General features: G+C 65.8%; 52 protein-coding genes (2 of these 52 running past the window's edge). 35 read left to right on the top strand and 17 right to left on the bottom strand.

From position 1 onward, the window contains the following. A protein-coding gene (locus JVX91_RS24855; RefSeq protein WP_205336732.1) for a hypothetical protein crosses the window boundary here: on the top strand, positions 1–2,847 show its 3' portion. It extends 684 nt beyond the left edge of the window; the window shows 2,847 of its 3,531 coding nt (coding positions 685–3,531); the start codon falls outside the window, past its left edge; its stop codon occupies positions 2,845–2,847. Positions 2,848–2,861: 14 nt separating this feature from the next. Here the strand turns inward: JVX91_RS24855 and JVX91_RS24850 are convergent, their stop codons facing one another. Next, positions 2,862–3,230, bottom strand: coding sequence for a hypothetical protein (locus tag JVX91_RS24850; protein WP_205336731.1), 369 nt, complete (start codon positions 3,228–3,230; stop codon positions 2,862–2,864). 112 nt (positions 3,231–3,342) lie between these two features. Here JVX91_RS24850 and JVX91_RS24845 point away from each other — a divergent pair, with 112 nt between their 5' ends. After that, entirely contained in the window at positions 3,343–7,659 is a 4,317-nt protein-coding gene (locus tag JVX91_RS24845) for a DEAD/DEAH box helicase (protein WP_205336730.1), read from the top strand. Positions 7,660–7,716: 57 nt separating this feature from the next. Beyond that, positions 7,717–9,237: a glycosyltransferase family 39 protein gene (locus tag JVX91_RS24840; protein WP_205336729.1), complete on the top strand. Its 1,521-nt coding sequence runs from the start codon at positions 7,717–7,719 to the stop codon at positions 9,235–9,237. A gap of 22 nt (positions 9,238–9,259) precedes the next feature. Here the strand turns inward: JVX91_RS24840 and JVX91_RS24835 are convergent, their stop codons facing one another. Further along, on the bottom strand, positions 9,260–9,577 hold the full coding sequence (locus JVX91_RS24835; RefSeq protein WP_205336728.1) for an Mpo1-like protein: 318 nt from the start codon (positions 9,575–9,577) through the stop codon (positions 9,260–9,262). 147 nt (positions 9,578–9,724) lie between these two features. On the opposite strand from JVX91_RS24835, the gene JVX91_RS24830 reads away from it, so the two are divergent. Beyond that, positions 9,725–10,723 carry an AraC family transcriptional regulator gene (locus JVX91_RS24830; protein WP_205336727.1) on the top strand — a complete coding sequence of 333 codons (999 nt, stop codon included), beginning with the start codon at positions 9,725–9,727 and terminating at the stop codon, positions 10,721–10,723. A gap of 202 nt (positions 10,724–10,925) precedes the next feature. Here the strand turns inward: JVX91_RS24830 and JVX91_RS24825 are convergent, their stop codons facing one another. Then, positions 10,926–12,380: a TrkH family potassium uptake protein gene (locus JVX91_RS24825; protein ID WP_205336726.1), complete on the bottom strand. Its 1,455-nt coding sequence runs from the start codon at positions 12,378–12,380 to the stop codon at positions 10,926–10,928. Between the two features lie 155 nt (positions 12,381–12,535). On the opposite strand from JVX91_RS24825, the gene JVX91_RS24820 reads away from it, so the two are divergent. Both JVX91_RS24820 and JVX91_RS24815 read left to right on the top strand, forming a co-directional pair. After that, positions 12,536–12,907 carry a YkgJ family cysteine cluster protein gene (locus tag JVX91_RS24820; protein WP_205336725.1) on the top strand — a complete coding sequence of 124 codons (372 nt, stop codon included), beginning with the start codon at positions 12,536–12,538 and terminating at the stop codon, positions 12,905–12,907. 77 nt (positions 12,908–12,984) lie between these two features. Then, positions 12,985–13,545: a nitroreductase family protein gene (locus JVX91_RS24815; RefSeq protein WP_205336724.1), complete on the top strand. Its 561-nt coding sequence runs from the start codon at positions 12,985–12,987 to the stop codon at positions 13,543–13,545. On the opposite strand, the gene JVX91_RS24810 is transcribed toward JVX91_RS24815, so the two are convergent. From JVX91_RS24810 to JVX91_RS24780, 7 genes are all read right to left on the bottom strand, one after another. Further along, the gene (locus JVX91_RS24810; protein WP_205336723.1) at positions 13,526–14,002 is read right to left on the bottom strand and encodes a hypothetical protein; all 477 of its coding nucleotides are present in this window, start codon (positions 14,000–14,002) and stop codon (positions 13,526–13,528) included. The two genes, JVX91_RS24815 and JVX91_RS24810, sit on opposite strands and share 20 nt — an antisense overlap. 26 nt (positions 14,003–14,028) lie before the next feature. Continuing rightward, positions 14,029–15,366, bottom strand: a complete 1,338-nt coding sequence (locus JVX91_RS24805; RefSeq protein ID WP_205336722.1) for a HAMP domain-containing sensor histidine kinase — start codon at positions 15,364–15,366, stop codon at positions 14,029–14,031. A 91-nt stretch (positions 15,367–15,457) separates the two neighbouring features. Then, entirely contained in the window at positions 15,458–15,910 is a 453-nt protein-coding gene (locus tag JVX91_RS24800) for a Spy/CpxP family protein refolding chaperone (RefSeq protein WP_205336721.1), read from the bottom strand. A 172-nt stretch (positions 15,911–16,082) separates the two neighbouring features. Beyond that, entirely contained in the window at positions 16,083–16,760 is a 678-nt protein-coding gene (locus JVX91_RS24795; RefSeq protein WP_205336720.1) for a response regulator transcription factor, read from the bottom strand. 13 nt (positions 16,761–16,773) lie between these two features. Next, positions 16,774–17,184, bottom strand: coding sequence for a translation initiation factor 2 (IF-2, GTPase) (locus tag JVX91_RS24790; protein WP_205336719.1), 411 nt, complete (start codon positions 17,182–17,184; stop codon positions 16,774–16,776). Between the two features lie 107 nt (positions 17,185–17,291). Further along, positions 17,292–17,591 carry a YciI family protein gene (locus JVX91_RS24785; RefSeq protein ID WP_045210143.1) on the bottom strand — a complete coding sequence of 100 codons (300 nt, stop codon included), beginning with the start codon at positions 17,589–17,591 and terminating at the stop codon, positions 17,292–17,294. Position 17,592: 1 nt separating this feature from the next. After that, positions 17,593–18,186, bottom strand: coding sequence for a septation protein A (locus tag JVX91_RS24780; protein ID WP_205336718.1), 594 nt, complete (start codon positions 18,184–18,186; stop codon positions 17,593–17,595). Positions 18,187–18,355: 169 nt separating this feature from the next. Here JVX91_RS24780 and JVX91_RS24775 point away from each other — a divergent pair, with 169 nt between their 5' ends. The 6 genes from JVX91_RS24775 to bglX all read left to right on the top strand — a co-directional run bounded on the left by JVX91_RS24775 (position 18,356) and on the right by bglX (position 26,207). Next, positions 18,356–19,231 (top strand): PHP domain-containing protein, encoded by an 876-nt coding sequence (locus JVX91_RS24775; protein WP_205336717.1) that lies wholly within the window; start codon positions 18,356–18,358, stop codon positions 19,229–19,231. Then, complete coding sequence (locus JVX91_RS24770) at positions 19,228–19,857, top strand: L-threonylcarbamoyladenylate synthase (protein ID WP_205336716.1); 630 nt, start codon at positions 19,228–19,230, stop codon at positions 19,855–19,857. The genes JVX91_RS24775 and JVX91_RS24770 overlap by 4 nt, the downstream gene beginning before the upstream one ends. 202 nt (positions 19,858–20,059) lie before the next feature. Further along, on the top strand, positions 20,060–21,274 hold the full coding sequence (locus JVX91_RS24765) for a tryptophan--tRNA ligase (protein ID WP_205336715.1): 1,215 nt from the start codon (positions 20,060–20,062) through the stop codon (positions 21,272–21,274). A gap of 429 nt (positions 21,275–21,703) precedes the next feature. After that, positions 21,704–22,567: a ScpA family protein gene (locus tag JVX91_RS24760; RefSeq protein WP_240201794.1), complete on the top strand. Its 864-nt coding sequence runs from the start codon at positions 21,704–21,706 to the stop codon at positions 22,565–22,567. A 96-nt stretch (positions 22,568–22,663) separates the two neighbouring features. Next, on the top strand, positions 22,664–23,704 hold the full coding sequence (gene scpB, locus JVX91_RS24755) for an SMC-Scp complex subunit ScpB (protein ID WP_205336713.1): 1,041 nt from the start codon (positions 22,664–22,666) through the stop codon (positions 23,702–23,704). Positions 23,705–23,909: 205 nt separating this feature from the next. Beyond that, positions 23,910–26,207: a beta-glucosidase BglX gene (bglX, locus tag JVX91_RS24750; RefSeq protein ID WP_240201793.1), complete on the top strand. Its 2,298-nt coding sequence runs from the start codon at positions 23,910–23,912 to the stop codon at positions 26,205–26,207. A 60-nt stretch (positions 26,208–26,267) separates the two neighbouring features. Here the strand turns inward: bglX and JVX91_RS24745 are convergent, their stop codons facing one another. Then, the gene (locus tag JVX91_RS24745; protein WP_205336711.1) at positions 26,268–27,047 is read right to left on the bottom strand and encodes a hypothetical protein; all 780 of its coding nucleotides are present in this window, start codon (positions 27,045–27,047) and stop codon (positions 26,268–26,270) included. Positions 27,048–27,213: 166 nt separating this feature from the next. On the opposite strand from JVX91_RS24745, the gene JVX91_RS24740 reads away from it, so the two are divergent. Beyond that, complete coding sequence (locus JVX91_RS24740; protein ID WP_205336710.1) at positions 27,214–27,396, top strand: DUF1289 domain-containing protein; 183 nt, start codon at positions 27,214–27,216, stop codon at positions 27,394–27,396. Between the two features lie 176 nt (positions 27,397–27,572). On the opposite strand, the gene gap is transcribed toward JVX91_RS24740, so the two are convergent. Beyond that, entirely contained in the window at positions 27,573–28,577 is a 1,005-nt protein-coding gene (gap, locus tag JVX91_RS24735; RefSeq protein ID WP_205336709.1) for a type I glyceraldehyde-3-phosphate dehydrogenase, read from the bottom strand. 128 nt (positions 28,578–28,705) lie between these two features. On the opposite strand from gap, the gene edd reads away from it, so the two are divergent. The 11 genes from edd (at position 28,706) to JVX91_RS24680 (ending at position 41,885) form a co-directional block, all read left to right on the top strand. Next, entirely contained in the window at positions 28,706–30,532 is a 1,827-nt protein-coding gene (gene edd / locus JVX91_RS24730; RefSeq protein ID WP_205336708.1) for a phosphogluconate dehydratase, read from the top strand. Between the two features lie 120 nt (positions 30,533–30,652). After that, positions 30,653–31,651, top strand: coding sequence for a glucokinase (locus JVX91_RS24725; protein ID WP_205336707.1), 999 nt, complete (start codon positions 30,653–30,655; stop codon positions 31,649–31,651). Positions 31,652–31,694: 43 nt separating this feature from the next. Further along, complete coding sequence (locus JVX91_RS24720) at positions 31,695–32,429, top strand: response regulator (protein ID WP_205336706.1); 735 nt, start codon at positions 31,695–31,697, stop codon at positions 32,427–32,429. Positions 32,430–32,448: 19 nt separating this feature from the next. Then, entirely contained in the window at positions 32,449–33,870 is a 1,422-nt protein-coding gene (locus tag JVX91_RS24715) for an ATP-binding protein (RefSeq protein ID WP_205340097.1), read from the top strand. A gap of 268 nt (positions 33,871–34,138) precedes the next feature. Next, positions 34,139–34,474 carry a DUF559 domain-containing protein gene (locus JVX91_RS24710; protein ID WP_205336705.1) on the top strand — a complete coding sequence of 112 codons (336 nt, stop codon included), beginning with the start codon at positions 34,139–34,141 and terminating at the stop codon, positions 34,472–34,474. Positions 34,475–34,856: 382 nt separating this feature from the next. After that, entirely contained in the window at positions 34,857–36,119 is a 1,263-nt protein-coding gene (locus JVX91_RS24705) for an ABC transporter substrate-binding protein (protein WP_205336704.1), read from the top strand. A gap of 102 nt (positions 36,120–36,221) precedes the next feature. Continuing rightward, a complete protein-coding gene (locus tag JVX91_RS24700; protein WP_054909366.1) occupies positions 36,222–37,148 on the top strand; it encodes a sugar ABC transporter permease in 927 nt (308 codons plus the stop codon). After that, positions 37,141–37,986 (top strand): carbohydrate ABC transporter permease, encoded by an 846-nt coding sequence (locus JVX91_RS24695; RefSeq protein WP_205336703.1) that lies wholly within the window; start codon positions 37,141–37,143, stop codon positions 37,984–37,986. The genes JVX91_RS24700 and JVX91_RS24695 overlap by 8 nt, the downstream gene beginning before the upstream one ends. Positions 37,987–37,998: 12 nt before the next feature. Further along, complete coding sequence (locus JVX91_RS24690) at positions 37,999–39,159, top strand: ABC transporter ATP-binding protein (RefSeq protein ID WP_205336702.1); 1,161 nt, start codon at positions 37,999–38,001, stop codon at positions 39,157–39,159. Between the two features lie 52 nt (positions 39,160–39,211). Beyond that, complete coding sequence (locus tag JVX91_RS24685; RefSeq protein WP_205336701.1) at positions 39,212–40,570, top strand: carbohydrate porin; 1,359 nt, start codon at positions 39,212–39,214, stop codon at positions 40,568–40,570. A gap of 478 nt (positions 40,571–41,048) precedes the next feature. Then, a complete protein-coding gene (locus tag JVX91_RS24680) occupies positions 41,049–41,885 on the top strand; it encodes a D-hexose-6-phosphate mutarotase (RefSeq protein ID WP_205336700.1) in 837 nt (278 codons plus the stop codon). A gap of 831 nt (positions 41,886–42,716) precedes the next feature. Here the strand turns inward: JVX91_RS24680 and JVX91_RS24675 are convergent. Beyond that, a complete protein-coding gene (locus tag JVX91_RS24675) occupies positions 42,717–43,574 on the bottom strand; it encodes a MurR/RpiR family transcriptional regulator (protein WP_205336699.1) in 858 nt (285 codons plus the stop codon). A gap of 187 nt (positions 43,575–43,761) precedes the next feature. Here JVX91_RS24675 and zwf point away from each other — a divergent pair, with 187 nt between their 5' ends. From zwf to JVX91_RS24660, 3 genes are read left to right on the top strand one after another with little or no spacing between them, the layout of a single operon-like run. After that, the gene (zwf, locus tag JVX91_RS24670) at positions 43,762–45,231 is read left to right on the top strand and encodes a glucose-6-phosphate dehydrogenase (RefSeq protein ID WP_205336698.1); all 1,470 of its coding nucleotides are present in this window, start codon (positions 43,762–43,764) and stop codon (positions 45,229–45,231) included. After that, a complete protein-coding gene (pgl, locus tag JVX91_RS24665) occupies positions 45,218–45,934 on the top strand; it encodes a 6-phosphogluconolactonase (protein ID WP_205336697.1) in 717 nt (238 codons plus the stop codon). Before zwf ends, pgl begins: the two co-directional genes overlap by 14 nt. A 17-nt stretch (positions 45,935–45,951) precedes the next feature. Further along, positions 45,952–46,599: a bifunctional 4-hydroxy-2-oxoglutarate aldolase/2-dehydro-3-deoxy-phosphogluconate aldolase gene (locus JVX91_RS24660; RefSeq protein ID WP_205336696.1), complete on the top strand. Its 648-nt coding sequence runs from the start codon at positions 45,952–45,954 to the stop codon at positions 46,597–46,599. Between the two features lie 536 nt (positions 46,600–47,135). On the opposite strand, the gene JVX91_RS24655 is transcribed toward JVX91_RS24660, so the two are convergent. The 4 genes from JVX91_RS24655 to JVX91_RS24640 all read right to left on the bottom strand — a co-directional run bounded on the left by JVX91_RS24655 (position 47,136) and on the right by JVX91_RS24640 (position 51,361). Then, entirely contained in the window at positions 47,136–48,968 is a 1,833-nt protein-coding gene (locus tag JVX91_RS24655) for an ABC transporter ATP-binding protein (RefSeq protein WP_205336695.1), read from the bottom strand. A gap of 75 nt (positions 48,969–49,043) precedes the next feature. Continuing rightward, the gene (locus JVX91_RS24650; RefSeq protein WP_240201792.1) at positions 49,044–49,604 is read right to left on the bottom strand and encodes a peptidylprolyl isomerase; all 561 of its coding nucleotides are present in this window, start codon (positions 49,602–49,604) and stop codon (positions 49,044–49,046) included. Between the two features lie 28 nt (positions 49,605–49,632). After that, entirely contained in the window at positions 49,633–50,424 is a 792-nt protein-coding gene (locus JVX91_RS24645) for an alpha/beta fold hydrolase (protein ID WP_205336693.1), read from the bottom strand. A 10-nt stretch (positions 50,425–50,434) separates the two neighbouring features. Next, entirely contained in the window at positions 50,435–51,361 is a 927-nt protein-coding gene (locus tag JVX91_RS24640; protein ID WP_205336692.1) for a LysR family transcriptional regulator, read from the bottom strand. 54 nt (positions 51,362–51,415) lie between these two features. On the opposite strand from JVX91_RS24640, the gene JVX91_RS24635 reads away from it, so the two are divergent. The 8 genes from JVX91_RS24635 to JVX91_RS24600 all read left to right on the top strand — a co-directional run. Next, on the top strand, positions 51,416–51,730 hold the full coding sequence (locus JVX91_RS24635; protein ID WP_205336691.1) for a 3-phosphoglycerate kinase: 315 nt from the start codon (positions 51,416–51,418) through the stop codon (positions 51,728–51,730). A gap of 146 nt (positions 51,731–51,876) precedes the next feature. Further along, complete coding sequence (locus JVX91_RS24630) at positions 51,877–52,476, top strand: FMN-dependent NADH-azoreductase (RefSeq protein ID WP_205336690.1); 600 nt, start codon at positions 51,877–51,879, stop codon at positions 52,474–52,476. Positions 52,477–52,698: 222 nt separating this feature from the next. Continuing rightward, on the top strand, positions 52,699–52,983 hold the full coding sequence (gene ihfB, locus JVX91_RS24625) for an integration host factor subunit beta (RefSeq protein ID WP_003091441.1): 285 nt from the start codon (positions 52,699–52,701) through the stop codon (positions 52,981–52,983). Between the two features lie 33 nt (positions 52,984–53,016). Next, complete coding sequence (locus JVX91_RS24620; RefSeq protein WP_205336689.1) at positions 53,017–53,322, top strand: LapA family protein; 306 nt, start codon at positions 53,017–53,019, stop codon at positions 53,320–53,322. A 118-nt stretch (positions 53,323–53,440) separates the two neighbouring features. Beyond that, positions 53,441–54,463 (top strand): tetratricopeptide repeat protein, encoded by a 1,023-nt coding sequence (locus JVX91_RS24615; RefSeq protein ID WP_240201662.1) that lies wholly within the window; start codon positions 53,441–53,443, stop codon positions 54,461–54,463. A 57-nt stretch (positions 54,464–54,520) separates the two neighbouring features. After that, complete coding sequence (locus JVX91_RS24610) at positions 54,521–55,483, top strand: SDR family oxidoreductase (protein ID WP_205336687.1); 963 nt, start codon at positions 54,521–54,523, stop codon at positions 55,481–55,483. Continuing rightward, the gene (locus JVX91_RS24605) at positions 55,480–56,505 is read left to right on the top strand and encodes a glycosyltransferase family 4 protein (protein WP_205336686.1); all 1,026 of its coding nucleotides are present in this window, start codon (positions 55,480–55,482) and stop codon (positions 56,503–56,505) included. The genes JVX91_RS24610 and JVX91_RS24605 overlap by 4 nt, the downstream gene beginning before the upstream one ends. 73 nt (positions 56,506–56,578) lie before the next feature. After that, positions 56,579–56,820, top strand: the 5' portion of a protein-coding gene (locus JVX91_RS24600; protein ID WP_205336685.1) for a nucleoside-diphosphate sugar epimerase/dehydratase. It continues 1,747 nt past the right edge of the window; the window shows 242 of its 1,989 coding nt (coding positions 1–242); it begins with the start codon at positions 56,579–56,581; the stop codon falls past the right edge of the window.

The raw sequence follows: 56,820 nt of genomic DNA, 5'->3' as shown, positions 1-56,820 counted from the left end.
GCGGACGAGGCGCCGCCCAAGGACAGCGTGCTCAAGGTCATCGGTCCGTCCAACTCCACCATGCTGGGGGAGATGTATGAAGACGCCTCGCGCCAGGCGTTTCCGCTGTTGGAAATCTACTCGCCGCTGGCCACGGCCGAGCGGTCGATGCTGTTGTGCGGGCGGATCAAGCCGACCGAGGAGATGAAGCGGATCGGTTGTGCCGATCCCGCGCCGGGGAAGCGGGAGGTGCGGGGAAATCCCGAGAGGAACATGAAGATTCTGCGCACGGTGAGCGATGACGGCCGACTCGCCTCCATGCTGCTGGATGAGCTGCGCTTGCGCCGGGTCGATCCGGTCGGTGGCGTGTTGTGCAGCCGGGGCATGCCCCAGCGCAACGGAACCGACTGCGCGGCGACCGGCGGGTGGCCGAGGTTCGGCCGGGTAGCGCTGATCTCGGAGTGGGACAGCTTCTACTCCCGATCCCTGGCCGAAAGCTTCAAGGTGCGCGTCGGTGATCGCGCCCGGCTGAGCACGGAGGACCTGGACATCGTCGACGACTGGGTACTGCGCTTTAGCTACCTGCGCGGGGTCGATGGCCGGCTGCCCGACCAGGTGGCGAAGCAGGACGACAAGTCCGCTGGCAAGACCGACAGCAAGCCGGGCAACCTGGACCTGGGCACCCTGGAACGCGCCGATGGTGACTCCCAACTCGATTACCTGCGGCGCCTGGCCGACCACATCGCGGAGCTCGATGAGTCCTACCGGCAAAATGGCGAGAGCGGGATTGCCGCCATCGGCGTACTGGGCGCCGATGCCTACGACAAACTGCTGGTGCTGCAGGCGCTCAAGGCGAGAATGCCCAACAAGCTGTACTTCTCGACCGACCTGGATGCGCGCATGTTGCAGCGCGGCCAGGCGGAGTCCACCCGCAACCTGGTGCTCGCCTCACCCTACGGCCTGACGCTGACCCAGGCCCTGCAACAGGATGTGCCGCCGTTTCGCGATAGCCAGCAGAGCGCAGTCTTCGCTTCCATCCTGGCCGCCCAGTCGCCGCGGGACTTCGAATACAAACAGTCCAAGTTCGACCCGACGGGGGGGAACATTCTCTCTCCGGGCATCTTCGAAATCGGCATCAGTGGCTTCATTCCGCTGCCGAGCAAATCCCGGGCGGCGCCCGCGCGCTATTGCGAGGCCCCCAAGACTCGCCGCTCCTGGGCCGCGGGCGAGGGGCGGCCGGCGATGACCCAGGACATCATGGCGCTGTCCTGTCTGCAGGACCCGCCGCCACCGCCCTATCCGCAGATCACCGATGCCTTGCGTAGCAACCTGGGCAACGTTCTGGCGATGTGGGGCGGCGGTTGGCTGATCCTGCTGATGGCCGCGTTGCTGCTGTTCCTCGGGTGGTGGTGGGCCGATGATCGACAAAGCACCGAGCCCCCTGGCGATCTGCCGATGTGGGTGCGACGCCTGCCGCTGGCCTTTTACCTGGTCGCCGGCCTGTTCGCCTGGATCGCCGGCCTGCAATGGCGGGTACAACTGATCTGGGTGACATTCGTGCTGATCGTCCTGGGCATCCTCACCGCGCAGCTGATCCGCCGGCACCGGGCGCAGCTGACCACGGAGGACGCGGGCGAGCCGCCCACGGGCAGCTTGTTCGACTCCTCCGTGTACTACCTGCTGCTGCCGACCATCGTCTTCGTGCTGGCCTTGTTGTGGGGTTACCAGTCCCGGCGTGCGCTGACCGAAAACGGCCTGGGCGAACCGATGTTCTTCTTCGAGGGCATCAGCGCCTGGCCGACCCTGGCGCTGCGCCTCCTGGCGGTGCTGATCTCCATCTCCGCACTGGCCTGGGGCTGGCGCTGCCTGCGCCTGAATCGCCTGGAAATCGAGCGTGCCTATGACCTGGACGGACCGCCAACGACCTTGTGGAGCCGTTTCCCACGACCGGTCGAGGGCCGCTCCTGGGTGCGTGATTTCGGTTCCTACCTGTCGCTGATCCTGTTCCCCCTCTCCAACGACAGCGTGCGCAAGATGGTGCGCAAGGGCAGCGAGGCGGAGTATCCGGGCCACGATGGGCGGCTGCTCATCGATTTCAAGGCCTTCTGGGACGAGCATTGCCTGGGCGGCGTGTTCGGTGCGCGGCTGCTGCGAGCGCTGCTAGCCACCTGGATATTCGCGGTCTTCACCGGGGTGCTGTTCGTCCTCTGGCCCATGGAGGCGAGCCCGATACGCGGCCAACTGCTCTGGGGCAAGGCGCCGTGGATGCTGCCGGTGCTGGCCTTCCAGCTGCTGGTGTTCTGGGTGGTGGACGCCAACTATCTGCTGACGCGCTTCATCCGCCAGCTGGTCCGGCACCACGCGATCTGGCCCGCGGGACTGGAGGAGCAGCACCGGCAGACCTTCGGAATCGGACGGCACGCCTGCATCGACGACTGGACCGACATCACGCTCATCGCCCGCCGCACCGCAGCGGTCAATCGGCTGATCTATGCCCCGACCGTGGTGCTGCTGATCCTCATCGCATCGCGCAGCAGCGTGTTCGACAACTGGCAGACCCCGCCGGGCCTGGTGATCTCCTTCGTGCTGACGGCGCTGATCCTGTTCCTCTCCGCGCTATCGCTGCGCCGGGCGGCGGAGAAGGCACGCACCGCCACGCTGCAGCACATCGACGCGCAGTTGCTCAAGGGCGACAAGGCGGACCCGGAGAATGTGAAGTTCCAGATGATCCGCGACCGGGTGGCCGCACAGAACACCGGCGCCTTCTCCCGCTATTCGGAGGAGCCGCTGGTGCGCGCGTTGCTGGTGTCGCTCACCGGCATCGGCGGTTCGATCATCGTGGACGTGGTGAACTTCGCCAAGTTCTGACCCGGCACCCGGGGCTACCAGGTTTTGGGCCGGTAGCCCTTGGTGCAGGCGCGCACCTCGTCGTCGATCACGTTGCCCGGCTTGATGCACTCGGACAACGGACGCGGGCTGTCGGTGTAGCGCGAGGCTGGCGGTGCCGGGGCAACACCTTCGGGGGAGAAGCCCAGGCGGCTTTGCAGCACCACCCAGCGCTCCTGCATCCAGGCATGGCTCGCGGGGTTGCGCCACAACGTGGTCGCGGCGGCGAGCAGCAGCAGCGGAATGAGGAACCAGAGCAACGGCTTCACCAGCAGGCGCCAGTCGCGCCGTGGCGGTTCCGGCGGCTTCTGTTGGTTCTGCTGCCGGACCTGCTGCCAGTAGTAATCGCGATCTCGCTCGCTCATCGGGTGATCTTCCGCCGGGTGGGTGGGCGAAGAGTAACGGCTGGCGCGGCCTGCGGCGAGGCGCGATCAATGGTCCTTGTGACGGGCTTCGCGCGCCACCATATTGGTCGGCATGACAGTCTCCCGAGCTTCTACCCGCGCCAAGCGAGCCGATGTGCTGTCCGCCTTCCACCCGGCGGTGGCCGGCTGGTTCCGCGCGCACTTCGCCGCGCCGACCCAGGCGCAGGTACAGGCCTGGCCGGCAATCCAGGCGGGCGAATCGACGCTGGTCGCCGCGCCCACCGGCTCGGGCAAGACGCTGACGGCGTTCCTCTCGGCCATCGACGCCCTGGTCCGCGAGGGGCTGGAGAACGGCGGCGCGCTGCCGGATCGCACCACGGTGGTCTACGTTTCGCCCCTCAAGGCGCTGTCCAACGACATCCGCATCAACCTGGAAGAACCGCTGGCCGGCATTCGCGCGGCGCTGGTGGAGATGGGCCTGCCGGAAGTGGACATCCGCACTGCCGTGCGTACCGGCGACACCACGACCAAGGAACGCGACGCCATGCGCAAGCAGGTGCCGCATATCCTGGTGACCACGCCCGAATCGCTCTACGTCCTGCTCGGTTCGGACTCGGGCCGCGCCATGCTGGCCGGCGCGCGCAGCGTGATCGTCGATGAAATCCATGCCCTGGCCGCAAGCAAGCGCGGCAGCCACCTGGCGCTGTCGTTGGAGCGCCTGCAGGCGCTGTGCGAGGCACCGCTGGTGCGCATCGGCCTGTCCGCCACGCAGAAGCCCATCGAGGCGGTGGCGGGTTTCCTCGTCGGGCGCCACGCGGCTTGCCGCATCGTCGACATCGGTTACAGCCGCGAGCGTGATCTGAACCTGGAAGTGCCGAGCGCGCCGCTGGAGGCGGTGATGTCCCACGACGTCTGGGACAAGGTCTACGACCGCCTCGCCGAATTGGCCAACCAGCACCGCACCACGCTGGTCTTCGTCAACACCCGGCGCATGGCCGAGCGGGTGACGCGGCACCTCGCCGAGCGCATCGGCGCCGGCTGGGTGGCGGCGCACCACGGCAGCCTTTCCAAGGAACTGCGCCTGGGCGCCGAGCGGCGGCTCAAGGCCGGGCAACTGCGCGTACTGGTGGCGACGGCTTCGCTGGAACTGGGTATCGACATCGGCGATGTGCAGCTGGTCTGCCAGCTCGGTTCGCCGCGCTCCATCGCCGCCTTCCTGCAACGCGTCGGACGTTCGGGACACAGCGTGGGCGGCACGCCCAAGGGGCGGTTGTTCCCCACCTCGCGGGACGATCTGATCGAATGCGTGGCGCTGCTGGACAGCGTGCGCCTCGGTGAGCTGGACGCCCTGGAGATTCCCCGCGCGCCGCTGGACGTGCTGGCCCAGCAGATCGTCGCCGAAGTCGCCTGCCAGGAGTGGCGCGAGGACGCGCTGTTCGACCTCTTCACCGCCGCGCAGCCCTACGCCGACCTGAGTCGCGAACACTTCGATGCCCTGTTGCGCACCCTCGCCGAGGGCTACACCAGCCGCAACGGCCAGCGTGGCGCCTACCTGCACCGCGATGCCGTGCACCAGCGCCTGCGCGGCCGGCGCGGGGCCAAGCTCACCGCGGTGACCTCCGGCGGCACCATCCCAGACACCGGCGACTACGCCGTGCTGCTGGAGCCACAGGGCCTGACCGTGGGCACGGTGAACGAGGACTTTGCCGTGGAAAGCCTGGCGGGCGACGTCTTCCAACTCGGCAACATTTCCTACCGCATCCTGCGTGTGGAGCCCGGCCGTGTGCGCGTCGAGGACGCCCAGGGCCAGCCGCCGAACATTCCCTTCTGGCTCGGCGAGGCGCCCGGGCGGACCGACGAGCTGTCCAGCAGCGTCGCGCGCTTGCGCGGCCAACTGGACGAACTGCTCGCCCAGGGCGCGAGCGATTCCGAGCCGCTGGCGCGCGCCATCGATTGGCTGACCGGGCCGCTTGGCCTGAACGATGCGGCGGCACGACAACTGGTGGAATACCTGGCCCGCGCGCGCCACGCACTGGGCACCTTGCCGACGCAGAAAACGCTGATCCTCGAACGCTTCTTCGACGAATCTGGCGGCATGCAGCTGGTCATCCATTCGCCCTTCGGCAGCCGCCTCAACCGCGCCTGGGGCCTGGCGCTGCGCAAGCGTTTCTGCCGCACCTTCAACTTCGAATTGCAGGCCGCGGCCACCGAGGACGCGATCATCCTGTCGCTGTCCACCAGTCACAGCTTCCCGCTGGGCGAGGTGTGGCGCTACCTGCACTCCAACAGCGCCGAGCACGTGCTGATCCAGGCGCTGCTCGACGCGCCGCTGTTCGGCGTGCGCTGGCGCTGGAACGCCACCACCGCGCTGGCCCTGCCGCGCTATAGCGGTGGCCGCAAGGTCGCGCCGCAGCTGCAACGCATGCGCAGCGAAGACCTGCTCGCGTCGGTGTTCCCCGACCAGGTGGCGTGCCTGGAGAACATCGTCGGCGAGCGCGAGATTCCCGATCACCCGCTGGTGGCGCAGACCCTCGACGACTGCCTGCACGAAGCCATGGACAGTGAAGGCTGGCTGGCCTTGCTGCGGCGCATGGAGCGTGGCGAGGTGACGCTGCTGGCGCGCGACCTGCCGGCGCCATCACCGCTGGCGGCGGAAGTGCTGTCGGCCAGCCCCTACGCCTTCCTCGACGACGCGCCGCTGGAAGAGCGGCGCACCCAGGCCGTGCAGAGCCGCCGCTGGACCGACCCGGAAAGCGCCGACGACCTGGGCGCGCTGGATGCCGAGGCCATCGAGGCGGTGCGCGCCGAAGCCTGGCCGGAGGCCCGTGACGCCGACGAAATGCATGAGGCGCTGACGGGCCTGGGCGGCGTCCGCGAGAGCGAAGCACAGGCCAACGAAGGCTGGCCCTTCCTGCTCAAGTCGCTGGCCAAGGCCGGCAGGGCCACGCGCCTGGAACTGCCCGAGAGCGAGGTCTGGGTAGCGGCGGAGCGGCTTGGTCAGTGGCGCGCGCTGCATCCGCAGGCAGCGATGAAGCCTTTGCTCGATCTGCCGCCATCGTTGCGCGAGGAGTGCCCGGCGGATGATGCCCAGGTCGAACTGGTGCGTGCGCGACTGACCGGTTTCGGCCCGCGCTTGTTACGTGAATTGGCGGTCGACCTGGGTATTTCCACCGGCGATACCGGTTTCGCCCTGGCCAGCCTCGAGCGCGAAGGCTACGTGCTGCGCGGTCGTTTCACGCCGGGCGTGCAGGAAGAAGAGTGGTGCGAGCGCCACCTGCTGGCGCGCATCCATCGCTACACGGTCAAGCGCCTGCGTCGGGAAATCGAACCGGTGCAGCGCGCCGATTTCATGCGCTTCCTCTTCGACTGGCAGCGCGTCTCCAGCGGCACGCGGGTGCGCGGAGCCGAGTCCCTGGCCGGCGTACTCAGCCAGCTGGAAGGTTTCCAGGCCGCCGCGTCCGCCTGGGAGAGCGACATTCTCCCAAGCCGGGTGGCCGACTACGGCATCAACTGGCTGGACGACCTGTGCCGCGCCGGCCGTATCGTCTGGGCGCGCCTGCCCAATCGCGTCACCGGCAAGGCGCGGGGCGGGCCGCTGAAAAGCACACCCATCGTCCTGCTACCGCGTGCGCAGATGGTGCAGTGGAGCGTACTGAGCACAGCGCCGGCGGACACGGAATTGTCGGCCAAGGCCAACAAGGTGCTCGACGTGCTCAAGGAGCACGGCGCGTCGTTCTTCGAGGAGCTGGCCAGCGACAGCCACCTGCTGCGTACCGAGCTGGAAACCGTGCTGGGCGAATTGGTGGGGGCTGGCCGGGTGAATGCCGACAGCTTCGCCGGCCTGCGCGCCTTGCTGATGCCGGCGGCCAGACGTCATCCGCAGCGCCGTTCGCGCACGCCGCTGTTCGGCATGGCCGACGCCGGGCGCTGGGCCTTGCTGCGGCGCACCGCGCTGGACCCAGGGGCGCGACTGCCGGCGGAGATTCTTGAACATGTCGCCATGACCCTGCTGCGCCGCTACGGCGTGGTCTGCTGGCGCTTGCTGGACCGCGAGGCCGACTGGCTGCCGCCGTGGCGCGACCTGCTGCGGGTCTATCACCGCCTGGAGGCGCGTGGGGAAATCCGTGGTGGACGCTTCGTCGCCGGGCTGACGGGCGAGCAGTTCGCGTTGCCCGAAGCGGTCGGACTACTGCGTGAAGTGCGCCGCCGCGAGGCGAGCGGGGAATGGGTCGTGGTCTCGGCGGTGGACCCGCTGAACCTTGCCGGCACGCTGCTGCCGGGGCGCAAGGTGCCGGCGGTCAGCGGCAACCGGGTGCTCTACCGCGACGGCGTGCCGGTGGGGGCGCTGATCGCAGGTGAGGTGGAACTGCTGGCTGAACTGGCGCCCGAGGACCAGGCTCATGCGCGGGAGCTGCTGATCCGTCGCTGATCCGGGCCTCGCCTGGCTTACACTCAGCGGCACGTACGTCTTTCCTGCGAGGGTGTGATGCTGTCCCGCGAGCTGCCGAGCCTGCCTGCCCTGTTGCGCCAGTGGTGGTTCCTGCCACTGCTGGCGCTCGCCCTGTGCCTGCGCCTGTACGGCCTGTCTGCGTCGGCGCTGTGGGGCGACGAGAGTTCCAGCCTGTTCCTGGCCCGCTATTCGCCAGAGCAGCTCTGGCTGCACGCTGCCCATGACGTGCACCCGCCGCTGTACTTCCTGCTCCTGCACCTGTGGGTCCAGGTCGTGGGCGACGGGGTTCTCCCGTTACGGTCGTTCAGCGCCGTGTTCGGCACGCTCGCGGTGTTTCTCGGCGGCTGGCTGGTCTGGCGCCTCGCATCGCGGCGGGCCGCGTTCATCGCCGTCCTGCTGCTGGCGCTGCTGCCCACGGCGGTGCGCTACAGCCAGGAAGTGCGCATGTACTCCTTGCTCGGCTGCTGGCTGCTGGCGGCCTCCCTGGCGTTGCTCTACTGGCTGGAGACGGGGCGCCGGCGCTACCTGCTGGTCTACGTCGCGCTGATGACAGCGGCCTTCTACACCCATTACTTCAGCCTGTTCGGCGCGCTGGTGCACTGGCTGTGGCTGGCGACGCTGCCGAACAGACCGTTGTTCCGGCGTGACTGGTGGCTGGCCAACCTGGCCATTGCGGCGCTGTTCCTGCCCTGGTTGCCGGGATTGTTCGACCTGATCCGCCATATGGCGGTGCTGGAAGCCGGCGGCGATGTCGGTTGGCAGCCACCGGTGGATGCGCGCTCGCTGCCCTCGATGCTCTGGCAGTGGCTGGCGCAATCCGATGGCAACGAACTGTCCTGGCCCGTGCTGCTTGGCATGCCGTTGCTGCTGGTGGCGGCGGCTTTGCTGGTACTGCGCGCGGATCGCAGCCGTCAGCGCGGTGGCCTGCTGCTGACGCTGTATTGCGGCTTGCCCCTGCTGTTGCTGTACGGCGTTTCGTTCATCTCCCCGGTGTTCGTCGAACGCTATCTCACGGCCTTCGCCATGGGCTTGCCGCTGCTGCTGGCGCTGGCACTGGATCGCCTGCTGGATAAGCGCCGTGCGCTGGGGGCGGTGCTGCTGGTGACCCTGCTGGGGTTGCAGGGCATCGGGGTGGGGCGCGCGATCGCCATCGACCCGGACGAGCAGTTCGACGGCATGGCGGCCTACGTCAATGCCCACTACCGCGCCGGCGACCGGGTGGTGGTCGACGACATCCTCTGGTACCTGACCTTCCGCTACTACAACCAGACCGGCCACGAACCATTGCTCTACACCGCACCGGCGGCGGATGGCAGCTCGGGCCGGCCGGGGCGTTATGGCTTCGGTTCGCTGATCGACGACCGCCAGCATGCCTTCGTCGACCACCTGGCGGACCTGCCGCAGGACCAGGGGCGCGTCTGGCTGGTGATGAGCCGCTACAACGACCAGGAGATTCCCGACGTGCCGGCCACCTGGAAACGGGTGGCGCAGCATGCCGGCGGGGAGGTGCAGGCGATTCTCTTCGAGCGCACGGCGCAGCGTAACGCTGCGCGCTGAGGGCAAGGGTTGCGTTGAAGGCTTAGAAGCGGATGCGCCCGGTAAAGGCGTCCTTGAGCATCACCCAGTCGCCCATCAGCGACCACAGCGGGTACTTGAAGGTGGCGGGGCGGTTCTTCTCGAACACGAAATGGCCGACCCAGGCGAAGCCGTAACCGGCCAGCGGCATGGCCAGCAGCCACAGCCACTGCCCGCTGACGATGGCGTAGGCGAGGATCGACAGCACCAGCAGGCTGCCCACGTAGTGCAGGCGGCGGCACACGGCGTTGCTGTGTTCCTGCAGGTAATACGGGTAGAACTCGGCGAAGCTCTGGAATCGATCGGCGGTCTGGGTGCTCATGGCGCACCTCCTGTTGTTGTGATGGCGCCAGTGTAGGCCGGTGCCTTCGGACTTGCGGATGACATAGGGTGCCAGTTTAGTATCCCCGTGCGCCGTCCGCGTCCGAGCGAGGCGGTGCGCAAGTCCACCATAACCAGAAGAAAACGCATGCCTGAGCGTACAACCCTGTCCAGCTGGGTGCGGGGAATCGTCCAGTCCCTGGAACTGGAAGGTCTCGACTGCCGCGCGCTGTTCGCCGAGCTGGGACTGGATTTCTCCGCCCTCGACGACCCCGATGCGCGCTTCCCGCAGGACGCCATGAGCCAATTGTGGAACCGCGCCGTGGAGCTGTCCGGCAACCCGGCCATCGGCCTGAACATCGCCCGCGTGCATACCCCGGCGTTTCCCGTGGTGGGCTATGCGTTGATGTCCAGCCGCAACCTGGGCGAGGGCTTCGAGCGCCTGGAGCGCTACCAGCGGATCATCGCCGAGGGCGCCGACCTGACCTTCCGCCGCCTGCCCGAAGGCTGCCTGTACCGCATCGTGGTCCACGGCGACCGTCTGCCCGTGCCACGACAGAGCGCGGAATGCTCGCTGGCCAGCCTGATCGCCATGCTGCGCTGGATCACCGGGCGCGCCATCAAGCCCCTGGAAGTGCGCCTGGCCGGCGAGGTGCCGCAGAACATCGAGCCCTACCGGGAACTGTTCCAGGCGCCGCTGAGCTTCGGCCATGCGGACTGCGCGATGTTGTTCTCCCATGAGGACATGGCTGCGCCGCTGCCCACGGCCAACGAAGAGTTGGCGCGCCTTCACGACCGCTTCGCCGGAGAATACCTGGCGCGCTTCGTCAGCAGCCGCTTCAGCCACCAGACCCGCCAGGTACTGTGCCGCCTGCTGCCCCAGGGCGAGCCCAAGCGCGAGAGTGTGGCGCAGGCGTTGCATCTGTCCGAGCGCACCTTGCAGCGGCGCTTGCAGGAAGAGGGCAGCAGCTACCAGCAATTGCTCGACGATACCCGCCGCGAGCTGGCCCAGCAGTACCTCGCCATACCACGCATGACGCTGCTGGAGATCGCCTACCTGCTGGGTTTTTCCGAGCCGAGCAACTTCTTCCGCGCCTTCCGCCGCTGGTTCGGCAAGACGCCGGGGGAGTATCGCGAGGAGTTGTGATTCCTCCGGCGTTCACCGGATGCCGATCGCGGACGGAGTCCGCTCCTACACCAGCCGGTTAGCGCGAGGCTTTTGAAGAGAGCTCGCTGCCAACAGCCTTGCGTAGGAGCGGACTCCGTCCGCGATGTCTCACCTCGAGCTTCGAAGTTGCCTGTGATTTCGACACTGCCTGGACACGGATTGGCGGTATTGATCGCGGGCCTCAGTGCCGCCAGAACGCCGGGGTGAACAGCACCAGCACCGTGATGATCTCCAGGCGACCCGCCAGCATGCCACCGCAGAGCAGCCACTTGGCGGCATCCGGCAGCGAGGCGAAGTTGCCCGACGGGCCGATGATCGGGCCCATGCCCGGACCGACGCCGGCTACCGTGCTGGCCGCGCCGGTCAGCGAGGTCATCCAGTCCAGGCCGAGGAACGACAAACCCAGCGCCAGGGCGCCGACGGTGGCGCCGAAGAAGAACGAGAAGGTCAGGATCGAACGCACGATCTCCTCGTCCAGGCGATGGCCGTTGTAGCTCTGGCGGATCACAGCGCGCGGGTGGATCAGCTGGTACAGGCTGGCGCGCAGCAGGGTGAAGGCCACCTGGAAGCGGAAGATCTTGATGCCGCCGGCGGTGGAGCCGGAGCAGCCGCCGATGAAGCCCAGGTAGAAGAACAGCATGATCGAGAAGTGGCCCCACAGGCTGTAGTCGCCCAGGGCGAAGCCGGTGGTGGTGACCACGGAGGTGACGTTCACCGCGACGATGCGGAAGGCGTCGAGCCAGGGCAGGTCGGAATTGACCGAGTACCAGGTGCCCATCACCAGCCAGGTGAACACCAGCAGGCCGAGGAATCCGTGGACCTGGTGGTCGCGGATCAGCGCCTTGCGATTGCCGCGCAGGGTGGCGACGTAGAGCACGAAGGGGATGCTGCCGAGGATCATCACCGCCACCGCGACCCAGTGCACCGCCGGCTGGTGCCATTTGGCGAGCGACTGGTCCGAGGTCGAGAAGCCGCCGGTGGAGATCGCCGACATGGCGTGGTTGAGCGAATCGAACAGGCCCATCCCGGCCCACCAGAACGCCAGGGTGCCGGCGATGGTGATGGCTACATAAACCCCGACGATGTACTTGGCCACCATGTGCGAGCGCGGCATGACTTTGTCGGATCGATCCGAGGACTCGGTCTGGAACAGGCGCATGCCACCGATGCGCAGCATCGGCAGGATCGCCACCGCCATGGCGATGAAGCCGATGCCGCCCAGCCAGTGCAGCAGCGAGCGCCAGATGAGGATGCCCGGGGACATCCTGTCCAACCCGGACAGCACGGTCGAACCGGTGGCGGTAATGCCCGACATGCTCTCGAAGATCGCGTCGGTGAAGCTGATGTGTCGCGCGAACATGAAGGGCAGGGCGGAGAAGAAGCAGACGATCACCCAGCTCGACACGGTGAGCATGTACATGTCCCGCGGGCGCAGGTGTACCTGCTCCGGGCGGCCGGGGATGACCATGCCCAGCCCGCAGGTGAAGGTGATGATCGCCGACCAGATGAAGGGGTGCAGTTCGTTGGCGCGGCCGTAGTAGAGCAGCGTGGCCATGGGGACCAGCATGGCGACCGCCAGCGTGATCACGAAGATGCCGATGATGAATCCGAGGGTGCGTAGTGTCGGCAGGGCCATGCGGTGAAGTTCTGATGTGACGGAACCGGCCATTCTACCCGCCGTCCGGCCCGTGTAAACCGCGTGAACTGCGCCCACTCCCGAAGCGCAACGGGCTGGATAGAATCTGCCTTCGCCCGCCGGCGCTCGCCGGTTTCTCTGGTGCTTTCGCATCCATGTCCACTCACAATCCGTGTTTGAACTGCGGCGCCTGCTGCGCGCATTTCCGTGTGTCCTTCTATTTCGGCGAGTGCCGCTCTTCCGGCGGTGTTGTCCCCGATGAACAGGTTGTCCAGGTCAGCCCATACCTAGTCGCCATGCGCGGCACCGAGGTGCATCCGTCGCGCTGCACGGCGCTGCTGGGCGACGTCGGCTGCGGCGTGCGCTGTACCCTGTACGAGCAACGTTCCTCGACCTGTCGGGACTTCGAAGCCTCCTGGACCGATGGCGTTCATAACCCCAACTGCGACACGGCCCGCGCCACCTATGGCCTGCCGCCGCTGACGCCACCGGTGTTGCCGACGCTTTCGCCGGACCGGGTGGCCTGAGGCGCGATTACGCGCTGGGAAAATGCGAACCCTTTGCGTCTACAATGGCGACTTTCGAGTTTGACTGGAGGCAGCCCATGGAGGCTCTCGACGCGTTGCTCAACCGTGTGTCCCACGCCCGCCTGAGCGAGCCGGCACCGTCCGCCGAGCAATTGGACCGCCTGTTCCGCAGCGCGCTGCGCGCCCCGGACCACGGGCAGCTGCGCCCCTGGCGTTTCATCACGGTGGAAGGCGAGGCGCGCAAGGCGCTGGGTGAGTTGTTCGCCCGCGCCGTGGCCGCCAACGAGCCGGACGGCAAGCCCGAGGCGCTGGACAAGGCGCGTGCCATGCCGCTGCGTGCGCCGCTGCTGGTAGTGGCCGTGGCGCGCCTGCAGGAGCACCCCAAGGTGCCGGAGATCGAGCAGTGGCTGGCGGCGGGCTGCGCTGCCCACGGCATCATCCAGGCAGCCTACGTGGAAGGATTGGGAGCGATGTGGCGCACCGGCGCGATGGCGTTCGATCCGCTGGTGCGCGAGGGCCTTGGCCTGGCCGGGAACGAGCGCATCGTCGGTTTCATCTATCTCGGCACGCCGGTGGGCGAGCTGCGCCGCCCGGCGCCGCTGGACCCGGCTGGTTTCGTCAGCGCCTGGCGGGGCTGAGCGGCAGTTCCAGACGAACCTTCCAGCCGCTGGCGCGGGCGCGCCAGAGCAGGTGCCCGCCTTGCCAGGCGGCCAGGCGCCGCGCCGGGGGCAGTGCCTCCGGCAGCCACGCCCGCGCCTGCGGATCGTGACCGTGCAGATCCAGGCGCAATTCTCCTCGCGCTGAACTGCTGATCGACAGCTTCAGCGCTCCGTGCGGATGGCGCACCAGCGCCGCTTCCAGCAACGCATCCAGGGCATCGCCCAACGCATCCGGCCAGCTCTCCAGCGGCCAGGTGCCGCTCTGCGGCAGGCTCAGGCGCAAACCGGGCCAGCGCGTGCGCCACTGCTGCGCGTGGCGCGCCAATTCGACCGCCAGCACCAGGTACTGCGGATCGTCGTAGGGCTCGCTCAGCAGCAGGGCCGCCGGCGGTACCGGCAGGGTCGGGATCGGGATAGCGACAGCGGGAAGGCTCATGGTGGCTCTCCGAAAGTGCGCAGGGTTCAGCCGACCTGCCGGTGCAACGGCAGGTCGATGCTGACCAGGAAACCGCCCTCGGGATGGTTGCCGAGGCGCAGCCGACCGCCGTGGCGCTCGATGGCGCGGCGGGCGATCGCCAGGCCCAGGCCGTGGCCGGGGCTGCTCTGGTTGGGAGCGCGGAAGAAGGGTTCGCCCAGCTGCGCGAGATGTTCTTCGCTGGCGCCGGGGCCGTGATCTCTGATGCTGATATGCAGGCGCTCCCCGTCGACCTGCGCGTGAACTTCCAAAGGCTGGTCCGCCGGATTGAAGCGCAGGGCGTTGCGCAGCAGGTTGTCGAGGGCGCGCTCGAGCATGTCCGGCCAGCCGTCGAGGGTCAGTTGCGCAGCGACTTCGAGCTGGACGTTCTGTTCGGGGTGGAGCAGTTGCGCGTCACTGCGCAGGCGTTCGAACAACGGCAGCAGTTCGATGCGGCTGGTCGGACCGGGGTCGGCGTCGAGGCGGGCGAGGGCGAGGATTTCGCCGATCAGTGCTTCCAGGCGATCGCATTCCTGCTCCAGGCGCGGCCACATGGCGGCGCGCTGTTCGGGGCCGGCGCGTTCGGCCAATGCCAGGGCGATGCGCAGGCGCGCCAGTGGCGAGCGCAGCTCATGGGAGACGTCGCGCAGCAACTGGCGCTGGCTGCTGATCAGCCGCTGCAGGCGCGCACCCATGCGGTTGAAATCGCGGGCCAGCACGCCCAGTTCATCGCCACGCCGGGAGAGGCGGGCGAGGCTGTCCTGTTGATAACTGGTCTGGCCGAGGTCATGCACGGCGCGGCGCAGGCGGTTCAGCGGGCGGGTGATGGACAGCGTCAGCAGCAGGCTGAACACGGTCAGCACCACCAGGGCGATCCCGAGTGCGCTCAGCGGCCAGAGCAGGCTGCTGCGGTGCCACGCTTGCAGCGTGGGGTGGGGAATGCGGTAGATGAACAGGTAGGTCTGGTCGGTGCGGCTGCTGGTGTATTCCTGGCTCAGTTGGCGCCAGGGGAAGCGCGGCAGGTTCTCGCGGTCGAAGCCGTTGTCGCGCGGACGCGGCGGGCGCGGCAGGTAGGTGCCGTTGACCAGCCTCTGGCCCGTCTCGTCGAGCACCTGCACCGAGAGTTCGTATTGCTGCCGACGGCTTTCCAGCAGTTGCTGCGCGGCATCCGGGCCCTTGGTCTCGTAGAGCAGGGTCCATTGCTTGGCGATGTCGTGCAGCCCGGGATAGCGGGCGATGACCCAGGTGTCCTGGTTCAGGGCGCGGCCCAGCAGGATCGACAGTCCGGCCACCAGCAAAAGGGCGAGCCAGAAGGCGGCGAGGATCCGCCAGAAGAGTGAACGCATGGTCTTCCTGTTCAGCCGCATGGTCTATCCGTTGTCAGGGCTCACGGCAAGGCGCCGGGATAACCCGGCGCCTTTCCACTTGCTGGAGCGATCAGTTGGTCTTGGCGCCGTCCTTCTGGGCCTTCCAGGTCTGGAATTCCGCCCATTCGGCCTTGCGCTGTTCACGCTGTTTCTTCAGCTCGTCGAACTTCTTCTGCTGCTCGGGAGTGAGGATGCCGCGGACGCTGGCGTCGGTCTTGTCGTGGTTGGCCTTGAGCTCTTCCTGCATGGCCTTGCGGTCGGCCTCGGGCAGTTTGTTCCAATACTTCTCGGTGATCGCACGGCGATCCTTCATCGAGTCGCCCATCAGCTTGCCGATCTGCTGGCGCTGGTCTGGGGTCAGGTTCAGTTCGCGGAACGGGCCACCGTGGTCGCCGCGCATGCCGGGGCCATGGTCTTTCATGAACGGAGCAGGCGGCGGAGCGTCGGTCGGCGCCGGAGTGGCCGCCAGTGCGACGGTCGGCAGGGCGGCAGCGATCAGCAGGGCGGTCAGGGTCTTGCGCATGGTGTTTCTCCTTTCAGGGGACCGGTCGTTACCGGATGAGCCCAGTCTAGGGTTGGCAAGGTCAAGGGCGGTCAGTCCCACGTAAAGCTTCGGTAAAGATTACGTGAGGCGCGGCTGGAATCTTTACGAAAGCCCGAAACAGAGCGGCTCGGGCCGAAAACGCCGTGACAGGTCAGGGCGCGTAGAAGTAGCCGCGCCCGCGCAGGGCAAGGATGCGCGGACGACCGTCGGGGTGGCCGCCGAGCTTTTTGCGCAGGTTGCTGACATGCATGTCCAGGCTACGGTCGTACAGCGTCAGCTTGCGACCCAGCGCGAGCTGCGCCAGGGCCTGCTTGTCCAGCGGCTCGCCCGGCTGGCGCAGCAGGGCTTCGAGGATGCGGCTCTCGGAGAGGGTCAGGCTGATTTCTTCACTGCCGATGGTGGCTACGCCACGGGACAGGTTCAGCGCCAGATCGCCCAGTTCCAGTTGCGCGCTGGGCTGCGCCGGGTGGCTGCGGCGCAATACGGCGCGCAGGCGGGCGGTCAGTTCGCGAGGATCGCAGGGCTTGGCCAGGTAATCGTCGGCGCCCAGTTCCAGGCCAAGGATGCGGTCCAGCGGTTCGCCGCGGGCGGAGAGCATCAGTACCGGCAGGTCGGGGTGATCGCTGCGCAGTGCCTTGAGCAGTTCCAGGCCGCTGCCGTCGGGCAGCATGACGTCGAGTACCACCGCGTCCGGCGCACGGCTTCCCAGCGCGGCGCGAGCCTGGGCGCCGTCGTGGGCGGCGCGGATGCTGAAGCCTTCCTGGGTGAGCCAGGTAGTCAGCAGTTCGCAGAGTTCGACGTCGTCGTCGATCAGCAGCAGTTCACTCATGAAGAGGCTTCTTTCAGTTGATCCATTCGCGGCGCGCACGGCGCCGGCCCCGACTCAGCATGCCCAGCAGAAAGGCCACCAGGGCGGTGCCGGCGCCGGCCAGGTACCAGGTCTGCTGCTCGCTGAGCAGGCGCGGCGGCTGGTTGGCCTGGGCCTCGCGCAGTTGCAGTTTCAGGCGCTGGTTTTCCTGGGTCAGGCGGGCGATACGCGCTTCGTCCTGGCGGTTATCCGGGTTGGCGAGTTGCGCTGCCAGTTCGGCACGCTGCTGCTCGCTTTCGGCCAGGCGCTGTTCCAGTTCATGGGGAACGGCAGGCGTCTGGGCACCGGGTTGGACAGCGGTTTGCGCCGGTTGCTCCGTGACGGGCTCTACGGCGACTGCGGGGAGTGGCAGGGCAAGACAGGCGAGCAGGGGCAATCGGCGCATCGGGACTCCTTGTTCGATGATGTGCCGCCGTCCTTGGCCATCCCGGCGATGTCCGGCTGCGATGCCCCGTGGCGCTCCGTGTCACGGGGTACAACGCTCGCGTGCTGTCAGGGCAGGACTTTCTTGAACGGCTTGACCACGACGTCAGCGTAAACGCCGGCAGCGCGGTACGGATCGGCGTCGGCCCAGGCTTGCGCGGCGGCCAGGGAGTCGAACTCGGCGACGATCAGGCTACCGGTGAAACCGGCGGCGCCCGGATCGTTGCTGTCGATGGCCGGATGCGGGCCGGCCAGCACCAGGCGGCCTTCTTCCTTCAGTTGCTCCAGGCGCGCGATGTGCGCCGGGCGGGCAGCCAGGCGGCGTTCTTGGGAGGCAGTGATGTCACGGGCAATGATCGCGTAGAGCATGTCAGTCCTTGGGTTTTTCGCCGGTAGGTTCATCGTGCATGTGGCGGGCCAGGAACACGCCCTGGCCGATCAGGAACAGCAGGGTCATGCCCAGGCTGCCGAACACCTTGAAGTCCACCCAGATGCTCTGGAAGGTGAAGGCGACGAACAGCTGGACACAGCCGCAGATCAGGAAGAACAGCACCCAGGCGACATTCAGCTTCGCCCAGAGGGAATCGGTCAGGTGCACCGCGTGGCCCATGATGCGCTGGATCAGCGGCTGGCCGCCGATGAAATGGCTGCCGGCGAAAGCCAGGGCGAACAGCCAGTTCACCACCGGCGCCTTCCATTTGAGGAAGGTTTCGCTGTGGAAGGCCAGGGTCATGCCACCGAACACCAGGCAGGCGGCGAGGGTCACCCACTGGCCCTTGTCCAGCTTGCGCTGCTTGATCAGCAGGGCGCCGTAGACCACCACGGACGCGGCGATCAGCACGGCGGTGGCGCTGTAGATCCCCCCGACGGAGAAGCTCTGGCCGGCGAGTTCGACGTTGCGCGGGTCGAGCTTGTAGACGATGAAGAAGAGAATGAGGGGAATGAAATCGATGAATTGCTTCATTACGGCAGCCAGAGCCCAGTAGAGCCGGCATAATACCAACCTGTGGATGAACTGAAAGGGCCATCCGCCCAACGCTGCGTCAGATCATGGTTTCAACGCATTGCCGCGGGAGCGTTGGCACAGAAACGTCTATACAGAAAGTTATCCCCTCGTCCCCCCAGGAAACCGCATGCGAGTCGACCTGCATTGCCACAGTACCGCGTCCGACGGACTCCTCAGCCCGACGGCCCTGGTCGAGCGCGCCCACGGGCGCGGCGTGCGGGTGCTGGCGCTGACCGACCACGACACCCTCGACGGCCTGCCCGAGGCGCGTAGCGCGGCACAGGCGCTGGGCATGCAACTGGTGGACGGCGTCGAGCTGTCCTGTACCTGGGGTGGGGCGACCATCCACGTGCTGGGCTACGGCTTCGACGCCACGTCCGAGCCGCTGGTCAAGGCACTGGATGACCTGCACCGCGCCCGCTGGACCCGCGCAGAGGAAATCGGCCGGCGCCTGGACGCCAAGGGCATGCCCGGTGCCTTCGAGGGCGCGCGGGCGGTGCAGGCCGAGCTGGGTGACAGCGAGAACGCTCCGGCGCGTCCGCACTTCGCCGAATTCCTGCTGCGCCAGGGTTACGTCAAGGACCGCGCCGAAGCCTTCCGCAAATGGCTGGGCGCCGGCAAGCTGGGCGACGTGAAACAGCACTGGCCGAGCCTGGCCGATGCCGTGGGCACCCTGCGCGAGGCGGGCGCCTGGATCAGCCTGGCGCATCCTTACCAGTACGATTTCACCCGCACCAAGCGGCGCAAGCTGGTGGCCGACTTCATCGCCGCCGGTGGCCATGCGCTGGAGGTCTGCAACGGCCCGCAGCCGGCCGAGCAGGTCGGCGTGCTGAGCATCCTGGTCCGCGAATTCGGCCTGATGGTCACCGCCGGCAGCGACTTCCACGGCCCCAGCGACTGGTCGGAGCTGGGCCTCTACCGGAGCGTGCCGGAAGACCTTCCGCCGCTCTGGCCGCGCTTCGCCAGCGCCGAGAACGCCATCGGGATCAAGGAGACTCCATGAGCCAGTTCTTTCAGATCCACCCGGAAAATCCCCAGGCGCGCCTGATCAAGCAGGCTGTGGAGATCGTCCGCCAGGGTGGAGTGATCGCCTATCCCACCGATTCGTCGTACGCGCTGGGTTGCCGTATCGGCGAGAAGTCAGCGGTGGAACGCATCCGCCATATCCGCCGGCTGGACGACAAGCACAACTTCACCCTGGTGTGCCGCGACCTCTCCGAGCTCGGCCTCTACGCGAAGGTCGACACCGGCATGTTCCGCCTGCTCAAGGCACACACACCGGGGCCGTACACCTTCATCCTCAACGCCACCCGCGAAGTGCCGCGCATGCTGCTGCACCCCAAGCGCCGCACCATCGGCCTGCGCGTACCGGCCTGCCCGATCGCCCTGGCGCTGCTGGAGGAACTGGGTGAGCCGCTGATGAGCGTCAGCCTGATCCTGCCGGGGGAGACAGAGCCGCTGAACGACCCGTACGAGATGCGCGACCAGTTGGAGCACCTGGTCGATCTGATCATCGATGGCGGCTTCGGCGGTGGCGAGGCGTCCACCGTGATTGCCTTGACCGACGAAGACCCGGTGGTGGTGCGCGTCGGTTGCGGTGATCCGGAACCCTTCATGGTCAACGCCTAGAGTCTGTTCAGGAGCTGCGAGCTAGCGCAGAACAAGGCAAAAACAGGCGAGGAAGCGCAGTTTACGAGGGGTAAATGAGCATTCCGAGCCTGTTTTCAACGCAGTTATGCCGACGCGCAGCAGCTCATGAATGGGCTCCAAGCACGCCCGGCGTGCTGGCTATACTCCCTCGTTCCATCGCCAAACCCGCGAGGTTGACCGCTTGACCAGCGTCGAGTCCCTGCGCCGTGTGCTGTCCGGCATGCGCCCCACCGGGCGCCTGCACCTGGGGCACTACCACGGTGTGCTGCAGAACTGGGTAAAGCTGCAGCACGAGTACGAATGCTACTTCTCCATCGTCGACTGGCACGCGTTGACCACCGAGTACGACGAGACCGCCAGCATCCGCCAGCATGTGCGCGACATGGCCATCGACTGGCTGGCGGTGGGCGTCAGCCCCAGTGCGGCGACGCTGTTCATCCAGTCTCAGGTCCCCGAGCACGCCGAGCTGCAGCTGCTGCTGTCGATGATCTGTCCGCTTTCGTGGCTGGAACGCGTGCCGACCTACAAGGAATTGCAGGAAAAGATGGTCCACAAGGACCTGTCCACGTTCGGCTTCCTCGGCTATCCGTTGCTGCAGGCGGCAGACATCCTGATCTATCGGGCGGGGCTGGTGCCGGTGGGTTCTGACCAGTTCGCCCATGTCGAATTCACCCGCGAGATCGCCCGCCGCTTCAATCACCTTTACGGTGGCGAGGCCGATTTCGAGGATCGCGCCCAGGCAGCCATTGCCCGCCTGGGCAAGAAGACCGGCAAGCTCTACAGCAGCCTGCGCCGAGCATGGCAGGAGCAGGGTGACGCCGAGGCGCTGGAAACGGCCCGCGCGCTGCTGATGGGACAACAGAGCCTGACCCTGGGCGACCGCGACCGCTTGTTCGGCTACCTCGAAGGCACCAGCCGCATGCTGCTGCCCGAGCCACAGACGCTCACCAGCCAATCGCCGAAGATGCCGGGGCTGGACGGACAGAAGATGTCCAAGTCGCACCACAACACCATCGCCCTGCGCGACAGCCCGGCGGCCATCGAGGAGAAGATCGCGCGCATGCCCACCGACCCTGCGCGTGTGCACCGTCGCGACCCCGGCGACCCGGAGCGTTGTCCGGTGTGGCAATGGCACCTGATCTATTCCGACGACGGCTGCCGCCAGTGGGTCCAGGAAGGCTGCCGCAGCGCCGGGATCGGCTGCCTGGACTGCAAGCGGCCGCTGATCGAGTCGATCCTCCAGGAACTGGCGCCGATCCAGGAGCGCGCGCTGGACTACGAGGACAACCCCGAACTGGTGCGCAGCATCCTCGCCGAAGGTGCCGAGCGCGCCCGCGAGGCGGCGCGGGAGACGCTGGTGGAGGTGCGGCATGCGATGGGGTTGTCCTACCGCTGACGAGTCGTAGCTCTCCCGGCAATCGGTGCCTGCTATCCCCTCACCCCAGCCCTCTCCCAGAGGGAGAGGGGGCCGTCCGTGCCGGCTGATGCCATGGTTTCAACCTGCTCCGATCTGTCCCCTCTCCCGCTTGCGGGAGAGGGTTAGGGTGAGGGGCCTTTGCTCTTTGTAGGAGCGGACAGCGTCCGCTCCTACGCACAGGTAGACGGCAGCGCACGCAAATCCGCCAAAAGCCCCTCGCGCCGCCGGCAAAAGCAGGGATAATGCCGCCTTCGAACCCCAGCGCCTGACGAGTGGCCGATGAGTGACCTGACCGAGCCGGAAGCGCCTCCCGCCGCCACCGAGTACCAGATACCGGTGCAGCTGGCGCTCGTCTATGGCGAGGCGCTGACCGAGCTGCCGCAGGACCTGTACATCCCGCCAGACGCCCTGGAAGTCTTCCTCGAAGCCTTCGAAGGTCCGCTCGACCTGCTGCTCTACCTGATCCGCAAGCAGAACATCAACATCCTCGACATCCCCGTGGCGGAGATTACCCGCCAGTACATGGGCTACGTCGAGCTGATGAAGTCGGTGCGCCTGGAGTTGGCCGCCGAGTACCTGGTGATGGCCGCCATGCTCGCCGAGATCAAGTCGCGCATGCTGCTGCCGCGCTCGGCCGAGGCCGAGGAAGAAGAGGACGACCCGCGCGCCGAGCTGATCCGCCGCCTGCAGGAATACGAGCGCTTCAAGAAGGCCGCCGAGGACCTCGACGAACTGCCGCGCCTGGGTCGCGACTACGTTGTACCGACTGTTGTCGCGCCGGACGCGCGGGCGCGCCGGCTGCTGCCGGAAGTGGACATGCAGGAGCTGATGCTGTGCATGGCCGAGGTGCTGCGTCGCGCCGACCTGTTCGAAAGCCACCAGGTCACCCGCGAGATGCTCTCCACCCGTGAGCGCATGACCGAGATCCTCGAGCGCCTGAAGGGCGAGGGCTTCGTGCCGTTCATCACGCTGTTCCGCGTCGAGGAAGGCAAGCTCGGCGTGGTGGTGACCTTCATGGCGGTGCTGGAGCTGGTCAAGGAACAACTGGTGGAACTGGTGCAGAACGAAGCCTTCGCGCCGATCCACGTCCGCGCCCGCACGGAAGTGCAGGAAGGCGCCGCGCCGGTCGAGGACGTGCTGGAGGAGGGCGACGAGGACGTCTTCGAGCCCCGCGAGGAGCCGCCGGCCGATCTGACCTTCGAGGACGGCCACTTCGACGGCCCGGAAGACGACACAGATCGAGACGCGGAGCCCGAAGAAGAGTTGCTCTGATCCGCCAGCGTTGCCCTGGCGCCGCGCTTTGAGTAGCTTTCCCGCCTGAATGACGAAACCTTCTTACCCTGATCATCATCCTGACCCGAGCTCCCGATGAATCTGTCCGACCCGCAAGAACTGGCGACGCTGCTCGAAGGCATCCTCCTGGCTGCCGGCAAGCCCATGTCGCTGGAGCGCCTCGGCGAGCTGTTCGAGGAGGCCGAGCGGCCGGAGCCGCAGCAGTTCCGCGATGCGCTGGCGGTGCTGGGCTTGTCCTGCGTCGGTCGGGCTTATGAACTGAAGGAAGTCGCCACCGGGTATCGGCTGCAGGTGCGCGAGAAGTTCGCCCCCTGGGTGGGCCGCTTGTGGGAAGAGCGCCCGCAGCGCTATTCCCGCGCGCTGCTGGAGACCCTGGCGCTGATCGCCTATCGCCAGCCGATCACCCGTGGCGAGATCGAGGAAATCCGTGGCGTCGCGGTGAACACCCAGATCGTCAAGACGCTGATGGAGCGCGAGTGGATCCGCATCGTCGGCTACCGCGAAGTCCCCGGTCGCCCGGCCATGCTCGCCACCACCCGGACCTTCCTCGACTACTTCAACCTGAAGAGCCTGGAAGAGCTGCCGCCGTTGGCCGAGCTGAAGCTGATGGAGCCCGAGCCGCAGCCGTTCCTCGAGGACATGGCGCCCACGGCCAGCCTGCCGAGCCCTGAGGAGTACGACGAGGATTACGTTCCGCCGTCCCTGCAGGCCCTGGCTGACCAGGCCGTGCGCGATGCCGGCGAGGAGCCGGAGCCCGCGCCGCCGGAAGAACCGAAGGAAGAAACCAGCTTCCGCAGCCTGCTCGCCGAACTGGACGAGATGGAGCAGGGCCTGAAGACCGACTTCGACGACCTGATCGACCGCCCGCCGAGCGACGACGAAGACAGCGGCGTGGATGCCGATTTCAGCGGCGTCCACGGGCTGCCCGAAGTCGCGTCCGACGCCGAGGCTGCAAGCGTCGCCGAGCCCGATGCGCCGGCCGAGCCCGCTGCGCAGCCTGAACCTGCGCCCCAGCCGCCGGCTCCCGCGCCGGAAGAAGAGTGGGACGAGGAGCGCGCCCTGCGCGAAGCCATGCGCGAGGAAATGGAATTCAACCGGCTCAATCGCGACCATTGAGGCCTATTCAGCGGCGTTTTCCAGCCGTCCGGTGATTGACTTCCGCCTTCGGCGCGACGACCTTATGTGCCGCGTTCGAAAGGCGCTGGCGACTACACCCGGGGGAGTCGCCGGAATCCCGCCTGTTCGATGCCCCTCTAACAACATTCCACAGTGGCCCGGCGCTTCGCGCAGGCTGCTGAGTACCCATATGAAAAGAACTCCAATCAGCCGTATCTGCTGGCTCGGCCTCCTGCTGGGCCTGGGCAGCGCTTCGCTTTCCGCCGCCGAGTCTCCTGTCGCAGCGCCCGCCGTGCCGCTGGCCGGCCAGTCCAAGGACGCCTTCATCGACAGCCTGATGCAGCGCATGACGCTGGAAGAGAAGATCGGCCAGCTGCGCCTGGTCAGCGTCGGGCCGGACCATCCCAAGCCGGTACTGCTGAAGGAAATCGCTGAAGGCACCACCGGTGCGGTGTTCAACACGGTCGTCCGTCCAGGTATTCGCGACCTGCAGGACGCGGCCATGAAGAGCCGTCTGAAGATTCCGCTGTTCTTTGCCTACGACGTGGTCCACGGCCATCGCACCGTGTTCCCCATCGGCCTGGGCCTGGCGGCGAGCTGGGACCTGGCGGCCATCGAGCGCAGCGCCCGCGTCTCGGCCATCGAGGCCAGCGCCGACGGTCTCAACCTGACCTATTCGCCCACCGTCGACATCGCCCGCGATCCGCGCTGGGGCCGGGTCTCCGAAGGCTTCGGCGAAGACGCCTGGCTGACCAGCAAGGTCGCCGCCGCGGTGGTCAAGGGCTACCAGGGCAAGGGCCTGAACCAGCCGGAAACCATCATGGCCGGGGTCAAGCACTTCGCCCTGTACGGCGCCGGCGAAGGCGGCCGCGACTACAACACCGTGGACATGAGCCCGCAGCGCATGTTCCAGGACTACCTGCCGCCGTACCGCGCGGCCATCGATGCCGGCGCTGGTGCTGTGATGGTCTCGCTCAACAGCATCAATGGCGTGCCGGCCACCGCCAACAAGTGGCTGCTGCAGGATCTGCTGCGCAAGCAATGGGGCTACAAGGGCCTGACCCTGAGCGACCACGGCGCGGTGCTGGAGCTGATCAAGCACGGCGTGGCCGCCACCGAGCGCGACGCCACCCAGGCAGCGATCAACGCCGGCGTCGAAATGAACATGAACGACGACCTCTATGGCAAACACATGCCCGAGCTGCTCAAGGCCGGGCTGATCAGCCAGTCGGAGATCGACCGCGCTTGCCGCGACGTGCTCGCCGCCAAGTGGGACATGGGCCTGTTCCAGGACCCGTACCGCTACCTGCAGGGCAAGGACCCGGTGGACACCGACGCCGAAGAACGCCTGCACCGCGCCGACGCCCGCGAGATCGCGCGCAAGGGTATGGTCCTGCTGAAAAACGAAGGCGGCGTGCTGCCGCTCAAGCGTGACGGCGTAATCGCCCTGATCGGCCCGCTGGCCGACAGCAAGCGCGACGTGATGGGTAGCTGGTCCGCCGCCGGCAAGGCCTTCCAGGCCGTGACCGTGCTCGAAGGTATGGGCGCCGCCACCCGTGGTCACGCCGCGCTGCTCTACGCCAAGGGCGCCAACGTCACCGACGATCCGGAGATCGTCAAATACCTCAACGAGTACAGCGAAGACGTCAAGGTCGACTCGCGTAGCCCGAAGGCCATGATCGACGAAGCCGTCGAGAAGGCGAAGATGGCCGACGTGGTGGTGGCCGTGGTCGGCGAATCCCAGGGCATGGCCCACGAGGCATCGAGCAAGACCAACCTGCATGTCGCACAAAGCCAGATCGAGCTGCTCAAGGCCCTCAAGGCCACCGGCAAGCCGCTGGTGCTGGTGCTGATGAACGGCCGTCCGATGGACCTGCGCTGGGAAAGCGCCAACGCCGACGCCGTGCTGGAAACCTGGTTCAGCGGCACCGAAGGCGGCAACGCCATCGCCGACGTGCTGTTCGGCGACTACAACCCGTCGGGCAAGCTGACCATGACCTTCCCGCGCTCCGTGGGCCAGGTGCCGATCTACTACAACCACCTGAACACCGGCCGCCCGTTCGACCACGAGCACCCGAACAAGTACACCTCGCGCTACTTCGACTCGGAGAACGGCCCGCTGTACCCGTTCGGCTATGGCTTGAGCTACACCGACTTCAGCGTCTCCGACGTGAAGCTGTCAGGCAGCAAGCTGAAGAAGGGCGACCAGCTGACCGCCAGCGTGACCGTGAAGAACACCGGCAAGGTTGCCGGCGAGACCACCGTGCAGCTCTACCTGCGCGACGTCGCCGCCTCCATCAGCCGTCCGGTCAAGGAGCTCAAGGGCTTCGAGAAGATCCTGCTGCAGCCGGGCGAGTCGAAGGTGGTGCAGTTCCCGATCCGCGAGGAAGACCTGCGCTTCTACGACAGCCAGCTGCGCTACGCCTCGGAGCCGGGCGAGTTCAAGGTCTACGTCGGCCTGGATTCGGATAACGTGAAGGAACAGAGCTTCACGCTGCTCTAAGCGCTCCCGCTGCTGCAGACGAAAACGCCACGGCTGGTTCAGCCGTGGCGTTTTTCTTTGTCAGGCGGCTTTGGCGAGCCTTCGTGATCGCAAGCCGATCAGCCAGCGCACTGCGCCCTGTACCAGAACGGCCAGCAGCGCCGCCTCGGCAAAGCTGGACAGGATTTCGTTACCTGGCAGGCGCATTGCCAGCCAAAGGCAGAACGCCGCGAAGGCCGGGCGCCCGGTGACCATGCCGCGCAACAGGGCGATGACGAAACCCGGCCCGTGCAGCCGCTGGGACGACACGCAAAGCACGATGGAGAGCAGCGGGAATACTGCCAGCAATCCGCTCCAACTGGGGCCGGCCCAGCCGGCGAGGGCGGTGACCGCCAGCGTCAGCAGGGCGCCGGCGAGCATGCGCAGGCACAGTTCGAAGCGGCCCAGTGGAGCGATGGCGGCGCTCAGCGCGGCACGGGGCATGAACAGCTGGCTGGTCAACGCGCCCACGGCCGCAGCGAGTAACGCCCAGACGGGCGAGGCGGGTAGTTTTGTCAGTGCCCAGCCGGCCACCAGCCAGGCGAGCATGGCGCCGGTCAGTGCCAGCGGCCATCCATGGCGCCGACAGATCCAGGCATAGGCGAAGTTGAACGCCTCAGCGGCGAAGATCGCCGCCAGCGCCAGCAACGCGGCCTGGGCGCCGAACTCGCGGCCATGTTCTACGGTGATCAGATAGAGGATCGGCCCGGCGATGGCGGGCAGGGCGGCCAGGCAACCGGCCACGGCCGGGCCCCACCAGCGTCCGGAGAGCGAGACCAGCAGCAGGAACAGCGGAACGAGGGTGAGCTTGAGGGCGAGCATGGGTGAAGTCGGGCAGCGTGGGCGGCGGATTCTAGCAAGGTGCGGGCAGCGCGATTGGTTGGGTCGATGGCGCCGATGGGGAAATCGAGTTGGACCTTGGCGCTGCGCGGGTGTCCATTAGTAGAGACCCACTGACATTCATCCAGCCGAAACCACGAGGAAGTCCGTGAAGAGTCCGTGCATCAAGGTCTGCGAGTTCGAAGAGGGCATCTGCCTGGGCTGCGGCCGCAGCCGCGAGGAAATCAAGGCGTGGAAGCGCGTCGACCATCTCGGCCAGGAGGCGATCCGGGCCGAGGCGGACATGCGCCTGTTGGTGCTGGAGGCGCAGGGAAGACGTCGCTATCGCTAAACAGGCCAACCTGGCAGCTCTGTGCCCTGTATTTCCCTCACCCTAACCCTCTCCCAGAGGGAGAGGGGACCGTTCTGCGCAGGGAGAGCCAATGGCGCCAGCCGGCACAATCGGCTCCCTCTCCCTCTGGGAGAGGGCTGGGGTGAGGGGCTCTTGCGCGGGGAGCCGAGCGCCGTTCACCCCCGCGCCAAAACCATCGCCCGCGCCGTATCCAGCATCCGGTTGGAAAACCCCCACTCGTTGTCGTACCAGGCCATCACCTTCACCAGCCGCCCGTTCACCCGTGTGTGGTTGGCATCGAAAATCGAAGACCGGGGATCATGGTTGAAATCCACCGAAACCAGTGGCAAGCGGTTGAACCCCAGGATCGGCGAAAGCTCGCAGGCCCGTTCCATCAGCTCGTTGATTTCCTGCGCGCTGGTATCGCGCCCGACCTGCACCGTGAGGTCCACCAGCGACACATTGATCACCGGCACCCGCACCGCCAACCCCGTCAGCTTTCCGGCCAGCTCCGGCAACACCAGGCCCACCGCTTCGGCCGCGCCGGTCTTGGTCGGAATCATCGACTGGGTGGCCGAGCGCGCCCGGTACGGGTCGCTGTGGTAGACGTCGGAGAGGTTCTGGTCATTGGTGTAGGCGTGGATGGTGGTCATCAGCCCGTGCTCGATGCCCAGCTCGCGGTGCAGCACCTGGGCCACCGGCGCCAGGCAGTTGGTGGTGCAGGACGCGTTGGAAACGATCTGGTGCTCGGCGCGCAGAATCCCTTCGTTGACGCCATAGACCACCGTGGCGTCGACGCCGTGGCCCGGCGCCGAGATCAACACCTGGCGCGCGCCAGCCTGGAGATGCGCGGCAGCCTTGTCGCGGGAGGTGAAGTGACCGGTGCATTCGAGCACGATATCCACCTCCAGCGCCTTCCACGGCAGCTGCGCCGGATCGCGGATGGCCGTGACGACTATCACGTCGCCCTCTACCCTGAGACTTTCGGCGTCATGCTCGACCTGACCGGGAAAGCGCCCATGCACGCTGTCGAACTGCAGCAGATGGGCGTTGATCGCGGCGTCGACGAGGTCGTTGATCGCCACCACTTGCAGGTGTTGGCGATAGCCGCCCGAATAGAGCGCGCGGAGTACGTTCCGACCGATGCGGCCAAATCCGTTGATTGCCAGGCGTATAGTCATTGAGGTCGTCTCTTTTCTTTTGTTGTGGTAAAAACCATTAAATTTCCACGCCGTTGAAAAGTAAACGCCCTGGAATAAACAATTATGTTGTAAAAACAACAACCGATAGTCTGTAGGAGAATGCTGCCATGCACCCCCGTGTGCTTGAAGTCACCCAGCGCATCCAGGCCCGCAGCGCGGCCACGCGCCAGCGCTACCTCGACCTGGTCAAGGCAGCCGCCACCAAGGGCCCGCACCGCGGCACGCTGCCTTGCGGCAACCTCGCCCACGGCGTCGCGGCTTGTGGTGAATCCGATAAACAGGCGCTGCGGCTGATGAACCAGGCCAACGTCGCCATCGTCTCCGCCTACAACGACATGCTCTCCGCGCACCAGCCGCTGGAGCGCTTCCCCGAGCTGATCAAGGACGCCTTGCGGCAGATCGGTTCGGTCGGCCAGTTCGCTGGCGGCGTGCCGGCCATGTGTGACGGCGTGACCCAGGGCGAACCCGGCATGGAACTGTCCCTGGCCAGCCGCGACGTGATCGCCATGGGCACCGCCATCGCGCTGTCGCACAACATGTTCGATGCTGCGCTGTGCCTGGGCGTGTGCGACAAGATCGTCCCCGGCCTGCTGATCGGCTCGCTGCGCTTCGGCCACTTGCCGGTGGTGTTCGTGCCCGCCGGCCCCATGCCTACCGGTATCTCCAACAAGGAGAAGGCCGCAGTGCGCCAGCTGTTCGCCGAGGGCAAGGCTACCCGCGAGGAGTTGCTGGCCTCGGAGATGGCCTCCTACCACGCGCCGGGCACCTGCACCTTCTATGGCACCGCCAACACCAACCAGTTGCTGGTGGAAGTGATGGGCCTGCACCTGCCGGGTGCTTCCTTCGTCAACCCGAACACCCCGCTGCGCGACGAGCTGACCCGCGAAGCTGCCCGCCAGGCCGCGCGCCTGACGCCGGAGAACGGCCAGTTCGTGCCCATGGCGGAGATCGTCGACGAGAAGGCCATGGTCAACTCGGTGGTGGCGCTGCTGGCCACCGGCGGCTCGACCAACCACACCCTGCACCTGCTCGCCATCGCCCAGGCCGCCGGCATCCCGCTGACATGGCAGGACATGGCCGATCTTTCCGAGATCGTGCCGACCCTGGCGCGCATCTATCCCAACGGCCAGGCCGACATCAACCACTTCCAGGCGGCGGGCGGCATGTCCTTCCTGATCCGCCAGCTGCTCGATGGCGGCCTGCTGCACGAAGACGTGCAGACCGTGGTCGGCAAGGGCCTGCGTCGTTATATCCAGGAACCCTTCCTCGACGAGGGCAAGCTGGTCTGGCGCGAAGGCCCGGCGACGAGCCTGGACGAGAACATCCTGCGCCCCATCGACAAGCCGTTCTCGCCCGAAGGCGGCCTGCGCCTGATGGAAGGCAATCTCGGACGCGGCGTGATGAAGGTCTCTGCCGTAGCGCCGGAACACCAGATCGTCGAGGCGCCGGTGCGCATCTTCCACGACCAGTCCAGCCTGGCTGCCGCCTTCAAGGCCGGCGAGCTGGAGCGCGACCTGGTGGCCGTGGTGCGTTTCCAGGGCCCGCGCGCCAATGGCATGCCCGAGCTGCACAAGCTCACGCCGTTCCTCGGCGTGCTGCAGGATCGCGGCTTCAAGGTGGCGCTGGTCACCGACGGGCGCATGTCCGGCGCGTCCGGCAAGGTGCCGGCGGCGATCCACGTATCACCCGAAGCGCTCAATGGCGGCCCGCTGGCCAAGCTGCGCGACGGTGACGTGGTGCGCGTCGACGGCACCACCGGCGAGCTGCGCGTGCTGGTGGATGCAGCGGAATGGCAGGCTCGTCCGCTTGTCGAAACACCGACCATTGATAACCTTGGCATGGGCCGCGAGCTGTTCGCTTTCATGCGCAATGCCTTCAGCTCGGCGGAGCAGGGCGCCTGCAGCTTCACGGCCGAGTTGAACGGTCCGAGCTGACCCTCCTGGCCTCCCGTGTGACGGAGTGCCTGTCCGTCGCACGGGGCGTTTCCGTCGCTGTCCTATGCTGGCATGATCCCGCGCCGCACCTTCCACCCAACTTCCAGGCCCGAGCCCGCGATGAACTCCAATAACGCTCAGTCCTCCTCCAACGGTTTCGCCCTGGTCGGCGATATCGGTGGCACCAACGCCCGCTTCGCCCTGTGGCGCGGTGAAGTCCTCGAATCCATTCAGGTCCTGGCCTGCGCCGACTACCCGCGCCCTGAAGATGCCGTGCGCGACTACCTGCAGCGCGTGGGCCAACCGCTGTCTTCCGTCGAGAACGTTTGCCTGGCCTGTGCTGGCCCGGTTGGCGCCGGCGACTTCAAGTTCACCAACAATCACTGGGTGATCCGCCGTGACGCCTTCCGCGCCGAACTGGGCCTGAGCCACCTGCTGCTGGTGAACGACTTCAGCACCATGGCCTGGGCGGCTTCGCGGCTGTCGGAAGAGCACCTGGTGCAGGTGCGGCCGGGCAAGGCGCTGGAAGGCCGCGCCAAGCTGATCATCGGTCCGGGCACTGGCCTGGGCGTCGGCAGCCTGATGCCGCTGCCCTTTGGTGGTTTCGAGGTATTGCCCTGCGAGGGTGGCCACGTCGACCTGCCGGTGACCTCCGAACGCGATTTCGCCCTCTGGCAACTGCTGCGCGAAAAATACGGCCACGTTTCGGCTGAGCGCGTGCTCTCCGGCAGCGGCCTGGAAAATCTCTACCGCATGAGCTGCCAGCTCGATGGCGTGGAGCCGAAATGCACCACCGCCGCCGAGATCGGCGAGCGCGCGATGGCCGGCGACGCATACGCCGACGCGGTGCTCGAACACTTCTTCCTCTGGCTGGCGCGGGTCGCCGGTAATGCCGTGCTGACGGTGGGCGCGTTGGGTGGCGTGTACATCACCGGCGGCATCGTTCCGCGCTTCCTCGAACGCTTCCAGCGCAGCGGTTTCGCCGAGGCGTTCCGCACGCGGGGCAAGACTAGCGGACCGTACCTGGAACCGATTCCGGTGTGGGTCATGACCGCAGAGCACCCCGGCCTGTTCGGCGCCGGCGTCGCTCTGGAACAGGCCCTGCGTAACGAAGACTGAGTCAGCGCTTCCACCATTAGAACAACAAGAAGGGACGCCCGAAGTGAACCAGCCTGCCAAATCCATCCTGCTGGTGGACGACGATCAGGAAATCCGCGAGTTGCTGGACACCTATCTCAGCCGAGCCGGTTTCCAGGTGCGCGCTGTCGCTAATGGCGAAGACTTCCGCCGCGCGCTGTGCGACGAGGAATCCGCGCTGGCGATCCTCGACGTGATGCTGCCCGACGAGGACGGCTTCAGCCTCTGCCGCTGGATTCGCTCGCACCAGCGCCACGCCTGCATGCCGGTGATCATGCTCACTGCCAGCTCCGACGAGGCCGACCGCGTGGTGGGCCTGGAACTGGGCGCCGATGACTATCTCGGCAAACCCTTCAGCCCCCGCGAGCTGCTGGCGCGAATCAAGGCGCTGCTGCGCCGCGCGCAGTTCACCCAGGTGCGCGGCGGCGAGGTCATCGCTTTCGACGATTGGCGGCTGGATACCATCAGCCACCGGTTGTTCCACGAGGACGGCGAGGAGCATTTCCTCAGTGGCGCGGACTTCGCGCTGCTCAAGCTGTTCCTCGACAATCCCCGGCAGATTCTCGACCGCGACACCATCGCCAGCGCCACCCGTGGCCGTGAGGTGATGCCGTTGGAGCGTATCGTCGACATGGCCGTTTCGCGCCTGCGCCAGCGCTTGCGCGATACCGGTAAACCGGCGCGACTGATCCAGACCGTGCGCGGCAGCGGCTACCTGCTTGCCGCCCAGGTTCGCCCGCACCTCGCCGGCCATGAGTGAGCGCCGCCGCTGGGCCCTGGTGCCGCGCTCGCTGCTCGGCCGCATGCTGCTGCTCACCTTGCTGGCGGTGGTGATCGCCCAGGGATTGTCGAGCCTGTTCTGGATTTCCCACCTGCGCAGTAGCCAGCGCGACGGCCTGCTCACCAGCTCGCGCAGCCTGGCCTATTCCATGGCCGCCAGCGTCAGTTACTTCCGCTCGCTGCCCATCGGCTACCGCCCGCTGGTACTGGACCAACTGCGCAGCATGGGTGGCACGCGGTTCTTCGTCTCGCTCAACGAGCGCCCCCTGAACCTGCGCGCGCTGCCGGACACCACCAATAAGCAGGCGGTGATCGACATCGTGCAGGACGTACTGCACCAGAAACTGGGCAAGGACGTGGAGCTGCAGGTGGAGTTCGTCAGCCCCGACGATCTGCGGTTGTTCAATGGCGAGCTGAAGCTGGAGGAGCTGCCGCGCTCCTGGGCGCACTACGCGCTGACCCTGGAGCCGGTGAACCCGCCAGTGCTGGTCACGCAGATACGCATCGGCGAGAGCGAGTGGCTGTACATCGCCAGCCTGATGCCGGCGCCCTACGTGACGCTGGAGCCGGAGGGTCTCCCGCCGCAGCAGGTTATCTCGATCATTTTCACCAGCCTGTTGCTGCTGCTGTTCACCGGCCTGCTGGTGCATTGGCAGAGCCGCCCGCTCAAGCGCCTGGCCCGCGCCGCCCGCGACGTCGCCCTCGGCAGTCCGGACAAGCCGCTGGAGGAAGGCGGGGCGAGCGAACTGGTGGAAGTCTCCCGCGCCTTCAATACCATGCGCGAGCGCATCGACCGCTACGTCAACGAGCGTGGTCAGTTGTTCAGCGGCATCTCCCACGACCTGCGCACGCCGATCACCCGGTTGCGCCTGCGCGTCGAGTTGCTGGACGACGAGCAGCAGCGGGACAAGTTCAGCCACGACCTCGACGAGCTGGAACTGCTGGTGAAGGGCGCGCTGCAATGCGTGAAGGACACCGACATTCACGAGAACATCGAACCGGTGAACCTCAACCAGCTGCTGCAATATGTCGCCGGACCTTACCTCGCCGACGGTCGAGTCGAAGTCATCGGCACAGCGCTTGAGCCCTATCCGGGCAAGCCGCTGGCGCTCAAGCGTTGCATCGGCAACCTGCTGGACAACGCGCTGAAGTACGGCGAGCGCGCGCAATTGAGCATCGAGGACGATGCCGATGCGGTGGTGCTGCACGTCGACGACCAGGGCCCCGGCGTACCGGAACAGCGGCTGGAGAAAGTCTTCGAACCGCGCTTCCGGTTGTCCGAGCGCGGACAGGGCTACGGCCTCGGGTTGGGCATCGCGCGCAACATTGCGCATACCCACGGTGGTGAGGTCAGCCTGCAGAATCGCCGCGAGGGCGGGTTGCGGGTGACGTTGCGGTTACCGCGTCTTGAAGTCGAGTAAGGTGGTTCGCTAACGCCGGTTGTTTTGGTGCGCCGGGATGTCACGGCCCTCTCCCTAACCCTCTCCCTGAAGGGAGAGGGAATTGGTTTGGCATTTGGGTTGAGACCGTCATTCTCCTGACGCAGTGGTTGACCGGGGAGTAGATACCTACAGACGGCTCGGAAAGCTCCCTCTCCCTTCGGAGCGGGGCGCGCAGCCAGGGCTGGGGAGAGGGCGGTGGGGCCGCAAAGTAGTCTCCAGGGAGTCGAGCTTTGGGAGACTCCAACGAATGACTTCCCGCCTCACCCTGTTCTCCAAACAACTCCGCCTTGACCAGACCGAAGCCGAACGATCCCTCTGGCACCACCTGCGCGCCCACCGCTTCCTCGGTCTCAAATTCCGCCGGCAGAAAGTCATCGGTCCGTACATCATCGATTTCATTTGTCACGAACGGATGTTGATCATCGAACTGGATGGTGGGCAGCATCTGGATTCCAGCGCCGACTTGGAGCGTGACGCATGGCTCAAGAACAAGGGTTTCACGGTGCTCCGGTTCTGGAATCATGATGTGTTGTTGAAGATGGATTCGGTGCTGGAGGCGATACGCTTGGCGCTGGATGATTAGCCATTGCCCTCTCCCTAACCCTCTCCCTGAAGGGAGAGGGGATTGGTTTGGCATTTGGGTTGAGACCGTCATTCTCCTGATGCAGTGGTTGACCGGGGCGTAGATAACTACAGACGGCTCGGAAAGCTCCCTCTCCCTTCGGAGCGGGGCGCGCAGCCAGGGCGGGGGAGAGGGTAGTGGGACGAAATGCAGAGGCTCAGGAATTTCCTCAAGCGCTTTTTCAGACCACAAACGTGCCGATGCAAAATCCAAAAAAATCCAAATGTCACCACCCCGTGACAATCAAAGATCGCTTCGTTACCCGGAGAGCAGAATGCCTTGGATAGACTCGGATCATTGCAAGCGCAGACTTGCGTCCAATAACAAGAACAAGGTGCTCCCCATGAATGCGATCCGTCGCCTGTCGGCCGCCATCTGTCTTTCCTCTTTCTGTCTCTCCCCAATGCTGGCCCACGCCGGTGAAGTCGAAGTGCTGCACTGGTGGACGTCCCCTGGCGAGAAGCGCGCTGCCGAAACCCTGAAGAAACTCGTCGAAGCCAAGGGCCACACCTGGAAGGACTTCGCCGTCGCTGGTGGCGGTGGCGAAGCGGCCATGACCGTGCTGAAGACTCGCGCCGTCTCCGGCAACCCGCCGGCCGCCGCACAGATCAAGGGGCCGGACATCCAGGAGTGGGGCGAACTCGGCCTGCTCGCCGACCTCAACGACGTCGCTGCCGAAGGCAAGTGGGACCAACTACTGCCGCCGCAGGTGGCGCAGATCATGAAGTACAAGGGCGACTACGTGGCCGTGCCGGTCAACGTGCACCGGGTGAACTGGCTGTACATCAACCCGGAAGTCTTCAAGAAGGCCGGCGCCACGCCGCCGGCCACCCTGGACGAGCTCTTCGCCGCCGCCGACAAGCTCAAGGCCGCCGGCTTCACGCCGCTCGCCCATGGTAGCCAGCCCTGGCAGGACGGCACGCTGTTCGAGAACCTGGTCCTGAGCAAGATGGGCCCCGAAGGTTACCGCAAGGCCTTCGTCGAGCAGGACAAGGCGACGCTGACCGGTGCGCAGATGGCCGACGTTTTCGCCGCGCTGAAGAAGCTGCACAGCTACGTCGACGCCGACGCCGCCGGCCGCGAGTGGAACGTCGCCACCGGCAGGGTGATCAACGGCAAGGCCGGCATGCAGATCATGGGCGACTGGGCCAAGAGCGAGTTCACCGCCGCCGGCAAGGTGGCGGGCAAGGACTACCAGTGCCTGCCGTTCCCCGGCACGCAGCAGGCCTTCGACTACAACATCGATTCCCTGGTGATGTTCAAGCTGAGCAACGCCGAGAACCGCAAGGCCCAGGAAGACCTGGCCCGCGCGGTGCTCGACCCGGCGTTCCAGAAGGACTTCAGCCTGAACAAGGGCTCGATCCCGGTGCGCCTGGACGTCGACATGACGCCCTTCGACGCCTGCGCCCAGCAGTCCATGAAGGACTTCAAGGCCGCCTCCGCCGACGGCAACCTGGTGCCGAGCATGGCTCACAGCATGGCCGCCTCCAGCTACGTGCAGGGCGCGATCTTCGACGTGGTCACCAACTTCTTCAACGACCCCGCCGCCGATCCGCAGAAGACCGCGCAGCAACTGGGCGCCGCCATCCAGGCTGCCGCGCAGTAACGCGCTCGCCGGCTCCGTGACGGAGCCGGTTTTCTGATTCCCCAGAACGATTCCGGGCCGCCACGGCAGCCCGGGTGGGCTCACTCATCCTCGAGAAAGCAGATGGCGACCCGATCCCCGACTTTCACTCCCGCCGCCGCGCCTCGGGCTTCGCTGCTCGACGGCCTGCAGGCCTGGCTGCCGAAGCTGGTGCTGGCCCCGAGCATGCTCGTGGTGCTGGTCTGTGTGTATGGCTACATCGGCTGGACGCTGCTGCTGTCCTTCACCAATTCGCGCTTCATGCCGGCCTACAGCTGGGCCGGGCTGAGCCAGTACCTGCGACTGTGGGACAACGATCGCTGGTGGGTGGCGAGCAAGAACCTGCTGCTGTTCGGCGGCCTGTTCATTGGCACCTGCCTGGTGCTCGGTGTCTTCCTCGCCGTGCTGCTGGACCAGCGTATCCGCCGCGAAGGCTTCATCCGCACCGTCTACCTGTACCCCATGGCACTGTCGATGATCGTCACCGGCACCGCCTGGAAGTGGCTGCTCAATCCCGGCCTGGGCCTGGATAAGCTGCTGCGCGACTGGGGCTGGACAGGCTTTCGCTTCGACTGGCTGGTGGACCCGGAGCGGGTCGTCTACTGCCTGGTGATCGCCGCCGTTTGGCAGGCCTCGGGCTTCGTCATGGCGCTGTTCCTCGCTGGCCTGCGCGGGGTCGACCCGGCCATCGTGCGCGCCGCCCAGGTGGACGGTGCGAGCCTGCCCACCATCTACCTGCGCATCGTCTTGCCGAGCCTGCGCCCGGTGTTCTTCAGCGCGCTGATGATCCTCGCGCACATCGCCATCAAGAGCTTCGACCTGGTGGCCGCGATGACCGCCGGCGGCCCCGGCTACTCCTCCGACCTGCCGGCGATGTTCATGTATGCCCACACCTTCACCCGCGGCCAGATGGGCCTGGGCGCGGCCAGCGCGATGCTGATGCTGGGCGCCGTGCTGGCCATCGTCGTGCCGTACCTGTACTCCGAACTGCGGGGCAAGCGCCATGCATGACTCGACCCTGAAACCGTCGTTCAGCCTGAGCCGCCTGGCGGTGCACGCGACCCTCTGGGGCGCCGTGGCGCTGTATGTGATCCCGCTGCTGGTGATGCTGATGACCAGCTTCAAAACGCCCGAGGACATCCGCAACAGCAACCTGCTGGCGCTGCCGGACGTGTTCACCGTGATCGGCTGGGTGAAGGCCTGGGGCGCCGTGGACGATTACTTCTGGAATTCGGTGAAGATCACCGTGCCGGGCGTGCTGATCTCTACGTTCATCGGCGCCATGAACGGCTACGTGCTGTCGATGTGGCGCTTCCGTGGCTCGCAGCTGTTCTTCGGCGCGCTGCTGTTCGGCTGCTTCCTGCCGTTCCAGGTGATCCTCCTGCCGATGTCCTTCACCCTCGGCAAGCTCGGCCTGGCCAACACCACCACCGGGCTGGTGATGGTCCACTGCATCTACGGGCTGGCCTTCACCACGTTGTTCTTCCGCAACTACTTCGTGGCGATTCCCGATGCCCTGGTCAAAGCCGCGCGCCTCGACGGCGCCGGGTTCTTCACCATCTTCCTGCGCATCCTGATGCCCATGTCCACGCCCATCGTGATGGTCTGCCTGATCTGGCAGTTCACGCAGATCTGGAACGACTTCCTGTTCGGCGTGGTGTTCGCCAGCGGCGACGCGCAGCCCATCACCGTGGCGCTGAACAACCTGGTGAACATCAGCACCGGGGTCAAGGAATACAACGTCGACATGGCCGCCGCGATGATCGCGGCGCTGCCCACGCTGGTGGTCTACGTACTGGCCGGCAAGTACTTCGTGCGCGGGCTGACTGCCGGCGCGGTCAAAGGTTGAGGTAAGCCCAAGATGTCCACACTCGAACTGCACAACCTGCACAAGTCCTACGGCAGCGGCCTGGCCGACACGCTGAAGTCGATCAACCTGTCGATCGCCTCGGGCGAATTCCTGATCCTGGTCGGCCCCTCCGGCTGCGGCAAATCCACCCTGATGAACTGCATCGCCGGCCTGGAAAATGTCACCGGTGGCGCCATCCTGGTAGACGGCCAGGACATCAGCGGGATGAGCCCGAAGGACCGCGACATCGCCATGGTGTTCCAGTCCTACGCGCTGTACCCGACCATGAGCGTGCGCGAGAACATCGCCTTCGGCCTGAAGATCCGCAAACTGCCCAAGGCCGAGATCGATGCGGAAGTGGCCCGTGTATCGAAGCTGCTGCAGATCGAGCACCTGCTCGAGCGCAAACCCTCGCAGCTCTCCGGCGGCCAGCAGCAGCGCGTGGCCATGGGCCGGGCGCTGGCGCGGCGGCCGAAGATCTACCTGTTCGACGAACCGCTGTCGAACCTCGATGCCAAGCTGCGCGTGGAGATGCGCACCGAAATCAAGCTGATGCACCAGCGCCTGAAGACCACCACGGTGTACGTGACCCACGACCAGATCGAGGCCATGACCCTGGGTGACAAGGTGGCGGTGATGAAGGACGGCATCGTCCAGCAGTTCGGCACGCCGCAGCAGATCTACAACGATCCGGCCAACCTGTTCGTTGCCAGCTTCATCGGTTCGCCGCCGATGAACTTCATCCCGCTCAAGATGCAGCCGCTGGGCAATCGCCTGGTCGGTGTGCTCGACAGCGGCCAGGATCGCTGCGAGCTGCCGCTACAGCTGGATGTCGGTCTCGCCGAAGGCCGCGAGCTGATTCTCGGTGTGCGTCCGGAGCAGCTGCAACTGGCTACCGATGGCGTCAATGGCCCGAGCGATCTGCGTGCCGAGGTGGAGGTCGTCGAACCTACCGGCCCGGACACCCTGGTCTTCGTCACCCTGAATGGCGCCAAGGTCTGCTGCCGTCTCGCACCGGACCAGACACCGCAGCCGGGCTCTTCCCTGCAATTGCGCTTCGATCCCTCCCGCGCGCTGCTGTTCGACGCGCAGAGCGGCGAGCGCCTGCGCGCCGCGCCGCGTGGCGACGGCGCGAACAAGGTGACGCCGTTGGCCCGACAGAAGCATTCCTGAAACACCCCTGCCTGTAACTACGCTTGATACCAAGACAACGAGGACGCTGGAGATGCACAAGAACAACAAGAACCGGCCTGCAGCACGAACCCTGGGCTGCCTGCTCGCTCTGGGATGCGTGGGCAACGTCGCCCATGCCGCGGATGCCTTCTCTTCCGAGTCCCAGTGGGGCCTGGGAGACTGGGGCGGCAAACGCACCGAGCTGCTGGAGAAGGGGTATGACTTCAAGCTCGACTATGTCGGTGAGGCGGCCAGCAACCTGGGCGGCGGCTACGACCAGCACACCACGGCGCGCTACTCCGACCAGTTCGCCCTCGGTACTCATCTGGACCTGCAGAAGATCCTCGGCTGGAACGACACCGAGTTCCAGCTGACCGTTACCGAGCGCAGCGGCCGCAACCTCTCCAACGACCGCATCAGCGACCCGCGCGCCGGACAGTTCAGCTCCGTGCAGGAAGTCTGGGGCCGGGGCCAGACCTGGCGTCTGACCCAGATGTGGATCAAGCAGAAATACTTCGATGGTGCGCTGGACGTGAAGGTCGGCCGCTTCGGCGAGGGCGAGGACTTCAACAGCTTCCCCTGCGACTTCCAGAACCTGGCCTTCTGCGGCTCGCAGGTGGGCAACTGGGTGGGTGGCATCTGGTACAACTGGCCGGTCAGCCAATGGGCCGCGCGGGTGAAGTGGAATTTCAACGACGAATTCTTCGCCCAGGTCGGCGCCTACAACCAGAACCCGTCGAACCTGGAAACCGGCAACGGCTTCAAGCTCAACGGCAGCGGCACCAAGGGCACCATCCTGCCGGTGGAGCTGGTCTGGCAGCCGAAGGTCGGCGCCGCGCAGCTGCCCGGCGAATACCGCTTGGGCTACTACTACAGCACCGCCAAGGCAGACGATGTCTACGAAGACGTCAACGGCAACCCGCAGCCGCTCACCGGCGAGCCGTTCAAATCCCACGACAGCAAGCACGGCTGGTGGGTGGTGGCGCAGCAGCAGGTCACCGCGCACAACGGCGACGCCTCGCGCGGCCTGAGCCTGTTCGCCAACTTCACCGTGCATGACGAGGCGACCAACACCGTCGACAACTACCAGCAGGTGGGGCTGGTCTACAAAGGCCTGTTCGACGCGCGGCCGAAGGACGACATCGGCCTGGGCCTGGCGCGCATTCACGTCAACGACGACGTGCAGGATCGCCAGCGCCTGACCAACCAGGTCAACGGCATCGACGACTACGACAACCCGCTGTACCAGCCGATCCAGGACACCGAGTACGACGCCGAGCTGTACTACGGCGTGCATGTGACCAATTGGCTCACCGTGCGCCCGAACCTGCAGTACATCCGCCATCCGGGCGGGGTGGACGAGGTGAATAACGCCGTGGTGGCCGGCCTGAAGATCCAGTCCAGCTTCTGATTGCTCCCTGGTGCATCATTGGGCCCGTCGATTCGACGGGCTTTTTTTGCCTGCTACCAGTCGCGAACAGGGTGGTCGCGCTAGCGGCTTTTTTGTAGGTGCAACTGTCTTCTTGTGAGTCTGTGCCTGCGGTTTTCCCTCTCCCCAGCCCTGGCTACGCGCCCCGCTCCGAAGGGAGAGGGAGCAGATCGGAGTTGCCGGCGTGTGAGGAGTTTCGATTGAAACTGAACAGTCCCCTCTCCCTTCAGGGAGAGGGTTAGGGAGAGGGCGAGCCCTTGCTGAGAAATCCCAAACTACCTCGGAGCAGACAACCGGCGGCCTCGGGACTCGTGAGAACTGATTTTCCGTTGGCACGGGCGCTGCGCGTGACTAGGCTTTGCGGTTAGAATCGCCGCCTTTTCTGTAAGATGTAGTGAAACTACAGAGATATTCACGCCCCGGAATGTCCGGGCAGGGATTGGATCAGGACATCCGGACAATGCTCGAGCATCCGCTGCAGCGCTTTTTTCATTCCATGCGGGCCAAGCGGCCCTTCGACTGGGTGCGCTTCCAGCGTCGCGACCTGCTGCTCATCGATCACCCGCAATGCCAGGCGGTATTCAGCCGCCAGGGCGCGCAACTGCTGCACTTCCAGCCGCGCGGCGCGCGCCCGCTGTTGTGGTGTTCCAGTCAGTGGCCGAGCCTGAGCACCGCGCCGATTCGTGGCGGTATTCCGGTCTGCTGGCCCTGGTTCGGTAGCCACCCGGTGGAAACCGACTGGCCCCAGCACGGCTGGGCTCGCCAGCGCGAGTGGCGCATGCTCGATGCCTGGGCCGATGACAGCAAGGTGGTGGTCAGTTGGCAGCTGGACATCGAGGACTGGCACGTGCGCCTGGAAGCGCGCCTGGGCCAGGACCTGGACATCGAGCTTTCCAGCTACCACGAGGATGACAGCGACTGCCTCTTCAGCTTCGCCCTGCAGCCTTACTGGCGCGTGGGGTCGCTGCGCCGCTCGGTGGTCCACGGCATGGAGCTGGACGGCAAGGCCAGTGGCCTGCCCAACACCTGGGCGCCCCGTGGCGCGGTCAAGCAGGTGCTCTACAACACCGGTTCCCTGGTGCTGGAAGATGCCGGCTGGCAACGCCGCCTGCGCATCGACAAGAACACCAGTGCCGGCAGCGTCATCTGGCACCCCGGCAGCCGCGCGGTGGAGCAGGTCGAGCCGGGCGAAGCGGAGCGCTTCCTGTGCATCGGCGCCGCCGGTTACCGCGCCGGCGGCCTGATCCTCGCGCAGGGCGAGCGGATGTTGCTGAACCTGCGCGCCGGCTTGGTCTGATCTCTGTAGGAGCGGATCTTATCCGCGACCCGGCCGCCAGGCCGGTGCTGGAGAGGGCACCGCTATCGCGGTAATCGCGGAGAAGCTCCGCTCCTACAAGAGCGGTGTTGCCTGTCACTGCGCCACCAGCGCAAAGGCTTTATGTAGGAGCGGATCTTATCCGCGATCCGGCCGCCAGGCCGGTGCTGGAGAGGGCACCGCTATCGCGGTAATCGCGGAGAAGCTCCGCTCCTACAAGAGCGGTGTTGCCTGTCACCGCGCCACCGGTGCAAAGGCTTTATGTAGGAGCGGATCTTATCCGCGACCCGGCCGCCAGGCCGGTGCTGTAGAGGGCACCGCTATCGCGGTAATCGCGGAGAAGCTCCGCTCCTACAAGAGCGGTGTTGCCTGTCACTGCGCCACCAGCGCAAAGGTTTTATGTAGGAGCGGATCTTATCCGCGACCCGGCCGCCAGGCCGGTGCTGGAGCAGGCACCGCTATCGCGGTGATCGCGGAGAAGCTCCGCGCCTACGAGAGCGGTGTTGCCTGTTACCGCGCCACCAGCGCAAAGGCTTTATGTAGGAGCGGATCTTATCCGCGACCCGGCCGCCAGGCCGGTGCTGGAGCAGGCACCGCTATCGCGGTGATCGCGGAGAAGCTCCGCTCCTACAAGAGCGGTGTTGCCTGTCACTGCGCCACCAGCGCAAAGGCTTTATGTAGGAGCGGATCTTATCCGCGCCCCGGCCGCCAGGCCGGTGCTGGAGCAGGCACCGCTATCGCAGTGATCGCGGAGAAGCTCCGCTCCTACGAAGAGCGTGCTGCCGCCGGTCATCGGCCGATCAGTCGCTGGTCTCAGCTGTCCTCATCGAGTTGGTAGCGCGTCGGTACCAGGCTCTCTTTTATCTTGCGCAGGTGCGGCTGGAAGTCCACGCCGCGGCGCAAGGTCACGCCAGTGGCGAGTACGTCGAGCACCGTAAGCTGGATGATGCGCGAGGTCATCGGCATATAGATGTCGGTGTCTTCGGGCAGCGGAATGTCCAGGCTCAGGGTGCTGGCGCGGGCGAGGGGAGAGTCAGCGGCGGTCAGGCCCAGCACCGAGGCACCGTTCTGCCGCGCCAGGTGCGCCACGTCCACCAGTTCGCGGGTGCGTCCCGTGTAGGAAATCACCACGAACAGATCGCCGGTGTGCGCCACCGAGGCGATCATCCGCTGCATCAGCACGTCGCTCTGCGCAGACACCGCCAGGTTGAAGCGGAAGAACTTGTGCTGCGCGTCCAGCGCCACCGAGCTCGAGGCGCCTAGACCGAAGAAGTGGATTTGCCGCGCCTGGATCAGCAGATCGACGGCACGGTCGATCACCTTCGGATTGAGCAGCTTGTGGGCGCTGTCCAACGAGGCGATGGTGCTGCTGAAGATCTTGCGGGTGTAGGCCTCAGGGCCGTCGTCCGCGGCGACCGCCTGGGTCACGAAGGCCGCGCCGCTGGCGAGGCTCTGCGCCAGCTGGATCTTCAGCTCCGGGTAGCCGCTCATGCCGAAGGAGCGGCAGAAGCGGTTCACCGTCGGCTCGCTGACGCTGGAGGCCTGGGCCAGCGCGGCGATGCTGAAGCGCGTTGCCTGCTGCGGGTCGTGCAGGATCACCTGGGCGACCTTGCGCTCGGCCTTGTTCAGCTCTTCCAGTCGGCTCTGGATCTGCTCCAGCAGGTTCTTCATCCGTGCTCCTTGGGGTAATCGACGGTTGACCGGGTAGGGCCGGCCAGCGGCGCTATCCTAACTGCAGGCCGGCAGGCGACCAACAGCGGTGCGAGGCGGCAAAAATATGTTGTTTAATTACTACATATTTGTCTTAATGCCGGCGTAGAAGGCTAACTATCGTTCAAAATTTGGTTGGTAACAACAAATGCCTGAAGTCCGCGTTCTGCCCTGCACCCTTGCGCTGTTCGGCGCCCTGGGTGATCTCGCCCTGCGCAAACTGCTGCCGGCGCTTTACCAGCTCGACCGCGAAGACCTGCTGCACCGCGATACCCGCATTCTTGCCCTGGCCCGCGACGACGGCGCCAGTGAAGCGCCGTTGGCGACCATCGAACGACGTTTGCGTCAGTACGTCCCGGCGAAGGAATGGGACGAACAGGTCTGGGCCCGCTTCCAGGCGCGCCTGCAGCACCTGAGTATGGATTTCCTCGATGCCGGCTCTTACCAGGCGCTGGCTGACCTGGTGGGCGACGAGAAGACCTTGGTCGCGTACTTCGCCACCGCCGCCTCGGTGTTCGGCGGCATCTGCGAGAACCTCGCCGCCGCCGGCCTGGCCGAGCGCACTCGCGTCGTGCTGGAAAAGCCCATCGGCCACGACCTGGAGTCGTCCCGCGCGGTGAACGACGCCGTGGCGCGCTTCTTCCCGGAAAACCGCATCTACCGGATCGACCACTACCTGGGCAAGGAGACGGTGCAGAACCTCATCGCGCTGCGCTTCGCCAACAGCCTGTTCGAGACCCAGTGGAACCAGAACCACATCTCCCACGTGGAAATCACCGTGGCCGAGAAGGTCGGCATCGAAGGCCGCTGGGGCTACTTCGACAAGGCCGGCCAACTGCGCGACATGGTGCAGAACCACCTGCTGCAACTGCTCTGCCTGATCGCCATGGACCCGCCAGCGGACCTCACCGCCGACAGCATCCGCGACGAGAAGGTGAAGGTGCTGCGCGCGCTGGAGCCCATCGCTCCGGAGCAGTTGGCTACGCGGGTGGTGCGTGGCCAATACACCGCAGGCTACATCGACGGCAAGGCGGTGCCCGGCTACCTTGCCGAGGAAAACGCCAATACCAACAGCGATGCCGAGACCTTCGTCGCCCTGCGGGTGGACATCCGCAACTGGCGCTGGTCCGGAGTTCCGTTCTACCTGCGTACCGGCAAGCGCATGCCGCAGAAGCTGTCGCAGATCGTCATCCACTTCAAGGAACCGCCGCACTACATCTTTGCGCCGGAGCAGCGCTCGCTGATCAGCAACCGCCTGATCATCCGCCTGCAGCCGGACGAGGGCATTTCCCTGCAGGTGATGACCAAGGACCAGGGGCTGGGCAAGGGCATGCAACTGCGCACCGGCCCGCTGCAACTGAATTTCTCCGAAACCTTCCAGACCGCCCGGACGCCGGACGCCTACGAGCGGCTGTTGCTGGAAGTCACGCAAGGCAACCAGAACCTGTTCGTCCGCAAGGATGAGATCGAAGCCGCCTGGAAATGGTGCGACGGTCTGATCGACGGCTGGGGGCGCCTGGGCGAGGAGCCCAAGCCTTACCCGGCAGGCAGTTGGGGCCCGCAGGCGGCCGTTGCCTTGATCGCACGCGATGGGAGGGACTGGTATGGCGATCTTTGAACCGAGCCTGAAAGAAGGCATGGCCTGGAAAACCTGGAACAACGCCGCCGAGCAGGCCCGCGGGCTGGCGGAGGCGGTGGCCGATGCGCTGCGCGAGGCGCTGATCGAACGTGGCCGCGCGCTGCTGGTGGTGTCCGGCGGGCGTAGTCCGGTGGCCTTTCTCGAAGCATTGAGCGGCGCGGTGCTGGACTGGTCGAAGGTGGCCGTCAGCCTTGCCGACGAACGCTGGGTGCCGGAGTCGCATCCCGACAGCAATGCCGGCCTGCTGCGTCGCCACCTGCTCAAGGGGCCGGCGGCCAAGGCGCATTTCATCGGCCTTTATCAGCCGGCGACCAGCCTGGAAGAGGCGGCCGACAAGGCCGATCGCTACCTCCACGAACTCTCGTTGCCGATCGACGTACTTGTGCTCGGCATGGGCGACGACGGCCATACCGCCTCGCTGTTCCCCGGCAGCGCCAATCTGGTCGAGGCCCTCGATCCGGCCAGTGCTCGCCGCTGCCTGCCGATGTGGGCGCCGACCGTGCCGCACCAGCGCCTGACCCTCACCCGCGCCGTGTTGCAGGGCGCGCGGGTGCAGATCCTGGCGATCCAGGGCGAGTCCAAGCTGGCCACCCTGAGCCAGGCGCTCGGCGACAACGACGACCAGCGCATGCCGGTCAATGCGTTCCTGCGTTCACCTCTTTCGATCCACTGGTGCCCCTGAAGCACGGAGTTACCGCTATGCCTGAACAACACATCCAGCAGATCGATGCCCTGGCGCAGCGCGCGCGCATCCTGCCGGTGATCACCATCGACCGCGAGGCGGACATCCTGCCCATGGCGGATGCTCTGGCAGCCGGCGGCATCACCGTTCTGGAAGTGACCTTGCGGACCTCGCTGGGCCTGACCGCGATCCGTCAGTTGAGCGAGCAGCGCCCGGAGCTGATCGTCGGCGCCGGCACCGTGCTCGACCCGCAGACCTTCCGCCAGGCGGAGGAGGCGGGGGCGAAGTTCATCGTCACGCCGGGCTGCACCGAGGAGCTGCTGCAACATGCCGTGACGCGTCCCGTGCCGCTGCTGCCGGGCGTGGCCACCGCGTCGGAAATCATGGCGGCGTACCGTCACGGCCTGCGTCGCTTCAAGCTGTTCCCGGCGAAGGTGTGCGGCGGCGTGGAAGCCCTCAAGGCCTTTGGCGGACCGTTCCCGGAGGTGCGTTTCTGCCCCACCGGCGGCGTCGGCCCGGACAACCTCAATGACTATTACCGCCTGCCCAACGTGATGTGCGTGGGGGGCAGCTGGATGCTGCCCAAGGCCGCCATCGACAGCGGCGATTGGGCCACGGTCGAGCGCCTGAGCCGCGAGGCGCTGGCATTACTGGATACACACTGAGCTGTCCTGGATTTGGACATGCCCGGCTTTATGCCGGGCTTTTTTATGCTCGTTCGCCAGTTTTTGTAGGAGCGGTGTTGCCTGTCACCGCGCCACCGGTGCCTTCAGGGGCTTTTGTAGGAGCGGATCTAATCCGCGACCCGGCCGCCAGGCCGGTGCTGGAGAAGTCACCGCTATCGCGGTGATCGCGGAGAAGCTCCGCTCCTACAAGAGCGGTGTTGCCTGTCACCGCGCCATCGGCGCATTCAGGGGCGCTCAAAGGCTTTATGTAGGAGCGGATCTTATCCGCGACCCGGCCGCCAGGCCGGTGCTGGAGAAGTCACCGCTATCGCGGTGATCGCGGAGAAGCTCCGCTCCTACAAGAGCGGTGTTGCCTGTCATCGCGCCACCGGTGCATTCAGGGGCGTTCAAAGGCTTTATGTAGGAGCGGATCCTATCCGCGACCCGGCCGACAGGCCGGTCTGGAGAAGGCACTGCTTTCGCAGTGATCGCGGAGAAGCTCCGCTCCTACAAGTGCGGTATTGGTGAGCGGGGATTCAATCCACCCCGACGAACCCGCCCGTCTGGTGCCGCCACAGCCGTGCATAGAGCCCACCATGGGCCAGCAGCTCGGCATGGCTGCCGCTCTCGACCACGCGGCCATGCTCCAGCACCACCAGGCGGTCCATGCGCGCGATGGTGGACAGCCGGTGCGCGATGGCGATCACCGTCTTGCCCTGCATCAGGGTCTCCAGGCTCTCCTGGATCGCCGCCTCCACCTCCGAGTCCAGCGCCGAGGTGGCTTCGTCGAGGATCAGGATCGGTGCGTCCTTGAGCAGCACGCGGGTGATCGCGATGCGCTGGCGCTGGCCGCCGGAGAGCTTCACGCCGCGCTCGCCGACGTGGGCGTCGAGGCCGGTGCGCCCCTCGGCGTCGCTCAGTTGCGGGATGAACTCCGAGGCGCGCGCCTTCTGGATCGCGTCCTGCAAATCCGCCTCGCTGGCATCCGGGCGACCGTAGAGCAGGTTGTCGCGGATCGAGCGGTGCAGCAGGGACGTGTCCTGGGTGACCATGCCGATCTGCGCGCGCAGGCTTTCCTGGGTCACGTGGGCGATGTCCTGGCCGTCGATCAGGATGCGCCCGCCCTCGAGGTCATACAGGCGCAGCAGCAGGTTCACCAGGGTCGACTTGCCCGCGCCGGACGGGCCGACCAGGCCGATCTTCTCGCCGGGGCGCACGGTCAGGTCCAGGCCGCTGATCAGGCCGCCACCCTTGCCGTAGCTGAAATCCACCTGGTCGAAGCGCACTTCGCCATGGCTCACCAGCAGCGGCTTGGCGTCAGGCTGGTCGTTCACTTGGCGGGGCAGGGCGATGGTCTGCATGCCGTCCTGCACCTGGCCGACGTTCTCGAAGATGCCGCCGACCACCCACATGATCCAGCCGGACATGTTGTTGATGCGAATGACCAGGCCGGTGGCCAGGGCGATGGCGCCGACCGAGATCAGCGACTGGGTCCACAGCCACAGGGCCAGGCCCGTGGTGCCGGCGATCAGCAGGCCATTGAAGACGGTGATGGTGACGTCCATTGACGTGACCACGCGGCCGGCGCGCTGGGCCTTGCGGGTCTGGTCGTCGATGGCTTCGCGGGCGTAGTCCTCTTCCTGGCGCGTGTGGGCGAACAGCTTGAGGGTGGTGATATTGGTGTAGCCGTCGACGATCCGGCCCATCAGCTTGGAGCGCGAGTCCGAGGCGATCACCGAGCGATGCTTCACCTGGGGAATGAAGTAGCCCAGCGCGCCGACGTAGCCGACGACCCACAGCAGCAGCGGGATCATCAGGCGCCAGTCGGCCTCGGCGAACAGCACCAGGGCACTGACGGTGTAGATGACTACGTGCCAGATGGCGTCGACCACCTGCACGGCGGAATCGCGCAGGGAGTTGCCGGTCTGCATGATGCGCTGGGCAATGCGTCCGGCGAAGTCGTTCTGGAAGAAGCCCAGGCTCTGCTTGAGCACGTAGCGGTGGTTCTGCCAGCGGATCAGGTTGGTCATGCTGGGGTTGATGCTCTGGTGCACCAGCATGTCGTGCAGGCCGTTGAACACCGGGCGCAGGATCAGCGCGACGACGGCCATCCAGATCAGCTCGCGGCCGTGCAGGGTGAAGAAGTCGGCCGGCGCGGTGCCTTGCGCGAGGTCGACGATGCGCCCCAGGTAGCTGAACAGCGCGACTTCGATCAGCGCGACGATCAGGCCGACGAAGAGCAGGGCGAGGAATACCGGCCAGACCTGGCGCAGGTAGTAGACGTAGAAGCGGATGACGTCAGACGGCGGCATGCGCTCGGGGACGTCGCGGAAGGGATCGATCAGACGCTCGAAACGACGGTAAAGCATGATGGGTCTCGGGTTGTTCGCAGGGCCATCCTGGCCCTGCTGTAAATGGCCTCCGTCAGCCGTGGTTCCGCAGAATCACAGACGCTTGGCGGAGAGGATTACCACCGGGGTGCGCGGGACGTCCTGGAACATGCCGCTGTTGCCGGTCTGGACCTGGGCGATCTGGTCGACCACGCCCATGCCGCGTACGACCTTGCCGAACACGGCGTAACCAAAGTCGCGGGCGCCGTGGTTGAGGAAGTCGTTGCCGGTCAGGTTGATGAAGAACTGGCTGGTGGCCGAGTTCACGTCGCTGGTGCGCGCCATGGCCAGGGTACCGCGCTCGTTGAGCAGGCCATTGTCGGCCTCGTTCTTGATTGGCGCCTGGGTGTCTTTCTCCTTCATGTTCTCGGTGAAGCCACCGCCCTGGATCATGAAGTTGGGGATCACACGATGGAAGACGGTGCCGTTGTAGAAGCCGCTGTCGACGTAGGACAGGTAGTTCTTCACGGAAATCGGTGCCTTGTCGGCGTACAGCTCGATTTCGATTTCACCGGAAGTGGTCGACAGCAGCACGTGCGGGTTCTTGCTGTCGGCGGCGAACACCGAACCGGCCAGGACCAGGGAGCAGGCGGCGAGCAGGAAGCGTTTGAACAGGGTCATTTGGCGGATGTTTCCTGAGGTTCTAGGGATGGTCGACCTGCTCGAGGAAGTCGAGCAGGGTGGTATTGAATCTTTCCGGCTGGTCCAGCGGCGTCGCATGGCGCGAGTCCTCGATCACCACCAGGCGCGCGTTGGGCATGCGCCCGACGTAGGCCTGTTTGAGCGACACCGGGGTGTAATCGCGGTCGGCGCTGATCACCAGGGTTGGACAGGTTATGCGCGTGAGGCGTTCCTGCACACCCCAGCCGATGATGGCGTGCAGGCTGGAGAGATAGGCACGCTTGTCGTTCTGCGGCCAGCGCTGCTGGATCTTGCGGCGCAGGTCGCTCTGTTCGGGCTTGGGGAAGAGCAGCTTGCCCAGCGCCTTGCCCACGGTGTCCAGGCCCAGTACGTGGGCCAGGAACAGCCGGCGCGCCACTTCCAGATACTCGCGCAAGGTGCGCGGCTTCACTTCCGGGGCGCTGTTGACGATGGTCAGGCTATCCAGCCGCTCCGGCCAGCGGGTGGCCAGTTCGAAGCCGATCATCCCGCCCATGCTGATGCCCACAAGGTGCACGCGGCCGAGCTTCAAATGGTCGAGGAGGGCGATCACGTCCTCGGCGAAGGCGGCGATGCTGTAGCGCTGGCGTGGCTTGTCCGACTGGCCGTGGCCGCGCACGTCGAGGGCGATCACGCGGTGGCGCTTTTCCAGTTCAGGGACCTGGAACTCCCAGTCGCGGGTGCTGGAGCCGAGCCCGTGTACCAGCAGCACCGGGGTTCCGAAACCACTTTCCTCGTAATGCAGGCGGTGGCCGGCGTGGTCGAAGAAGGGCATGGCGGGCTCCTCAGGCCTGGCTCTCGGGAGCGGCGAAATGGGCGTCCAGCGGCACGTTGGCGAAGGTGGTCAGCAGTTCCACGAGGATCTGCGTTGCCGGGCCGAGGGGCTTTTCCTTGTTCGGATAAAGATAGAAGCGGCTCTCGCGCACGCCGCCCTGTTTCATCGGCAGCGGCTTGAGCTGGCCGTCGCGCAGTTCGCGTTCGATCATGTGCCGCGGCAGCCAGGCGAAGCCCAGGCCGTTGCTGACGAAGGTGGCGGCGGTCGCGAGACTGCCCACCGTCCAGCGCTGCTCGGCGCCGAGCCAGCCGACATCGCGCGGCTGCAGGCGGCCGGAGTCGCGGATCACCACCTGCATCTGGGTTTCCAGGTCCTGGTGAGTGACCTCACGCTGCAAGCGGTGCAGCGGGTGATCGGGATGGGCCACGGCGACGAAGTCGACGATGGAGAGGTCCGCGCCCAGGTGGCCAGGGATGTTCAGGCCGCTGATGGCGAGATCGGCATGGCCTTGCACCAGGGCTTCTTCCACGCCCGATAGCACCTCTTCGCGCAGCAGCACGCGGCAGCCGCGACTCTGCGGCATGAAGGCGGAGAGGGCGCGCACCAGGCGCACGGTGGGGTAGGCGGCGTCCACCACCAGGCGCACTTCCGGCTCCCAGCCCTGTTCCATGTGATGAGCAAGCTCTTCCAGCTGGCCGGCGGATTTGACCAGTTGCCGCGAACGACGCAGCAGCACTTCGCCGGCTTCGGTGAGCACAGCCTTGCGTCCATCGATGCGCAACAGCGGTACGCCGAGCTGTTCCTGCATGCGCGCCACGGTGTAGCTGATCGACGACTGTGAACGATGCAGGGCTTCCGCCGCCTGGGCGAAGCCGCCGTGATCGACCACGGCCTGCAGCGTTCTCCACTGATCCAGGGTAACGCGGGGCGCTTTCATCCTCGCTTCCTCTTGTCTAATCTGGCGGTCGGACAAGACCTGCAAGAGACCGCCATGAAAAAATACTGTTGTGCCGTTCTGGCCATGCTGCCGCTGACTGCCATGGCTTATCCCATCGAAGTGCAGAAGTCTCTCAATGGCACCGAAGTGGACTACGAGACCCAGGACATCGGTGACCAGATGGGTGCGATCCTCCTGCGCAACAACGGCCAGCAGGCGGCAACCTGCACTGCTGTCTTCGTCAACGGTCCGGAAACGCCTCATGTGCGCAAGGCCACCATCGCGCCGGGCAAGGAGGCCAACATGACCTCCAGCTTCAGTCGTGCGGTGATCAAGCTGCGTATCAAGCTGACCTGCACGCCGGGCTGAGCTTATGCCGGACAAGACTAGAAGTTGTCTCGCTGAAAATCAATTTATTCGATAGTTAGTAGCGATTTTTTCTGCTTTTTAATCGATTTAGTCATCTCTAGGATGACCTCCATCGACACAGTCAATGACCGATGGAGGTCCAGTCCATGTCCCGCGTTCTCGTCATCGAAAGCAGTGCCCGCCAGGATGGTTCCGTTTCTCGCCAACTGACCCGCGATTTCATCGCCCAGTGGCAGGCCGCGCACCCGGCCGATGAGATCCAGGTCCGCGACCTGGCCGTCGAGCAGGTGCCGCACCTGGATGCCAATCTGCTGGGCGGCTGGATGAAGCCGGCGCAGGAGCACAGCGACATCGAGCGTGCCGCGCTGGAGCGCTCCAACCTCCTGACCGCCGAGCTGCAAGCCGCCGACGTGCTGGTGCTCGCGGCTCCCATGTACAACTTCGCCATTCCCAGCACCCTGAAATCCTGGCTCGACCACGTGCTGCGCGCCGGCGTCACCTTCAAGTACACCGAGTCCGGCCCGCAAGGCATGCTGACCGGCAAGCGCGCCTTCGTCCTGACCAGTCGCGGCGGCGTCTACGCGGGCGGCGCGCTGGACCATCAGGAACCCTACCTGCGCCAGGCGCTGGGCTTCGTGGGCATCCACGACGTGACGTTCATCCACGCCGAAGGCCTGAACATGGGGGCCGAGTTCGCCGAGAAGGGCCTCGCCAAGGCCAAGGCGCAACTCGCCGCCGTCGCCTGATCCGATTCTGCCTTGCGCGCCCTCCGCTCCTGGGCGCGACCGTGGCCGATCTCCAGCCCCCGGAGATCGGCCATTTTTTATTCAGCGTAGAGCTGGAGCGGTTTCGAGGTGCCGCTGTTGGCAGCTGTCAAGCACATCTTCCCGTTCGGGCTGTTCAAAGCATGATCAGCATGCTAAAAGAACCTAGAGCTGATCTAGCCGCTTGAAAAAGAAGGGAAAACCATGACCAAGTCGGAGTTGATCGAGAGAATCGTCACCCATCAGGGGCAGCTTTCCGCGAAGGACGTGGAGCTGGCGATCAAGACCATGCTTGAGCAAATGTCCCAGGCTCTGGCGACGGGGGATCGCATCGAAATCCGCGGGTTCGGCAGCTTCTCTCTGCACTACCGTGCCCCTCGCGTCGGGCGCAATCCGAAGACCGGTGAGTCCGTGCGCCTGGACGGCAAGTTCGTCCCGCACTTCAAACCCGGCAAGGAGTTGCGCGACCGCGTCAACGAGCCCGAGTAACCCCGGGGTATCCGTCTTCAAGAAGGAGTGTCCATGCTTCGGGCAAAACGTTTTCTGCTGATCCTGGCGCTGGTCGTTCTGGCCGCGGTCGTCGTGGTTTTCGTCTTGGAAAACCTGCAGCCGACACAGCTCACTTTCCTTGGCTGGCAGTCGCCGCAATGGCCGCTGGTGCTGTTCATCTCCCTTGCCTTCGTCGTCGGCGGTGCGATCGGCCTGCTGTTGAGCATTCCCTTCCGCGCACGGACACATGTCCGCATGACCGGGCTGCGCTCCGAAGTCACCCGTTTCCGCAAGGAGAATGACGCGCTGCGTGAGAAGTCGCTGACGGATCATGCCTAGCGTTATCGCCACGCTGTTCTTCTTCTGCGCCCTGGCCATCGGTTGGTGGTTGGGGCGTCGTTCGCTTTCCCGCAGCGAACCGGCGCCGGAGTCGACACTCCGGGCCCGCGTCCACAGCATGCACAACCTGCTGGAGCGACATTCCGACGATGCCCTGGAGAGCCTCTCCCAAGGGCTGGTGGTCAGTCCGGAAACCCTCGAAAGCCACCTGCACGTCGGCAATCTGTTCCGCCGTCGTGGCGACATCGAGAAAGCCATCCACATTCACCAGGACCTGCTCGGTCGTGCGGGCGAGGATGGCTCGCTGGTCGCGCAAATGCGCCTCGAATTGGCGCGTGACTACATTGCCGGCGGCCTGCTCGGCAGTGCCGAGGAACTGCTGGATGAGCTGACCCGGCAGGGCGACGAGCCCATTTCCCTCGAAGCCCTGGACGAACAGCGGCTGATCTGCGAGCGCGAGAAGAATTGGTCGCGGGCCATCGAGCTCGCGGCCCGGCTGGTACCGAGCCGTCCGGAGCTGAGCGCCGCCCTGGCCAACTATTACTGCGAACTGGCCCAGGAAAAGCGCAAGACCGGGGATCGCAGCGCCATGCAGGAGCTGCTTCGCGAAGCCCGTCGGGTCGATAAGCGCTGCGTACGCGCGTTGCTCATGCGACTGGATTGCGAGTTGTGGCGCCAGGACCATGCGGCAGCTGTTGCCACGATTAGCGAACTGGCTCGGGACGCCAAGGCGTTCGTCGGTGAGATCGTCCCGCTGTTGCGGCGCCATGACAGCCTTGTTCAGCCTGAGGTGCTGGAGCACCTGCGTGAACTTGCCGGGCGTGAAGAGGTGCCGCCGGCCATCCTGGCCATGCTGGCGGAAGTCGAGACGCCTGGGGAAATGAACTGGCGCGGCAGCCTGTTGGAGCGGGTGGAGCAGCATCCCTCATGGCAAGGCGTGGGCGAATACCTGGAGCTCGTTGACGCTGAAAGCGACAAAAGCTCGGCTGTGGGAAAAATTGCTCCAATAATCATCGGTTTGTATAAGACAATGCCGCGCTATCGGTGCGGCAAGTGCGGATTCGCCGGCCGCGAACTGCACTGGCAATGTCCCAGCTGCCACGCCTGGAACGCATTGCGGCCGGTCATTGCGCCGCTTTAGCGAATCCGCTCGACAACATGGAAGACGCCGCTGGCGTCAGGTTCTGCAGGTACTGGATTGAAGGTTCTATTGACTGGCGCGACAGGTTTTGTCGGTCGAGGCTTGCTGGCGCGCTTGTGCCAGGAAAGGGGCATGCAGGTTCGAGCCGCCGTGCGCAGTGCAGACGTTGCACTGCCTGAGACGGTCGACGTCGTCCATATCGAGGGGCTGAGCGCAGCGCAGTCCTGGTCGGCTGCCCTGCTGGGCGTCGACGTGGTGATCCACGCCGCCGCGCGCGTGCATGTGATGGAAGAGCAGGCCGCCGATCCATTGGCCGCGTTCCGGGCGGTGAATGTCGAGGCTACGCGCAGCCTGGCATTGCAGGCCGCGGCGAGTGGGGTGAAGCGCTTCGTCTTCGTCAGTTCGATCAAGGTCAACGGCGAGGAAACCGCACCGGGCCGGCCATTCACCGCCGATGACGTTCCCCATCCCCAGGACCCTTACGGACAATCCAAGCTCGAAGCCGAACAGGCGCTGTTCGCCATCTCCGAACAGACCGGCCTCGAAGTGGTCGTGGTCCGTCCTCCGCTGGTCTACGGACCGGGCGTGAAGGCCAATTTCGCCAGTCTGATGGGCGCATTGAGACGTCGCCTGCCGCTGCCGTTCGCGTCCATCGACAATCGGCGCAGCCTGGTGGCTCGGGATAATCTCGTCGACCTGCTGCTGCACTGCACGCGACATCCGGCGGCGGCCGGGCAGGTGTTCCTGGTGAGCGATGGCGAGGACCTGTCGACCGCGCAGTTGTGCCTTGGCCTGAGCCGTGCGCTGGGCGTGCGTCCGCGCTTGCTGGCGGTACCGCCATGGATGTTGCGCCTGCTCGGGCGCATCACCGGTCGTAGCCAGCAGGTCCAGCGCTTGCTCGGCTCGCTGCAGGTGGACATCGCGAAAACCCGTGGCTTGCTGGAGTGGACGCCACCGGTGGGCGTCGAGCAGGCCCTGCGGGACACCGTCGGGTGCTCGGACCGGGAAGTGCATCGATGAGCATGGGTATCCTCCTTGTTGCCGTATTCGTGGCGTCCTGGGCGATGACCGCCGGCGTGCGGCGGTATGCGCTGGCGCGAAGCATCATGGATGTTCCCAATGCCCGCAGCTCACACCAGATTCCCACGCCTCGCGGCGGCGGCGTCGCCATCGTGCTCGGATTCCTCGGCTGCCTGCCCCTGGCTGGCGTACTCGGCGCGGTGGATGGGCGTGCGTTGTTGGCTCTGCTGCCGGCCGGTGCCTGGATCGCTGCCATTGGCTTCATCGACGACCATCGTCATATTCCGGCGCGCTGGCGCCTGCTGGGACACTTTGTCGGCGCCGGCTGGTTGCTCTATTGGCTGGGCGGACTTCCGGCGTTGCCAACGCCTCTGGGCACCTTTGATCTGGGCCTGGTTGGCGATGGCCTTGCGCTGGTATTCCTCGTCTGGCTGCTGAACCTCTATAACTTCATGGATGGCATCGACGGCATCGCCAGCCTCGAGGCCATCAGCGTCTGCATCGGCGGGGCGCTCTGTTGCTGGCTGGCCGGCGCCGGCCAGTTGATGTGGCTTCCGTTGTCACTCGGCATGGCGACTGCGGGTTTTCTGGTGTGGAATTTCCCCCCGGCGCGCATTTTCATGGGCGACGCGGGTAGCGGCTTCCTCGGGCTGATGCTGGGCGGGCTGGCGGTGCAGGCGGCAATGGTCAGCCCGCAGTTGATCTGGGGCTGGTTGATCCTGATGGGGGTGTTCGTGGTGGATGCCACCTTCACCCTGGTGCATCGCTTGCTGCGGGGCGAGCGTGTCTACGAAGCGCACCGCAGCCATGCCTACCAGCGTGCCTCGCGGCGTTATCGGAGTCATTTGCGGGTCACGCTGGCAGTCGTCGCGATCAATCTGTTCTGGCTGATGCCGCTGGCTGCGTTGGCGAGTCTGGGGAAAGTTTCCGGTTTGTTGGCACTGATTGTGGCCTATGCTCCGTTGGTGCTTGTCGTAGCTCATCTGGGTGCGGGTCGTCCGGATGAACAGAATGTGAGCTGAACTCCAGCGGATATGGTGGTCAATGTAGCGGGAGGGTTGGATTTTCCCCGCTCCGGATTAAGGACAAGCGCAGATGCTCCGAGAACGCCTTTTGAGGCTTCCGAGACGATACAAGCGGCTTTTGCAGGTCGCCACAGACATCACCCTGGTGTGGTTCTCCCTCTGGCTGGCGTTCATCGTGCGTCTGGGCGCGGACGACCTGGTCTATCCGTTGCGCGTGCACAGCTGGCTGTTCGCCACCGCGCCGGTAGTGGCCATCCCGCTGTTCATCCGTTTCGGCATGTACAGGGCGGTCATGCGCTATCTGGGCAACGA

Origin of the sequence: Pseudomonas sp. PDNC002, assembly GCF_016919445.1 — a bacterium.
Taxonomy (GTDB): Bacteria; Pseudomonadota; Gammaproteobacteria; order Pseudomonadales; family Pseudomonadaceae; genus Pseudomonas.
Note: the sequence above shows the minus strand (reverse complement) of the source record. Positions and strands in the feature narration are given on the sequence as shown.

Coding starts and splice junctions, on each gene's coding strand:
- JVX91_RS24850 (WP_205336731.1), bottom strand. CDS start 3,230: ATGAGCGAGCGAGATCGCGATTACTACTGGCAGCAGGTCCGGCAGCAG.
- JVX91_RS24845 (WP_205336730.1), top strand. CDS start 3,343: ATGACAGTCTCCCGAGCTTCTACCCGCGCCAAGCGAGCCGATGTGCTG.
- JVX91_RS24840 (WP_205336729.1), top strand. CDS start 7,717: ATGCTGTCCCGCGAGCTGCCGAGCCTGCCTGCCCTGTTGCGCCAGTGG.
- JVX91_RS24835 (WP_205336728.1), bottom strand. CDS start 9,577: ATGAGCACCCAGACCGCCGATCGATTCCAGAGCTTCGCCGAGTTCTAC.
- JVX91_RS24830 (WP_205336727.1), top strand. CDS start 9,725: ATGCCTGAGCGTACAACCCTGTCCAGCTGGGTGCGGGGAATCGTCCAG.
- JVX91_RS24825 (WP_205336726.1), bottom strand. CDS start 12,380: ATGGCCCTGCCGACACTACGCACCCTCGGATTCATCATCGGCATCTTC.
- JVX91_RS24820 (WP_205336725.1), top strand. CDS start 12,536: ATGTCCACTCACAATCCGTGTTTGAACTGCGGCGCCTGCTGCGCGCAT.
- JVX91_RS24815 (WP_205336724.1), top strand. CDS start 12,985: ATGGAGGCTCTCGACGCGTTGCTCAACCGTGTGTCCCACGCCCGCCTG.
- JVX91_RS24810 (WP_205336723.1), bottom strand. CDS start 14,002: ATGAGCCTTCCCGCTGTCGCTATCCCGATCCCGACCCTGCCGGTACCG.
- JVX91_RS24805 (WP_205336722.1), bottom strand. CDS start 15,366: ATGCGTTCACTCTTCTGGCGGATCCTCGCCGCCTTCTGGCTCGCCCTT.
- JVX91_RS24800 (WP_205336721.1), bottom strand. CDS start 15,910: ATGCGCAAGACCCTGACCGCCCTGCTGATCGCTGCCGCCCTGCCGACC.
- JVX91_RS24795 (WP_205336720.1), bottom strand. CDS start 16,760: ATGAGTGAACTGCTGCTGATCGACGACGACGTCGAACTCTGCGAACTG.
- JVX91_RS24790 (WP_205336719.1), bottom strand. CDS start 17,184: ATGCGCCGATTGCCCCTGCTCGCCTGTCTTGCCCTGCCACTCCCCGCA.
- JVX91_RS24785 (WP_045210143.1), bottom strand. CDS start 17,591: ATGCTCTACGCGATCATTGCCCGTGACATCACTGCCTCCCAAGAACGC.
- JVX91_RS24780 (WP_205336718.1), bottom strand. CDS start 18,186: ATGAAGCAATTCATCGATTTCATTCCCCTCATTCTCTTCTTCATCGTC.
- JVX91_RS24775 (WP_205336717.1), top strand. CDS start 18,356: ATGCGAGTCGACCTGCATTGCCACAGTACCGCGTCCGACGGACTCCTC.
- JVX91_RS24770 (WP_205336716.1), top strand. CDS start 19,228: ATGAGCCAGTTCTTTCAGATCCACCCGGAAAATCCCCAGGCGCGCCTG.
- scpB (WP_205336713.1), top strand. CDS start 22,664: ATGAATCTGTCCGACCCGCAAGAACTGGCGACGCTGCTCGAAGGCATC.
- JVX91_RS24745 (WP_205336711.1), bottom strand. CDS start 27,047: ATGCTCGCCCTCAAGCTCACCCTCGTTCCGCTGTTCCTGCTGCTGGTC.
- gap (WP_205336709.1), bottom strand. CDS start 28,577: ATGACTATACGCCTGGCAATCAACGGATTTGGCCGCATCGGTCGGAAC.
- edd (WP_205336708.1), top strand. CDS start 28,706: ATGCACCCCCGTGTGCTTGAAGTCACCCAGCGCATCCAGGCCCGCAGC.
- JVX91_RS24725 (WP_205336707.1), top strand. CDS start 30,653: ATGAACTCCAATAACGCTCAGTCCTCCTCCAACGGTTTCGCCCTGGTC.
- JVX91_RS24710 (WP_205336705.1), top strand. CDS start 34,139: ATGACTTCCCGCCTCACCCTGTTCTCCAAACAACTCCGCCTTGACCAG.
- JVX91_RS24705 (WP_205336704.1), top strand. CDS start 34,857: ATGAATGCGATCCGTCGCCTGTCGGCCGCCATCTGTCTTTCCTCTTTC.
- JVX91_RS24700 (WP_054909366.1), top strand. CDS start 36,222: ATGGCGACCCGATCCCCGACTTTCACTCCCGCCGCCGCGCCTCGGGCT.
- JVX91_RS24695 (WP_205336703.1), top strand. CDS start 37,141: ATGCATGACTCGACCCTGAAACCGTCGTTCAGCCTGAGCCGCCTGGCG.
- JVX91_RS24690 (WP_205336702.1), top strand. CDS start 37,999: ATGTCCACACTCGAACTGCACAACCTGCACAAGTCCTACGGCAGCGGC.
- JVX91_RS24685 (WP_205336701.1), top strand. CDS start 39,212: ATGCACAAGAACAACAAGAACCGGCCTGCAGCACGAACCCTGGGCTGC.
- JVX91_RS24680 (WP_205336700.1), top strand. CDS start 41,049: ATGCTCGAGCATCCGCTGCAGCGCTTTTTTCATTCCATGCGGGCCAAG.
- JVX91_RS24675 (WP_205336699.1), bottom strand. CDS start 43,574: ATGAAGAACCTGCTGGAGCAGATCCAGAGCCGACTGGAAGAGCTGAAC.
- zwf (WP_205336698.1), top strand. CDS start 43,762: ATGCCTGAAGTCCGCGTTCTGCCCTGCACCCTTGCGCTGTTCGGCGCC.
- pgl (WP_205336697.1), top strand. CDS start 45,218: ATGGCGATCTTTGAACCGAGCCTGAAAGAAGGCATGGCCTGGAAAACC.
- JVX91_RS24660 (WP_205336696.1), top strand. CDS start 45,952: ATGCCTGAACAACACATCCAGCAGATCGATGCCCTGGCGCAGCGCGCG.
- JVX91_RS24655 (WP_205336695.1), bottom strand. CDS start 48,968: ATGCTTTACCGTCGTTTCGAGCGTCTGATCGATCCCTTCCGCGACGTC.
- JVX91_RS24645 (WP_205336693.1), bottom strand. CDS start 50,424: ATGCCCTTCTTCGACCACGCCGGCCACCGCCTGCATTACGAGGAAAGT.
- JVX91_RS24640 (WP_205336692.1), bottom strand. CDS start 51,361: ATGAAAGCGCCCCGCGTTACCCTGGATCAGTGGAGAACGCTGCAGGCC.
- JVX91_RS24635 (WP_205336691.1), top strand. CDS start 51,416: ATGAAAAAATACTGTTGTGCCGTTCTGGCCATGCTGCCGCTGACTGCC.
- JVX91_RS24630 (WP_205336690.1), top strand. CDS start 51,877: ATGTCCCGCGTTCTCGTCATCGAAAGCAGTGCCCGCCAGGATGGTTCC.
- ihfB (WP_003091441.1), top strand. CDS start 52,699: ATGACCAAGTCGGAGTTGATCGAGAGAATCGTCACCCATCAGGGGCAG.
- JVX91_RS24620 (WP_205336689.1), top strand. CDS start 53,017: ATGCTTCGGGCAAAACGTTTTCTGCTGATCCTGGCGCTGGTCGTTCTG.
- JVX91_RS24615 (WP_240201662.1), top strand. CDS start 53,441: ATGCACAACCTGCTGGAGCGACATTCCGACGATGCCCTGGAGAGCCTC.
- JVX91_RS24605 (WP_205336686.1), top strand. CDS start 55,480: ATGAGCATGGGTATCCTCCTTGTTGCCGTATTCGTGGCGTCCTGGGCG.